47 protein-coding genes and 2 pseudogenes (2 of these 49 running past the window's edge) are annotated in these 57,671 nt (G+C 67.9%); 40 read left to right on the top strand and 9 right to left on the bottom strand.

Going from position 1 to position 57,671, the window contains the following annotated elements; translation table 11 throughout:
- From leuS to ACTFO6_RS05725, 22 genes and pseudogenes are all read left to right on the top strand, one after another.
- On the top strand, positions 1 to 1,243 hold the end of the coding sequence (gene leuS / locus ACTFO6_RS05830; protein ID WP_439933512.1) for a leucine--tRNA ligase. It extends 1,364 nt beyond the left edge of the window; the window shows 1,243 of its 2,607 coding nt (coding positions 1,365–2,607); its start codon lies beyond the left edge, outside the window; its stop codon occupies positions 1,241 to 1,243.
- Positions 1,244 to 1,407: 164 nt separating this feature from the next.
- Positions 1,408 to 1,707 (top strand): nucleotidyltransferase family protein, encoded by a 300-nt coding sequence (locus tag ACTFO6_RS05825; protein ID WP_439933511.1) that lies wholly within the window; start codon positions 1,408 to 1,410, stop codon positions 1,705 to 1,707.
- Complete coding sequence (locus tag ACTFO6_RS05820; protein ID WP_439933510.1) at positions 1,697 to 2,041, top strand: HepT-like ribonuclease domain-containing protein; 345 nt, start codon at positions 1,697 to 1,699, stop codon at positions 2,039 to 2,041. The genes ACTFO6_RS05825 and ACTFO6_RS05820 overlap by 11 nt, the downstream gene beginning before the upstream one ends.
- 247 nt (positions 2,042 to 2,288) lie before the next feature.
- Positions 2,289 to 3,452: a Fic family protein gene (locus ACTFO6_RS05815; RefSeq protein WP_439933508.1), complete on the top strand. Its 1,164-nt coding sequence runs from the start codon at positions 2,289 to 2,291 to the stop codon at positions 3,450 to 3,452.
- Positions 3,453 to 3,521: 69 nt separating this feature from the next.
- A complete protein-coding gene (locus ACTFO6_RS05810; RefSeq protein WP_439933507.1) occupies positions 3,522 to 4,643 on the top strand; it encodes a DEAD/DEAH box helicase in 1,122 nt (373 codons plus the stop codon).
- A gap of 125 nt (positions 4,644 to 4,768) precedes the next feature.
- A pseudogene (locus tag ACTFO6_RS05805) lies at positions 4,769 to 5,725 on the top strand (type I restriction-modification system subunit M); the annotation flags it as partial.
- 14 nt (positions 5,726 to 5,739) lie between these two features.
- A complete protein-coding gene (locus ACTFO6_RS05800; RefSeq protein ID WP_439933506.1) occupies positions 5,740 to 9,309 on the top strand; it encodes a helicase-related protein in 3,570 nt (1,189 codons plus the stop codon).
- Between the two features lie 179 nt (positions 9,310 to 9,488).
- Positions 9,489 to 10,130: an ATP-binding protein gene (locus ACTFO6_RS05795; RefSeq protein ID WP_439933505.1), complete on the top strand. Its 642-nt coding sequence runs from the start codon at positions 9,489 to 9,491 to the stop codon at positions 10,128 to 10,130.
- Positions 10,127 to 13,846, top strand: coding sequence for a DUF559 domain-containing protein (locus tag ACTFO6_RS05790; protein WP_439933504.1), 3,720 nt, complete (start codon positions 10,127 to 10,129; stop codon positions 13,844 to 13,846). The genes ACTFO6_RS05795 and ACTFO6_RS05790 overlap by 4 nt, the downstream gene beginning before the upstream one ends.
- A 33-nt stretch (positions 13,847 to 13,879) precedes the next feature.
- Complete coding sequence (locus ACTFO6_RS05785) at positions 13,880 to 14,137, top strand: hypothetical protein (protein ID WP_439933503.1); 258 nt, start codon at positions 13,880 to 13,882, stop codon at positions 14,135 to 14,137.
- On the top strand, positions 14,137 to 14,547 hold the full coding sequence (locus ACTFO6_RS05780) for a type II toxin-antitoxin system VapC family toxin (protein ID WP_439933623.1): 411 nt from the start codon (positions 14,137 to 14,139) through the stop codon (positions 14,545 to 14,547). Before ACTFO6_RS05785 ends, ACTFO6_RS05780 begins: the two co-directional genes overlap by 1 nt.
- A gap of 15 nt (positions 14,548 to 14,562) precedes the next feature.
- Positions 14,563 to 17,886 carry a Swt1 family HEPN domain-containing protein gene (locus ACTFO6_RS05775; protein WP_439933502.1) on the top strand — a complete coding sequence of 1,108 codons (3,324 nt, stop codon included), beginning with the start codon at positions 14,563 to 14,565 and terminating at the stop codon, positions 17,884 to 17,886.
- A gap of 10 nt (positions 17,887 to 17,896) precedes the next feature.
- A pseudogene (locus ACTFO6_RS05770) lies at positions 17,897 to 18,736 on the top strand (type I restriction enzyme subunit R domain-containing protein); the annotation flags it as partial.
- Positions 18,737 to 18,825: 89 nt separating this feature from the next.
- On the top strand, positions 18,826 to 20,283 hold the full coding sequence (locus tag ACTFO6_RS05765; RefSeq protein ID WP_439933501.1) for an ATP-binding protein: 1,458 nt from the start codon (positions 18,826 to 18,828) through the stop codon (positions 20,281 to 20,283).
- A 44-nt stretch (positions 20,284 to 20,327) separates the two neighbouring features.
- Positions 20,328 to 23,960, top strand: coding sequence for a hydantoinase B/oxoprolinase family protein (locus ACTFO6_RS05760; protein ID WP_439933500.1), 3,633 nt, complete (start codon positions 20,328 to 20,330; stop codon positions 23,958 to 23,960).
- 177 nt (positions 23,961 to 24,137) lie between these two features.
- Positions 24,138 to 24,656, top strand: a complete 519-nt coding sequence (locus tag ACTFO6_RS05755) for an LPS-assembly lipoprotein LptE (RefSeq protein ID WP_439933499.1) — start codon at positions 24,138 to 24,140, stop codon at positions 24,654 to 24,656.
- A 54-nt stretch (positions 24,657 to 24,710) separates the two neighbouring features.
- Entirely contained in the window at positions 24,711 to 25,760 is a 1,050-nt protein-coding gene (gene holA / locus ACTFO6_RS05750; protein WP_439933498.1) for a DNA polymerase III subunit delta, read from the top strand.
- Between the two features lie 10 nt (positions 25,761 to 25,770).
- On the top strand, positions 25,771 to 27,045 hold the full coding sequence (locus tag ACTFO6_RS05745; protein WP_439933497.1) for a glutamate-5-semialdehyde dehydrogenase: 1,275 nt from the start codon (positions 25,771 to 25,773) through the stop codon (positions 27,043 to 27,045).
- Between the two features lie 284 nt (positions 27,046 to 27,329).
- Positions 27,330 to 29,114: a dihydrolipoyl dehydrogenase gene (gene lpdA / locus ACTFO6_RS05740; RefSeq protein ID WP_439933496.1), complete on the top strand. Its 1,785-nt coding sequence runs from the start codon at positions 27,330 to 27,332 to the stop codon at positions 29,112 to 29,114.
- Between the two features lie 36 nt (positions 29,115 to 29,150).
- Complete coding sequence (locus tag ACTFO6_RS05735; RefSeq protein ID WP_439933495.1) at positions 29,151 to 29,507, top strand: DsrE family protein; 357 nt, start codon at positions 29,151 to 29,153, stop codon at positions 29,505 to 29,507.
- A 78-nt stretch (positions 29,508 to 29,585) separates the two neighbouring features.
- On the top strand, positions 29,586 to 30,047 hold the full coding sequence (locus ACTFO6_RS05730; RefSeq protein WP_439933494.1) for a GNAT family N-acetyltransferase: 462 nt from the start codon (positions 29,586 to 29,588) through the stop codon (positions 30,045 to 30,047).
- A gap of 163 nt (positions 30,048 to 30,210) precedes the next feature.
- On the top strand, positions 30,211 to 30,390 hold the full coding sequence (locus tag ACTFO6_RS05725; RefSeq protein ID WP_439933493.1) for a hypothetical protein: 180 nt from the start codon (positions 30,211 to 30,213) through the stop codon (positions 30,388 to 30,390).
- A gap of 20 nt (positions 30,391 to 30,410) precedes the next feature.
- Here the strand turns inward: ACTFO6_RS05725 and ACTFO6_RS05720 are convergent, their stop codons facing one another.
- On the bottom strand, positions 30,411 to 31,493 hold the full coding sequence (locus ACTFO6_RS05720; RefSeq protein ID WP_439933492.1) for a glycerophosphodiester phosphodiesterase: 1,083 nt from the start codon (positions 31,491 to 31,493) through the stop codon (positions 30,411 to 30,413).
- Between the two features lie 64 nt (positions 31,494 to 31,557).
- Positions 31,558 to 32,805, bottom strand: coding sequence for a D-amino acid dehydrogenase (locus tag ACTFO6_RS05715; protein ID WP_439933491.1), 1,248 nt, complete (start codon positions 32,803 to 32,805; stop codon positions 31,558 to 31,560).
- Positions 32,806 to 32,853: 48 nt separating this feature from the next.
- Between ACTFO6_RS05715 and ACTFO6_RS05710 the strand changes: the two genes are divergently transcribed.
- A complete protein-coding gene (locus ACTFO6_RS05710) occupies positions 32,854 to 33,213 on the top strand; it encodes a diguanylate cyclase domain-containing protein (protein WP_439933622.1) in 360 nt (119 codons plus the stop codon).
- A gap of 21 nt (positions 33,214 to 33,234) precedes the next feature.
- On the opposite strand, the gene ACTFO6_RS05705 is transcribed toward ACTFO6_RS05710, so the two are convergent.
- Positions 33,235 to 34,113 (bottom strand): dienelactone hydrolase family protein, encoded by an 879-nt coding sequence (locus ACTFO6_RS05705; RefSeq protein ID WP_439933490.1) that lies wholly within the window; start codon positions 34,111 to 34,113, stop codon positions 33,235 to 33,237.
- A gap of 243 nt (positions 34,114 to 34,356) precedes the next feature.
- Between ACTFO6_RS05705 and ACTFO6_RS05700 the strand changes: the two genes are divergently transcribed.
- The 4 genes from ACTFO6_RS05700 (at position 34,357) to ACTFO6_RS05685 (ending at position 40,710) form a co-directional block, all read left to right on the top strand.
- Positions 34,357 to 34,752, top strand: a complete 396-nt coding sequence (locus ACTFO6_RS05700) for a YqaA family protein (RefSeq protein ID WP_439933489.1) — start codon at positions 34,357 to 34,359, stop codon at positions 34,750 to 34,752.
- Between the two features lie 93 nt (positions 34,753 to 34,845).
- Positions 34,846 to 38,703, top strand: a complete 3,858-nt coding sequence (locus ACTFO6_RS05695; protein ID WP_439933488.1) for a DUF3683 domain-containing protein — start codon at positions 34,846 to 34,848, stop codon at positions 38,701 to 38,703.
- 22 nt (positions 38,704 to 38,725) lie between these two features.
- The gene (locus ACTFO6_RS05690) at positions 38,726 to 39,142 is read left to right on the top strand and encodes an HIT family protein (RefSeq protein WP_439933487.1); all 417 of its coding nucleotides are present in this window, start codon (positions 38,726 to 38,728) and stop codon (positions 39,140 to 39,142) included.
- 8 nt (positions 39,143 to 39,150) lie between these two features.
- On the top strand, positions 39,151 to 40,710 hold the full coding sequence (locus ACTFO6_RS05685) for a hypothetical protein (protein WP_439933486.1): 1,560 nt from the start codon (positions 39,151 to 39,153) through the stop codon (positions 40,708 to 40,710).
- A gap of 3 nt (positions 40,711 to 40,713) precedes the next feature.
- Here the strand turns inward: ACTFO6_RS05685 and phoR are convergent, their stop codons facing one another.
- Both phoR and phoB read right to left on the bottom strand, forming a co-directional pair.
- A complete protein-coding gene (phoR, locus tag ACTFO6_RS05680) occupies positions 40,714 to 42,048 on the bottom strand; it encodes a phosphate regulon sensor histidine kinase PhoR (protein WP_439933485.1) in 1,335 nt (444 codons plus the stop codon).
- 189 nt (positions 42,049 to 42,237) lie between these two features.
- Positions 42,238 to 42,924 carry a phosphate regulon transcriptional regulator PhoB gene (phoB, locus tag ACTFO6_RS05675; protein ID WP_439933484.1) on the bottom strand — a complete coding sequence of 229 codons (687 nt, stop codon included), beginning with the start codon at positions 42,922 to 42,924 and terminating at the stop codon, positions 42,238 to 42,240.
- A gap of 160 nt (positions 42,925 to 43,084) precedes the next feature.
- On the opposite strand from phoB, the gene ACTFO6_RS05670 reads away from it, so the two are divergent.
- The 6 genes from ACTFO6_RS05670 to ACTFO6_RS05645 all read left to right on the top strand — a co-directional run bounded on the left by ACTFO6_RS05670 (position 43,085) and on the right by ACTFO6_RS05645 (position 48,481).
- Complete coding sequence (locus ACTFO6_RS05670; RefSeq protein WP_439933621.1) at positions 43,085 to 43,495, top strand: gamma-butyrobetaine hydroxylase-like domain-containing protein; 411 nt, start codon at positions 43,085 to 43,087, stop codon at positions 43,493 to 43,495.
- A gap of 85 nt (positions 43,496 to 43,580) precedes the next feature.
- Positions 43,581 to 44,315: a bifunctional demethylmenaquinone methyltransferase/2-methoxy-6-polyprenyl-1,4-benzoquinol methylase UbiE gene (ubiE, locus tag ACTFO6_RS05665; protein ID WP_439933483.1), complete on the top strand. Its 735-nt coding sequence runs from the start codon at positions 43,581 to 43,583 to the stop codon at positions 44,313 to 44,315.
- A 61-nt stretch (positions 44,316 to 44,376) separates the two neighbouring features.
- Positions 44,377 to 45,810 carry a CUAEP/CCAEP-tail radical SAM (seleno)protein gene (locus ACTFO6_RS05660; RefSeq protein WP_439933482.1) on the top strand — a complete coding sequence of 478 codons (1,434 nt, stop codon included), beginning with the start codon at positions 44,377 to 44,379 and terminating at the stop codon, positions 45,808 to 45,810.
- Positions 45,811 to 45,821: 11 nt separating this feature from the next.
- On the top strand, positions 45,822 to 46,532 hold the full coding sequence (locus ACTFO6_RS05655; RefSeq protein WP_439933481.1) for a TapB family protein: 711 nt from the start codon (positions 45,822 to 45,824) through the stop codon (positions 46,530 to 46,532).
- Positions 46,533 to 46,542: 10 nt separating this feature from the next.
- A complete protein-coding gene (locus tag ACTFO6_RS05650; protein ID WP_439933480.1) occupies positions 46,543 to 47,229 on the top strand; it encodes a hypothetical protein in 687 nt (228 codons plus the stop codon).
- A 4-nt stretch (positions 47,230 to 47,233) separates the two neighbouring features.
- On the top strand, positions 47,234 to 48,481 hold the full coding sequence (locus ACTFO6_RS05645) for an ATP-grasp domain-containing protein (protein WP_439933479.1): 1,248 nt from the start codon (positions 47,234 to 47,236) through the stop codon (positions 48,479 to 48,481).
- Positions 48,482 to 48,533: 52 nt separating this feature from the next.
- Here ACTFO6_RS05645 and bamE read toward each other — a convergent pair whose 3' ends face one another.
- Together bamE and ACTFO6_RS05635 are read right to left on the bottom strand one after the other, a co-directional pair.
- Positions 48,534 to 48,821: an outer membrane protein assembly factor BamE domain-containing protein gene (gene bamE / locus ACTFO6_RS05640; RefSeq protein WP_439933478.1), complete on the bottom strand. Its 288-nt coding sequence runs from the start codon at positions 48,819 to 48,821 to the stop codon at positions 48,534 to 48,536.
- Positions 48,822 to 48,873: 52 nt separating this feature from the next.
- Positions 48,874 to 49,119 carry a GlsB/YeaQ/YmgE family stress response membrane protein gene (locus ACTFO6_RS05635; RefSeq protein WP_439933477.1) on the bottom strand — a complete coding sequence of 82 codons (246 nt, stop codon included), beginning with the start codon at positions 49,117 to 49,119 and terminating at the stop codon, positions 48,874 to 48,876.
- 185 nt (positions 49,120 to 49,304) lie between these two features.
- Here ACTFO6_RS05635 and ACTFO6_RS05630 point away from each other — a divergent pair, with 185 nt between their 5' ends.
- The 6 genes from ACTFO6_RS05630 (at position 49,305) to ACTFO6_RS05605 (ending at position 55,529) form a co-directional block, all read left to right on the top strand.
- A complete protein-coding gene (locus ACTFO6_RS05630; RefSeq protein WP_439933476.1) occupies positions 49,305 to 49,895 on the top strand; it encodes a ubiquinone biosynthesis accessory factor UbiJ in 591 nt (196 codons plus the stop codon).
- Positions 49,896 to 49,986: 91 nt separating this feature from the next.
- Entirely contained in the window at positions 49,987 to 51,513 is a 1,527-nt protein-coding gene (gene ubiB / locus ACTFO6_RS05625) for a ubiquinone biosynthesis regulatory protein kinase UbiB (protein ID WP_439933475.1), read from the top strand.
- Between the two features lie 64 nt (positions 51,514 to 51,577).
- Complete coding sequence (locus ACTFO6_RS05620) at positions 51,578 to 52,660, top strand: ABC transporter ATP-binding protein (RefSeq protein ID WP_439933474.1); 1,083 nt, start codon at positions 51,578 to 51,580, stop codon at positions 52,658 to 52,660.
- Positions 52,653 to 53,492 (top strand): ABC transporter permease, encoded by an 840-nt coding sequence (locus ACTFO6_RS05615; RefSeq protein WP_439933473.1) that lies wholly within the window; start codon positions 52,653 to 52,655, stop codon positions 53,490 to 53,492. The genes ACTFO6_RS05620 and ACTFO6_RS05615 overlap by 8 nt, the downstream gene beginning before the upstream one ends.
- Before the next feature lie 145 nt (positions 53,493 to 53,637).
- Positions 53,638 to 54,438 carry an ABC transporter permease gene (locus tag ACTFO6_RS05610; RefSeq protein WP_439933620.1) on the top strand — a complete coding sequence of 267 codons (801 nt, stop codon included), beginning with the start codon at positions 53,638 to 53,640 and terminating at the stop codon, positions 54,436 to 54,438.
- A complete protein-coding gene (locus tag ACTFO6_RS05605; RefSeq protein WP_439933472.1) occupies positions 54,435 to 55,529 on the top strand; it encodes an ABC transporter substrate-binding protein in 1,095 nt (364 codons plus the stop codon). Before ACTFO6_RS05610 ends, ACTFO6_RS05605 begins: the two co-directional genes overlap by 4 nt.
- Here the strand turns inward: ACTFO6_RS05605 and ACTFO6_RS05600 are convergent.
- The gene (locus ACTFO6_RS05600) at positions 55,516 to 56,478 is read right to left on the bottom strand and encodes an acetyltransferase (protein ID WP_439933471.1); all 963 of its coding nucleotides are present in this window, start codon (positions 56,476 to 56,478) and stop codon (positions 55,516 to 55,518) included. The two genes, ACTFO6_RS05605 and ACTFO6_RS05600, sit on opposite strands and share 14 nt — an antisense overlap.
- Before the next feature lie 22 nt (positions 56,479 to 56,500).
- On the opposite strand from ACTFO6_RS05600, the gene ACTFO6_RS05595 reads away from it, so the two are divergent.
- The gene (locus tag ACTFO6_RS05595) at positions 56,501 to 57,634 is read left to right on the top strand and encodes a VanZ family protein (RefSeq protein WP_439933470.1); all 1,134 of its coding nucleotides are present in this window, start codon (positions 56,501 to 56,503) and stop codon (positions 57,632 to 57,634) included.
- Here the strand turns inward: ACTFO6_RS05595 and ACTFO6_RS05590 are convergent.
- Positions 57,564 to 57,671: the end of a nitroreductase gene (locus ACTFO6_RS05590; RefSeq protein WP_439933469.1), read on the bottom strand. The gene runs 1,509 nt beyond the window's last position; the window shows 108 of its 1,617 coding nt (coding positions 1,510–1,617); the start codon falls outside the window, past its right edge — the gene reads right to left on this strand; its stop codon occupies positions 57,564 to 57,566. The two genes, ACTFO6_RS05595 and ACTFO6_RS05590, sit on opposite strands and share 71 nt — an antisense overlap.

The following is a 57,671-nucleotide window of genomic DNA, read 5'->3' as shown; positions in this document are numbered from 1 at the left end:
GCTCCCGGTGGTGCTGCCCGAGGATCTGGTGCCCGACGGCAGCGGCAATCCCCTGGCGAAGACCCCCTCGTTCTACGAATGTTCGTGCCCCCGCTGCGGCCGGAAGGCGCGCCGAGAGACCGACACCATGGACACCTTTGTCGATTCCTCTTGGTACTTCCTGCGCTACTGCTGCCCGGACAACCACCGGGCCATGGTGGACGAGCGGGTCGCGTACTGGATGCCGGTGGACCAGTACATCGGCGGCATCGAGCACGCCATCCTGCACCTGCTCTACTCCCGCTTCTGGACCAAGGTGATGCGGGACCTGGGCCTCGTCTCATTGGACGAGCCTTTCACCAACCTGCTCACCCAGGGCATGGTGTTGAACGAAATCTTCTACCGAAAGGGCGAAGGCGGACGCATCACCTACTACAACCCGGCGGATGTGGACGTCCTGACCGACGAGCAGGGGCGCCGCGTCGGCGCGGTGCTGCGCTCCGACGGCAAGCCCGTGGAGTCCGGCGGCATCGGCACCATGTCCAAATCCAAGAACAACGGGGTCGATCCCCAGGCGTTGATCGAGAAGTACGGCGCCGATACGGCCCGGCTCTACATGATGTTCGCCTCGCCCCCGGAGCAGACCCTGGTCTGGTCGGACTCGGGCGTGGAGGGCGTGTACCGCTTCGTGCGGCGGCTGTGGAAGTTCGCCGCCGAGCACGAAGCCGCGATCCGCGGCGCCCCGGAGCGGCCTTCCGGCGAGTTGGATGGAGATCTCAAGGCGCTGCGGCGGGACGTGCACACCCACTTGAAGCAGGCCAACTTCGATTTCCAGAAGTTCCAGTTCAACACCGTGGTCTCGGCGGCGATGAAGATGCTGAATGCCCTGGAGGCCGCGCCTGTGGAGGGCAACGCCGAACGCAAAGCCGTGCTGCGCGAATCCATGGGCATTCTCCTTCGGCTCCTCGCCCCCATCGCCCCCCACGTCACCCATGTCCTGTGGGAAGAGCTGGGTTTCCCCGGCGACATCCTGGACGCCCCCTGGCCGGAGGCCGACGAGGCGGCGCTGGCCACCGACGAAGTGGCGCTGGTGATCCAGGTGAACGGCAAGCTGCGGGGCGAAGTGCGGGTGCCCGCCCAGGCCGACCGCGCCACCATCGAAAAGCTCGCCCTGGAGAGCGAACCGGCACGCAAGTTCGTCGCCGGCCAGCCGGTCAAGCGCGTGGTGGTGGTGCCGGGGCGGCTGGTCAACATCGTGGTGTAGTCGCCAGGGTGCGGGCGCCTGGACACAAGCGAGCCCGGGTTTCTCGGTTGTAGATGTACCTTTCGCACCTAAGGGCGTTGGGCTTCCTTGGCGATGCACAAGTCCATCTATTGCGATGCGCTCTGCAGCCGGGGAGAATGCAACGGGATAGCGGATAGGCGGCCATGAAAAGGGACGAAGCCATTCAAAAGCTGCGGCAGCATTTCCCCGAGCTGCGGGAACGCTTCGGGGTGGCCCATCTGTCCGTTTTCGGCTCGGTGGCGCGCGACGAGGCCGGACCGGAGAGCGACGTGGATATCCTCGTCGAGTTTTCGCCCGATGCCCGGGTTGGCTTGTTCGGCCTCATCGAGTTGCAGCAGCGTCTGGAGGAGCTACTCGGCTGCAAGGTGGACGTCGGTACGCCGCAAGGTCTAAGGCCGCGCATCCGGGATCGTGTGCTCAGTGAGGCCGTGCATGTCGCCTAGGAAATGGCCGCGCCGGCTTGAGGACATCCTCGACGCGATTTCCGAAATCCGATCCTTCGTGGCCGGTATGCCGTACGACCAATTCCGTTCGGACGCCAAAACGCTCAAGGCCGTGGAGGCCGATCTGATGATCATCGGCGAAGCGGCCGGCCATATTCCCGATGACGTGCAGCAAGCGAATCCTGAGGTGCCTTGGCATCTCATGCGAGCGATGCGGAACCGTATCGTGCACGTCTATTTCGATATCGACCCGCGTATCTTGTGGGACACCATCCAGCAAGACCTGCCACTTCTGGAAAAAGCGATCAAAAAGCTCTTGGAGAAAGACAATTGATTCCTGGGGCGGCGGAGGCTACGGGAAAGCCGTTGTCGGCCAGTCGATGAAACGCTTCCTGGTGGTGCCGGGGGCGGGTCAACCTCATTGGGTTAGCCATCAGGGCACGGGCGCTTGGGCACCGGCCAAGCCCTGCTTGCCCGTTCGGGTTGCGCATCAGGGCGAGCTTATTTAAGCTTCTGCCATAAAGTCTTAATAAAAAGCATCCCTATTTCACATCGTTGATTAATGAGGAGCCCCCGCCCCCATGAAGCGGGGCGAAACCGGCAGATATGAGGTGATCGCCGTTGCGGGAGAGAGGGTTCGCGCGCTCATCCCCGCGCCCCTGCCTCCAGTGCCTCCCCTTGTCTTCGACGGAGCCCTTCAGCAGGCGTTGGAAGCTGCGGTGCTGGCGCTCGGCCGGCTGGACGGCGTCTCCACCTTACTGCCGGATAAGTCTTTGTTTCTCTATGCTTATGTTCGGAAGGAGGCGGTCCTCTCGTCCCAGATCGAGGGGACGCAATCCTCCCTCTCGGACTTGCTCCTGTTCGAGCTTCACGAAGCGCCCGGCGTGCCGCTCGATGACGTGGTGGAGGTGTCGAACTACGTGGCCGCACTCGAGCACGGCTTGCGCCGCTTGCGTGGGGGGTTTCCCCTTTCGAGCCGTCTGATTCGCGAAATCCACGGCGTACTGATGTCAAGCGGCCGCGGAAGTCACAAGGAGCCGGGCGAATTTCGCCGTTCGCAGAACTGGATCGGGGGCGGCCGTCCGGGTAACGCCACCTTTGTTCCGCCGCCGCATACAGCGGTGCCCGACTGCATGTCCGATCTCGAGCGCTTCTTGCACGCCACGGACAATGGCCTTCCCGCGCTTGTCCGGGCCGGGCTCGCCCACGTGCAATTCGAAACGATCCACCCGTTTCTCGACGGCAACGGACGCGTCGGGCGGATGCTCATCACATTCCTGCTGTGCCACGCGGGCGTTTTGCGCGAGCCCCTTCTCTACCTGAGCCTCCACTTCAAGCAGAATCGCAGCGCCTATTACGAATTATTGGATCGAGTGCGCCGCGAGGGCGACTGGGAAATGTGGCTGGAATTCTTCCTCAAGGGCGTCCAACAGGTGGCCGAAGGCGCGGTCTCGACGGCCGAGCGGCTTTCCGAACTGTTCCGAACGGACCGAGGGCGGATCGAAGCGGCGTGCCGGCGCGCCGGCTCGGCTCTGCGCGTGCACGAGGCGCTCAAGGCGCGGCCGATTCTCTCCATGCCCGACGTTTGCAATGCGACCCGCCTGTCGTTCCCGGCCGCCTCCTCGGCCATGGAACTGCTCTGCGGGCTCGGCATCGCGAAAGAGCTGTCCGGCAAGCGGCGCAATCGCCTCTTCGTGTACGACCGCTATCTTGCCATCCTGAACGAAGGAACGGAGCGGCCATGAGCGTCGAGATCTCCGAAGGCTTGTCCGAGGGGGACAGAGTGAGCGTGACCTGCGCAGTAAAGACACTCCATGGGTGAGAGGCTTCTACGAGAAGGCCAGATTCTCACCGGCTCGTTATTCAGCGAGCCGATGCGGGTGGAGACCGTGCGCGCGAACGGCCCGGACACGTGGGTAGCCGGCCTCGTCGGCACGCAATCGGAGCGGTTCCGCAAGGTCACGCTCACGCGTCGCGATCTCCAGAATCTCACCATCCTGGACGCGCGGCATACCTACGACGGCGACGGGCGTCTCCTTCGCCTCGGCCTGCAGGCGTACGCTCTCGGCATCGCCTACGAGTTCGATCCGTACTTCGGCCTTTCGATCTCCCGCGTGGACCCGCTGCCGCACCAGCTCGAGGCGGTCTACGACTACCTCTTGAAGCTCCCGCGGGTCCGGTTCCTGCTGGCGGATGACGCCGGGGCCGGGAAGACGATCATGGCGGGCCTGCTCATCCGTGAACTCGAACTCCGGGGTTTGGCCGAGCGCATTCTGATTGTCTGTCCTGCCAACCTCACGTTCCAATGGCAGCGCGAGCTGAAGGAGAAGTTCGACGAGAAGTTTCTCGTGCTGAAGGGCAGCGACATCCGGGATCAGTTCGGGGTCAACCAGTGGCTGAAGCAGAAGCGGGTCATCGCTTCGCTCGACCTCGCCAAGCGGCACGAGATCCTGCCGGGGTTGCGGCAGGTCCATTGGGACCTCGTCATCGTGGACGAGGCGCACCGCATGTCGGCGTCCGACGAGAGCCACAAAAGCCTGCGCTACAAGCTGGGCGAGCTTCTGCGGGACACGTCGGATCACCTGCTGCTGACTGCCGCGCCGCAGTCGGGCATCGAGGATGCCTTTCCCTTGCTCCCCGGGCTTCCGCGCCCCGAGTTCGCCGAGTGGAATGTCGGCAGCCTGCATGATACGCAGCGCATCGAGCTCCATTTCGTCCAGCGCACCCGCCGCGACATCGAGCAGACCTGGAAGGGTGACGCCTCTTTTGCGAAGCGGAAGCCGGCCGACGCGACCTACAAGCTCTCCGATCCGTGCCGCGAGCCTTCGAGCGCGCCTACGCGTTTTGCTCGGAGATCGTGCGCACCGGTGAGCGCCTGGAGGCGCGCAAGCGCCGCGTGCGCTACTGGGGTGCGCTCGCGCTTCTGCGCTGCGTGATGTCGAGTCCGGCTGCGGCGTTGGCGGGCGAAACGAGGTACCGGGCTAAGGTGGGCACGCGGCTTCGGAGAGAGCGAACGATTTAAAGTTGGTGTTGAGACGTTATGAAAGGAACGAAGAGAGTCATGGCCAAACAACAGAGCGCCACCTCCGCTAACCTGGGCTTCGAGGCGGAGCTCTGGGCGGCGACAAATGCCCTGCGCGGCTCGATGGACGCCGCCGAGTACAAGCACGTCTTCCTCGGGCTCATCTTTCTCAAGTACATCTCCGACGCTTTCGAGGAGCAGCATGCGAAGCTCGTCGCTGAGCAGGCCCAGGGCGCCGACCCCGAGGACCCGGACGAGTACCGGGCGGAGAGCATCTTCTGGGTCTCGCCCGAGGCCAGCTGGTCCGAGCTGCAGAGGAATGCTCGCCAGCCTACCATCAGCGAGCTCGTGGACCATGCCATGGCGGCCGTCGAGCGTGACAACCCCTCGCTCAAGGGGGTGCTCCCCAAGGACTACGCCCGGCCTGCCCTCGACAAGCAGCGCCTCGGGCAACTCATCGACCTCATTTCCAACATTCACCTGGACAGGGGCGACAACCACGCCCGGGACATCCTGGGCCGGGTCTACGAGTACTTCCTGACGCAATTCGCCAGCGCCGAGGGCAAGAAGGGCGGCGAATTCTACACCCCCCGGTGTGTGGTACGGCTCCTCGTGGAGATGCTCGAACCCTTCCAGGGCTGCGTCTACGACCCCTGCTGCGGCTCGTCAGGCATGTTTGTGCAGTCGGTGGAGTTCATCGAAGCGCACGCCACCGGAAACGGCAATAGCGGCCGCGCCCGCAGCCAGATCAGCATCTACGGCCAGGAGTCGAACTACACCACCTGGCGCCTCGCCAAGATGAACCTCGCCATCCGCGGCATCGAGGGGAGAATCGCCCCCGGCGACACCTTCCACAACGACCGCTTCCCAAACCTCAAGGCCGACTTCATCCTCGTCAATCCCCCGTTCAACGTCTCCGACTGGGGCGGCGAGCGGCTGCGCGACGACAAGCGCTGGAAGTACGGCGTGCCGCCCAAGGGCACCGCCAACTTCGCACAGGCCCGTGCTGTATGAAACTCGAAGACCTCACGCCCGGAGCGAGCGTCCGCGGCATCCTGCCCGATGCCGCCGTCACCGTCGTGAACGTGCAGTGGCACGGCTCCGACGCGCTCACGCTGGTCTATCGTGATCCTGCCGGCAAGTTGGCGGATGAGATCCTCTACCGCCACGACGAGCAGCGCCTCGAGATCGTCGAGCAAGGTCGCCCATGGAGCTTCGACGGCGACGGTACGACGTTCCGCTTGGTCGCCGAGGCGCATCGCATCCGGCTCGCACACCTCTTCGACCCCGTGCTCGCGGTCCACACGTCGCTCGTCGAGCCGCTGCCCCATCAGATCACGGCGGTCTACGAGGCGATGCTTCCTCGTCAGCCGCTGCGCTTCCTGCTCGCCGACGATCCGGGTGCCGGCAAGACGATCATGGCCGGACTCCTCATCAAGGAACTCATTGCGCGAGGTGATCTCAAGCGTTGCCTCATCGTCTGTCCCGGAAGCCTCGTCGAGCAGTGGCAGGACGAACTGGCGCGGAAGTTCCACCTCCCGTTCGAGATTCTGACCAACGACAAGCTGGAAGCGGCCCGCACCGGAAACTGGTTCCTGGAGAACGACCTCGTCATCGCGCGACTGGACAAGCTCGCACGCAACGAGGATGTGCAGCAGAAGCTCGCCGCACCGGACAACCGTTACGACCTCGTGGTATGCGACGAGGCACACAAGCTCTCCGCGACCTTCTTCGGCGGCGAGGTGAAGTACACCAAACGCTACCGCCTCGGGCAGCTTCTCTCCGGCATAACGCGCCACTTCCTGCTGATGACCGCCACGCCGCACAACGGCAAGGAGGAGGACTTCCAGCTCTTCCTCGCGCTGCTCGACGGCGACCGGTTCGAGGGGAGGTTCCGCGACGGCGTGCACCAGGTGGACGTCTCCGACCTGATGCGGCGCATGGTGAAGGAGAACCTTCTCAAGTTCGACGGCACGCCGCTCTTTCCGGAACGCATCGCGTACACGGTGCCCTACAAGCTCTCGCCGGCGGAGGCTCGCCTCTATAAGGAAGTCACGGAATACGTACGCGAGGAGTTCAATCGCGCCGAAGCGCTGCAGAACGATAAGCGCGCCGGCACGGTCGGCTTCGCGCTCACGATCCTGCAACGCCGCCTCGCCTCGTCACCCGAAGCTATCTATCAGTCACTGCGTCGGCGTCGCGAACGGTTGGAGAAACGCCTTCGCGAGCTGGAACTGATGCAGCGGGGTGCGATGTCGGCACCCGTGACGGGAGGGCCGATTCTCGACCCTGAAGATGTCGAAGACCTGGAGGACGCCCCTGAGAACGAGGTCGAAGCCGTTGAGGAGGAGATTCTCGACCAGGCAACTGCAGCGAGCACCATCGCCGAACTCAAGCTGGAGATCGAGACGCTCGCTCGCCTCGAAGCCCTCGCCGCCGAAGTACGCCGCAGCGGTCAGGACACCAAGTGGCGCGAGCTGTCGCAGCTCCTGGGCGAGATCTTCACGCCCGCCGCGCTCACAGCCGGCGAGCCCGATCCGCCGCCGTACGACGCCCGCTCCATCCCAAAGCCCGCGCGCTCGCCACGCCAGAAGCTCGTGATCTTCACCGAGCACCGCGACACCCTCGCCTACCTCGAGCAGCGGATCGGTTCCCTACTCGGACGGCCCGGAGCGATCTCGGTCATCCACGGGGGAATGGGTCGCGAGGAGCGGCGCAAGGCGCAGGAGAGCTTCCTGCACGACCCCGAAGTGCGCGTGCTGCTCGCGACCGACGCCGCGGGCGAGGGCATCAACCTTCAGCGCGCGCATCTGATGGTGAACTACGACCTGCCGTGGAATCCGAACCGCCTCGAGCAGCGCTTCGGCCGCATCCACCGCATCGGTCAGACCGAGGTCTGCCACCTGTGGAACCTCGTCGCCGAGGAAACGCGCGAGGGAGATGTCTATCGGCGTTTGCTGGAGAAACTCGAAGAGGCGCGCGCGGCACTCGGCGGCCAGGTCTTCGACGTGCTCGGCAAGCTCCAGTTCGAGGGGCGGCCTCTGCGCGAGCTCATGATCGAGGCCATCCGCTACGGCGACCGGCCGGAAGTGCGCGCGCGACTCACCCGTGCCGTGGAGCGCGCGGTCGAGAAGGATCGGCTCCGGGACCTGTTGGAAGAGCGCGCGCTCGCGCACGACGCGATGGATGCGAGCCGGGTCGCGCGCGTGCGCGAGGACATGGAGCGCGCCGAAGCGCGGCGCCTGCAACCGCACTACATCGAGTCGTTCTTCCTCGAAGCGTTCCGGCGACTGGGCGGCACCGCCCGGGAGCGTGAGCCGCGACGCTACGAGCTGACGCACGTGCCCGCGCCGGTGCGCAAGCGCGACCGGCAGATCGGCGCCGGAGATCCGGTGCTCGCCCGTTACGAGCGCATCGTCTTCGAGAAGCCGCTCATCGCGCCCCCGGGTAAACCGCTCGCGGCCTTCATCTGCCCCGGCCATCCGCTGCTCGACGCTGTGCTCGATCTCACGCTGGAGCGCCACCGCGACCTCTTGAGACGCGGTGCAGTCCTCGTGGACGAACGCGATCCCGGAACGGCGCCGCGCGTGCTGTTCTTCCTGGAGCACGCGATTCAGGACGCGACGGCGCTCCCATCCGGGGAACGGCGCGTGATTTCGCGCCGCATGCTCTACGTCGAAATGGACCAGGCAGGCAACACGCGGCACCTGCACTACGCGCCGTACCTCGACTACCGGCCGCTCGCCGAAGGCGAGCCCGACGCCGCGACGCTGCTCGCGCGCCCCGAGGCCGCGTGGATCACGCGGGACTTGGAGCAGCGCGCCCAAGGCCACGCCATCGCCCACGTCGTACCGGAGCATGTGAAGGAAGTGCGGGATCGCCGTCTCGCGTGGATCGAGAAGACGCGCGCGGCGGTGAAGGACCGGCTCACGAAGGAGATCGCCTACTGGGATCACCGCGCCGAAGAGCTCAAGGCGCAGGAACAAGCCGGCAAGGCCGGCGCGCGGCTCAACTCCCAGGAAGCGCGGCGCCGGGCCGACGAGTTGCAGGCGCGTCTGGGACGCCGCCTCGCTGAGCTCGATCGTGAGGCACAGATTTCGGCGCTACCGCCCGTGGTGCTCGGCGGTGTCGCGGTCGTGCCCATGGGGCTGCTCGCCAAGGTGATGGGTCGGGCAGCGCTAACGGCAGCAACCCCCGTCGATACGCAAGCGAGCGCGACCCGGGCACGCGCCCTCGTGATGGAGATCGAGCGCCGGCTGGGCTTCGAGCCGGTCGACCGCGAGCACGAGAAGCTCGGCTACGACATCGAAAGCCGCGATCCCAGAACGGGCCGTCTCCGGTTCATTGAGGTAAAGGGGCGCATCGCCGGCGCTGACGCGGTGACGGTGACGAAGAACGAGATTCTCTACTCGCTCAACAAGCCCGACGACTTCATCCTCGCGATGGTCGAGTTCCATGACGACGGCGGCCATCGCGTCCGTTACCTGCGTCAGCCGTTACGGCGCGAGCCGGACTTCGGCGTCACCAGCGTCAACTACAACTTCGCGGAGTTGCTCGCGCGGGCGACGGACCCGAATTGACGATTCATGTGATGAATGAATATCATTCACGCGATGAAAACGCTGCCTCGTCTGGTTGGCGCCGCCCTGGCCGAACGGCTGCGCGTGATGCCGGCGGTCGTGGTTAGTGGCGCGCGCTGGCCCGGCGCGGCGGCTACCCCACCCCGGCGCTGGCGCTCCGCACCGCCGCCGAGCGTGCGGTGTGGTTCGACGGCTACGTGCGTACTTATCTCGAGCGCGACCTCCAGGAGCTGGCCGCGATCTCGGCGCTGCCCGACTTCCGCCGGCTGATGCGCGCGGCGAGCCTCCGGCTGGGCCAGCTCCTCAACCAGACCGAGCTGGCCCGCGACGTGGCGCTGCCGCAGCCCACGGTGCACCGCTGGCTCAACCTGCTCGAGACCTCGTACCTGCTCGTGCGCCTGCCGGCCTACGCGGTCAACCGCACCAAGCGCCTGATCAAGTCGCCCAAGCTCTACTGGAATGACACCGGCCTCGCACTGCATCTCGCGGGCGTGGATGCGCCGGGCGGTGCGCATCTCGAAAACCTCGTGCTCGGCGACCTGCTCGCCTGGCGCGACGCGCGGCTCGAGCGCCCCGAGCTCTGCTATTGGCGCACCACGCTGGGTGAGGAGGTGGACTTCGTGATCGAGACCGGCGGCAAGCTCCTGCCCATCGAGGTCAAGGCCACCGCGCGCCCGCGCCTCCCCGACGCCGCGCACCTGCGGACGTTCCGCAAGGAGTACGGCAGAAAGGCACGCGCCGGGCTCCTGCTCCACACCGGGACGACGCTCGAGTGGCTGGCTCCCGACGTGCTCGCTGCGCCGTGGTGGAGGGCGCTGTGAAGAAGAAGCTCATCGAAGTCGCCCTCCCCCTCGAATCCATCAACAAGGCCGCCGCGCGGGAGAAGTCCATCCGCCACGGCCACCCCAGCACCCTGCACCTGTGGTGGGCGCGCCGGCCCCTAGCTGCTGCCCGGGCGGTGATCTTCGCCCAGATTGTGGACGACCCCTCGGCGGTGCCCGAGGAGTTCCCCACCCCCGAAGCGCAGGAGCGCGAGCGCCGGCGGCTCTTCCGCATCATCGAAGAGCTGGTTCAGTGGGAAAACACCACCAACGAAGCCGTGCTGGAGAAGGCGCGCGCCGAGCTCTGGAAGAGCTGGCGGCGAACCTGCGCAGACAACGCGAACCATCCGCGGGCGAAGGAGCTGTTCGACCCCGAGAAACTCCCCGCCTTCCACGACCCCTTCGCCGGCGGCGGCGCCTTGCCGCTCGAAGCGCAGCGGCTGGGCCTGGAGGCCTACGCCAGCGACCTCAATCCGGTGGCGGTGCTCATCAACAAGGCCATGATCGAGATTCCGCCCAAGTTTGCCGGCAAGCCGCCCGTACATCCTCCCTCTCCCAGCGGGAGAGGGGATGGGGGTGAGGGCTTGTTCCAGCGCGGTTGGCGGGGCGCACAGGGCCTGGCCGAGGACGTGCGCTACTACGGCCAGTGGATGCGCGACGAGGCCGAGCGGCGCATCGGCCACCTGTACCCGAAGATCGAGATCACCCGCGAGATGGTGGAAGACCCCATCAACCCCCGGCCTGACCTCGCGCCGCTCGTCGGCCAGAAGCTCACCGTGATCGCCTGGCTGTGGGCGCGCACGGTCAAGAGCCCCAACCCGGCCTTCGCGCATGTGGACGTGCCGCTCGCTTCGACGTTCATGCTCTCGACCAAGGCAGGCAAAGAGGCCTACGTCGAGCCGGTGATCGAGGACGGCGGCTACCGCTTCACCGTCAAGGTGGGTAAGCCCAAGGACCCGGAGGCGGCGAAGAACGGAACATCGGCTGGCAAGCGTGCGGCGTTCAAGTGCTTGATGTCCGGCGCGCCGATTCCCTACGACTACATCCGGGGCGAGGGCCAGGCCGGGCGTATGGGCGCACGGCTGATGGCGATCGTCGCCGAAGGCCCGAACGGACGCGTGTATCTGCCGCCCACGCCAGAACACGAAGCGATTGCGCGGGAGGCGAAACCGACGTGGAAGCCGGAGGTTGCGATGCCCGAGAACCCGCGCGACTTCAAGACACCGCTCTACGGCCTCACGACCTACGGCGACCTCTTCACCCCGCGCCAGTTGGTGGCGCTGACGACCTTCTCCGACCTGGTGGGCGAGGCGATGGAGCGGGTTAAGCGCGACTACCTGAGGGCGATGGGTGAGGAGGCCCCCACCCCAGCCCTCCCCCAGAAGGAGATGATAGCCCCCACCCCAGCCCTCCCCCGCTGGGGGAGGGAGCCATTCTCCTCCCCCCAGCGGGGGGAGGACGGGAGGGGGGTCAATACCCAGCGGGGGGAGGACGGGAGGGGGGCCAATACCCAGCAGCAAGAGACCAGGGGGGCAGCATCGGAAGCCGGCATGGGGGCCACCGAGGCACAATTCTGGCAGCCTACGCCGGTTCCCCCAGCCCTGTTGCAGGCTGCGCGTGACCTGCGCAAGACCATGACCGATGCGGAACAGTTGTTGTGGCAGTGTTTGCGCGGGAAGCAGTTGGGCGGTTTTAAATTTCGCAGGCAGCATCCCATTGACCGCTTCGTTCTGGATTTCTACTGTCCTGCGGCAAGATTAGCGATCGAGCTGGACGGCAGTCAGCACAACACCGAGCAAGGCCGGGCAGCCGATGCGGAGCGCACCGCCTGGTTGAATGCACAGGGTATTCGCGTGTTGCGTTTCTGGAACAGTGAGGTGTTCAACAACCTCGAGGGTGTGATCACCACCATTTGGGAGGCCCTGCATGCTTACTCCGACGTTGGCCCCCACCCCAGCCCTCCCCCAGCGGGAGATGTTGACCCCCACCCCAGCCCTCCCCCAGCGGGAGATGTTGACCCCCACCCCAGCCCTCCCCCTCCGGGGGAGGGAGCTATGATCCTCCCCCCAGCGGGGGGAGGACGGGAGGGGGGCCTTCCCCTCCGCGACGGCGGCGCTGGCGCCCAGGCCTACGCCGAGGCCGTGGGGATTTATTTGGCGTTTGCGGTGGATAAGGTTGCGGACTACTGGTCCACGATTTGTACCTGGCATTCAAGTAAGGAGCTGATTCGCAACACGTTTGGCCGCCAGGCAATCCCCATGATGTGGGACTTTGCCGAGGCTAATCCCTTCTCCGAGTCCAGCGGCAACTGGATGGCAATGGTGGACTGGACGTGGAAGGCCACAGAAGTGTTGCCAGCCCAATCTGCGGGGGCCTCGAGCCAAGCTGACGCCCACACCCAGGCCGTCAGCACCAACAAGCTCGTCTCCACCGACCCGCCCTACTACGACAACATCGGCTACGCCGACCTGTCGGACTTCTTCTACGTCTGGCTGCGGCGCTCGCTGCGCGGCGTCTTCCCCGATCTGTTCGCCACGCTCGCTGTGCCCAAGGCCGAGGAGCTGGTCGCTACGCCTTACCGCCACGGCAGCAAGGAGAAGGCCGAGCAGTTCTTCCTTGACGGCATGACCCAGGCCCTGCACCGCCTGGCCGAGCAGGCCCACCCGGCCTTCCCGGTCACCATCTACTACGCCTTCAAACAATCCGAAACCGCCTCCCCTCCCCCGCTGGGGGAGGGGCAGGGTGGGGGCCAAAGCTCCCCAGCGGGGGAAGGGCAGGGTGGAGGCACCACTAGCACCGGCTGGGAGACCTTCCTCGAGGCCGTGATCCGCGCTGGCTTCGCCATCAGCGGCACCTGGCCGATGCGGACCGAAATGAAGACCCGCCAGATTGCGATGGGCACTAACGCCCTCGCGTCCAGCATCGTCCTGGTCTGCCGCCCGCGCACCCCCTCCCTTCTTCCCTCCCCCAGCGGGGGAGGGGTAGGGTGGGGGACCGCCACCCGCCGCGAGTTCGTCGCCGCGCTCAAGGCCGAGCTGCCCGCGGCGCTCGCCGAGCTGCAAAAGGCCAACATCGCCCCGGTGGATCTGGCGCAGGCCGCCATCGGCCCCGGCATGGCTGTCTACACGCGCTACGCCAAGGTCCTGGACGCCGAGGGCAAGCCGCTCACGGTGCGCGAGGCGCTAGCGCTCATCAACCAGATCCTCGACGAGGTTCTGGCCGAACAGGAGGGAGACTTCGACGCCGATAGCCGCTTTGCCATCGCCTGGTTCGAGCAGTACGGCTTTGCCGAAGGCGAGTTCGGTGTGGCCGAGACGCTCTCCAAGGCCAAAAACACCAGCGTGGCGGGCTTGGCCGAGGCGGGCATTCTCGAATCCAGGCGCGGCAAGGTGCGGCTCCTCAAGCCAAGCGAGCTGCCCGCGGACTGGGACCCCGCCACGGACATGCGCCTCACGGCGTGGGAGATGGTCCACCACCTGATCCGCGTCCTCGAATCCGGCGGAGAGAGCGCGGCCGGAGGGCTCGTCGCAAAGCTCGGCAGCAAGGCCGAGACCGCGCGCGAGCTGGCCTACCGTCTCTACACGATCTGCGAACGCAAGAAGCGCGCGGCGGAAGCGCTCGCCTACAACGGGCTCGTGCAGAGCTGGCCGGAAATCGCTCGGCTGGCACAGGACGCTCCGGCGGCGGTGCCCGCTCAGACCGACCTGGACATTTGACGGCAATACGGGAATACGGTTAACATGCTTTCCATGAAAGCCACCATCGACATCCCCGACGAGCTGTACCGCAAGGTCAAGGCCAAGAGCGCACTGCTCGGCAAGCCGGTGCGCGAGGTGACGGTCGAACTGTTTCGACAGTGGGTCGAAGGGGCCGAAGCGGCACCGCCGCCGGCAGGCGCCGACTGGCTGGAGGAGTTCAGGAAGCTGCAGATCCCCGCCGGCGCTGCCGGCCCGACTGCGCGCGACATCCTCGAGGAAGGGCGTAACCGCCTGGAGCCGGGACGGTGATGACGGTCGATGCCAGCGTCTGGATCGGCTTTCTCGACCGCAACGACCCCTTCAATACTTCGAGCGACGCGCTGCTGCGGCGACTGCAGTCGTCGAGCACGCCCTACTACAGCCCGGCGTTCGCCGCCCTCGAGATCGCCTGCGCCTTGGCGCATCGGCAGCGCGACGCACAGGCGGGCATCGCGGCAGCCGCCCTTCTGCGCCGCAACGGTCAGTTGCGGCTCGTCGAAACGTCGAGACTCCAGCCTCTCGCCGAAGAGCTGGGCTGCCGGCTCTTCCTGCGCGGGGCGGATGCGCTGTACGCCGCGACGGCCGAACTCACCGCAACGCCGCTGGTGAGCTGGGACCGCGAGCTGATCGAGCGTGCCGGCGCGCTCACGCCCGAGCAGTGGCTGGCGCAGTACGGGTAACAAGAGTCGAACCGTATGGCCATCACCAACCACGAACGGATCGGCAAGGCGATGGAGCTGCTGCGCGCGGGGCTCGCGCCGTTCGTCGAGCGCGAGGTGCAGGCGGCGGTCAAGGCAGGCACGGTCCGCATCGAGGCGGTGCAGCGCTTCGCCGAAGACCCGCTGATCGGGAAGAGGCCCATCGCGCAATGGGACGTGGCTGCGTTGCTCAAGCTGATGTGGGAGACATGGAACGACGTGTTCGGCCGCACGTTGGGCCGCGCCGAGCGCTCGCTGGTGCAGGAGCTGCGCGACTGGCGCAACAAGTGGGCGCATCAGGAGCCATTCTCGAGCGATGACGCCGACCGCGCGCTTGATTCGATGGCTCGTCTGCTCAGCGCTGTCTCCGCGCCGCAGGCCGACGAGATCGGCAAGATGAAGATGGAGCTGCGCCGGCTCGTCTTCGACGAGCAGGTCCGCAGCGAGAAGCGCAAGGCCGGCGGCTCCCTCATCGAGGCGGCGGCGACAGGCACGCTCAAGCCCTGGCGCGAGGTCGTGACTCCACACGCGGACGTGGCAAGCGGGCGCTACCAGCAGGCCGAGTTCGCGGCCGACTTGTGGCAGGTACACCTGGGCCAGGGCAGCGACGAGTACCAACAACCCACCGAGTTCTTTCGCCGCACCTTCCTCACCGAAAGCCTTAAGCGGCTGCTGGTGGGGGCTGTGCAGCGCCTGTCGGGCACCGGCGGCGACCCGGTGGTGCAGCTCCAGACCAATTTCGGCGGTGGCAAGACCCACTCCATGCTGGCGCTGTATCACCTCTTTAGCGGTGCCGCACCGGGCGATCTCGCCGGTATCGACGCGGTGATGGCCGAAGCGGGGGTGAAGGCGCTACCCAGGGTGCGGCGGGTGGTGCTGGTAGGCAACAAGATCTCGCCTGGTAACCCCATGCGCAAGTCCGACGGCACGCTGGTGCGCACGCTGTGGGGCGAGCTGGCCTGGCAACTGGGCGGGCGCGAGGCGTACGAGCGCATTCGCGAAGACGACGAGCGGGCTACCAGCCCCGGCGATGCGCTGCGCGAGCTGTTTGTAGAGTACGGCCCCTGCCTCATTCTGATCGACGAGTGGGTGGCCTATGCCCGCCAACTGCACGACGCCGCCGACCTGCCGGGCGGGAGCTTCGAGACGCAGTTCACGTTTGCCCAGGTACTCACCGAGTCGGCCAAGCTCGCGGGCAACTGTCTGCTTGTGATCTCGCTGCCGGCGTCCGACACGCAGGGCTCGCCGCACACCCAAGCCGATGACGTGGAGGTGGGTGGCATCCGCGGGCGCGAAGCGCTCGATCGACTCCGCAATGTCGTGGGGCGCGTCGAGTCGTCGTGGCGACCGGCTTCGGCCGAGGAAGGGTTCGGGATCGTGCGGCGGCGGCTCTTCGAGCCGCTTTCGGGTCCGGAGGCGTTCAAGCAGCGTGACGTGACGGCGCGCGCGTTCGCGGACCTATACCGCGCGCAGGCTGCCGAGTTCCCGCCCGAGTGCAGGAGCGGCGACTACGAGAGGCGCATTCAGGCCGCCTACCCCATTCACCCGGAGGTCTTCGACCGGTTGTACGAGGACTGGTCGACGCTGGTGAAGTTCCAACGCACGCGCGGTGTGCTGCGGCTCATGGCCGCTGTCATCCACTGCTTGTGGGAGAAGGGTGACCGGAACCCGCTGATCCTGCCTTCGACAATCCCGATGGACGACCCACGCGTGCAGTTCGAGCTCACGCGGTATCTGTCGGACAACTGGGTGCCAATCATCGAGAAGGACGTGGACGGTCCGAACTCACTGCCGCTCAAGATCGACGGCGAGGTGCCGAACCTCGGCAAGCTGCACGCCACGCGGCGTGTGGCTCGGACTATCTTCCTCGGCTCCGCACCGACGGCGGCCGCCGCGCACCGCGGGCTCGAAGACCGCCGGGTGAAGCTTGGCTGCGTGATGCCGGGCGAGTCGGCGGCCGTGTTCGGCGATGCACTGCGCCGGCTCGCCTCCGCGGCGACCTACCTCTACCAGGACGGGCCGCGCGTCTGGTACGCGACGCAGCCCACGGTCACGAAGCTCGCGGAGGACCGCGCGGAGCAGTTGAAGCGCGACCCGGACAAGGTGGCCGTGGAGCTCGAAAAGCGCATCCGCGCCGACATCCAGAAGAAGGGCGACTTCTCGCGCGTGCATCCGCTGCCGCGAACCGGAGCGGACGTGCCCGACGATCTCGACGCGCGGCTCGTCGTGCTCCCGCCCGAGCACGCGTACACGAGGGAGAGCGGCAACGCCGCCGAGCAAGCGGCGCGGACGATTCTGGAATCTCGCGGCAACGCACCGCGCCTCTATCGCAATACGCTCGTGTTCCTGGCGGCGGACAAGATCCGCATGCAGGACCTGGACGAGGCTTTGCGCAAGTACCTCGCGTGGGCGTCCATCGTCGCGGAGAAGGAAACGCTCGACCTGAGCCCGTTCCAGGTCCGGCAGGCCGAGACGCAGAAACAGGCGGCGGACGCGGCCGTGGCGGCGCGGCTGCCGGAAACCTACCAGTGGATTCTGGTGCCCGAGCAGAAGTCGCCGCAGGCACCGATCCAGTGGCAGGCGCTGCGGCTTGCCGGGTCGGATGCGCTCGCGGTGCGAGCGAGCAAGAAACTCAGAAGCGAAGAGCTGCTCGTGGCGAACCTCGGGTCAACGATTCTGCGCAAGCACCTGGACGAGGTGCCGCTGTGGCGCGGTGACCATGTTGCAGTCCGGCAGCTCGTCGAGGACTTCGCGCGCTACCTGTACCTGCCCCGTCTCGCGGGTCCCGAGGTGTTGGTGCAGGCGATCCGCGAGGGCGTGGCGCTCCTGACCTGGCAGTCCGACACCTTCGCGTACGCCGAGAGCCACGACGAGGTGAGTGGCAGGTATCGCGGTCTGCGCGCCGGTCAGCAGATCAGCGTTGGCGCTGAAGATGCCGGGCTGCTCGTCAAGTCGGATGTCGCTCGCCGCCAGCTCGACGCGGAGGTGCCGCAGTCGAAGCCGCCGGGTAGCGGCCCCGCTCGGAGCGAACCGCCGACGAGCGGAACCACGGGCGGCGCGGCGCCGCAGCCCGCCACACCTGTCCTGGCACGTCGATTCCACGGCACCGTGCGTCTCGATCCAGCGCGCGTCGGGCGCGACGCTGGACGAATCGCCGAAGAGGTGATCGCCCATCTCGTGGGACAGCCCGGCGCGGAGGTGACGGTCACGCTGGAAATCGACGCGCGACTCCCGAGCGGGGTCAACGAACAGACCGTGCGCGCGGTGACGGAGAACAGCCGCACCCTGAAGTTCGAATCGCACGGATTCGAGAACGAGTAGCCATCCAGCGGCGCACCGCAGCCGGTACGACTTCATCGACGGCTTCGGCGACGCCCCGCCACACGCCTCCTTCATCGGCTTCACCGACACGCCCATCGAGCTCGCCGACGCCAACACCCGCGCCGTCTTCGGCGACTACATCGGCATCTACGACATCCAGCGCGCGGTCGAGGACGGCGCCACAGTCCCGATCTACTACGAAAGCCGGCTGGCCAGGCTAGCACTCGACGAGGCGGAGCGACCGAAGGTCGACCCTGACTTCGAGGAGATCACTGAGGGCGAGGAGGTCGAAGGCAAAGAGATCAAGACGAAATGGGCGCAGCTCGGGGCCATCGTCGGGGCCGAAAAGCGCCTGAAGCTCCTCGCGCAAGACATTGTCGAGCACTTCGAGCGGCGGCTGGAGGCGATGGACGGCAAAGCGATGGTCGTCTGCATGAGTCGGCGCATCTGCGTGGAGCTTTACCGCGAGCTGGTGCGGGTCCGTCCGGAGTGGACCGGCGATGACGACGCCCGAGGCGTCATCAAGGTCGTGATGACCGGCTCGGCATCCGATCCGTCCGATTGGCAGCCCCACATCCGCAACAAGCCGCGGCGCGAGGCGCTCGCCAAGCGCTTTCGTGACCCGAACGATCCGTTCCGGCTCGTGATCGTCCGCGACATGCGGTTGACCGGCTTCGATTGCCCGAGTCTACATGCGATGTAACTGGACAAGCCGACGCGGGGGCACGGGCTGATGCAGGCCATCGTGCGAGTGAACCGTGTGTTTCGCGACAAGCCCGGCGGGTTGGACGTGGACTCCTTGGGACTCGCCTACGAGTTGAAAGGGGCCCTGGCGACCTACACCGAGAGCTGAGGCACACGCCGCACAGAAATTTTCTTAAAACATGATTATAAGTCAAGTACACTTGACTTAAATTAGCAAAATAGGATAATCGGGCTGTGATCACCTCACCCCAGGAGGTCATGGCCGTCCTCCGGCAGTACAACCCATGGTGGTTGGGGCTGCCGGTGCCTGATTTGCCCGCCTGGCGCCGGGCGGTGTTCCGGGAACTCGATTTCTGGCTGCGCACGCCGCCCGCCCATCGGGCGGTGCTGCTTTCCGGCGCGCGCCAGGTGGGTAAGACCACGCTGCTCTTGCAGGCCATCGAAGCGCTGGTCAAGGGCGGTGTGCCGCGGCAAAACATCCTGTACGCCACGTTCGACCACCCGTTGCTGAAGCTCGCGGGGCTCGATGGTGTCTTGAAGCTGTGGCGCGAGTTCGAGCCGGCCGCCGAGGGACCGGAATACCTCTTTCTCGACGAGATCCAGTTCATGCGCGGCTGGCAAACCTGGCTCAAGCACCAGGTGGATTTCGAGAAGCAGCGCCGGATCGTCGTGACCGGCTCGGCGACGCCGCTGGTGGAGGAGGGCCAGGAATCAGGCGTGGGGCGCTGGCACACCCTCAAGCTCGCCACGCTTTCTTTCTACGAATACCTGCAGATCAAGAAGCTGCCGCAGCCGCCGCTGCCGGAGGTGGCCTCGCTCGCTCAGCTCCTCGACTGGACGCCGGCGCAATTCGCACGGGCCGCCGAGCAGGCCCGCCCGCTGATGGCGCATTTTCACGAGTACTTGCTGCGCGGCGGCTTTCCTCAGTGCGCGCTGGTGCCGAGCGTGGATCTGGCGCAGAAGCTTTTGCGCGAAGACATCGTGGACAAGGTGCTCAAGCGCGACATGACGGCCCTGTTCGGCGTGCGGCGGGTGCTAGAGCTGGAGCAGACCTTTCTCTATCTGTGCCTGCACGACGGCGGGCTGCTCGACATGGTGGACCTGGGCAAAAACCTCGAGGTCAAGAAGCCCACGGCGCAGAATTACCTCACGCTCCTGGAATCCACGCACCTGATCCACCGGCTCCCGCCCCACGGCTATGGCAAGGAGATCTTGCGCGCGCGCTACAAAGCGTATCTGGCCGACGCCGCCATCGCGCCGAGCGTTCTGCTCAAGGGCAAGGCGATGCTGGACGATCCTGTCGCGGTGAGCCGCGCAGTAGAGACAGCCTTCTTCAAGCACGTTTTTACGCGCTACTACGCGCTGAGCATCGGCTTTGCCTACTGGCGTAACCGCCGCAACGAAGAGGTGGATATCGTCGCCGACGTCCGAGGGCAGCTCGTGCCGTTCGAAGTGAAATACAGCCGCCAGCACACGGGCCTCGGCGAGCTCAAGGGCATGGCGGCCTTCTGCACGGAAAAGCGGGTGCCCCGGGGCTATGTCATCACGCGGGAGCTTTCCGATTTCAGCGTCCTGGCGCTGCCGGACTCGCCGGCCGGCACCCGGCTGCTCAAGATTCCAGCGGTGCTCGCCTGCTACTGGCTGGGGCAATCGGAACTGCTCGGGGCGCGCAGACAGGAGCTCGAAGAGTGAACCGGTTTGGCCGGAGACTCAAGAGGCTCCTCTGTAACCGATTCATGGATGCAAACCGGGGCAAGTGGCAGTTCTGGATCGACCGCGGCGGCACGTTCACCGACGTGGTGGCGCGCACGCCCGAGGGCGAGCTCCGGACGCTCAAGCTCCTGTCGGAAGCCCCCGGCCGCTACCAGGACGCCGCGGTGGAGGGCATCCGCCGCATGATGGGGCTCGCGCCCGGCGCGCCGATCCCCGCCGAGGAGATCGACGTGGTCAAGATGGGCACCACGGTGGCCACCAATGCGCTCCTTACCCGCACCGGGGAACCCACGCTGCTTCTCATCACCCAGGGCTTTGGGGACCAGTTGCGCATCGGCTACCAGAACCGCCCGCGCCTGTTCGATCTGAACATCGTCCTGCCGCAACCCCTCTACCGTCAGGTGGTCGAGGTGCGCGAGCGCCTGAGCGCCCACGGCGAGGTCATCACGCCCCTCGACGAGGCCGCCGCGCGGGAAGCGCTGGAGGCCGCCTACCGGGAGGGTCTGCGCGCGGTCGCCATCGTGCTCGTGCACGCCTGGCGCTACCCGGACCACGAGCGCCGGCTGGCCGATCTCGCCCGAGCAGTGGGTTTCACCCAGGTCTCCGCCTCCCACGAGGTGAGCCCCCTCATGAAGCTCGTCTCGCGAGGCGACACCACTGTGGTGGACGCGTACCTCTCCCCTGTGCTGCGCCGGTACGTGGATCAGCTGGCCGCGGAGCTGGGCGACGTGCGCCTCATGTTCATGCAGTCGAACGGGGGACTTACGGGGGCGCCCCAGTTTCAGGGACGCAACAGCCTCCTCTCGGGCCCGGCGGGGGGCGTGGTGGGCGCGGTGCGCACGGCCCGCGCAGCAGGGTTCGAGAAAATCATCGGCTTCGACATGGGCGGCACCTCCACCGACGTGTGCCACTATTGCGGCGAGCTGGAGCGGGTGTTCGACACCCAGGTGGCGGGCGTGCGGCTGCGGGCGCCGATGCTCGCCATCCACACCGTGGCCGCCGGCGGGGGTTCCATTCTGCGCTTCCACCAGGGCCGGTTCCAGGTGGGACCGGACTCGGCAGGCGCCTTGCCCGGGCCGGCCTGCTACCGCAACGGGGGACCGCTGACCGTCACCGATGCCAACGTGATGCTGGGACGCATCCAGCCCGAGTATTTTCCCAAGGTGTTCGGCCCCGCGGGCGACGAGCCCCTGGACGCCGAGATCGTGCGGGAGAAGTTTGCCGCGCTCGCGCGCGAGATCGAGCGGGAAACGGGTCTCGCCCGCACGCCGGCGCAGGTGGCCGAAGGCTTCATCGAAGTGGCCGTGGCCAACATGGCCAACGCCATCAAGCATATTTCGGTCGCGCGCGGCTACGACGTGAGCGAGTACGTGCTCAACGGCTTCGGCGGCGCGGCCGGTCAGCACGTGTGCCGCGTGGCCGACGCCTTGGGCATCGACACGGTGCTGCTCCATCCCCTGGCCGGGGTGCTATCGGCCTACGGCATCGGGATCGCCGAGGTGACCGCGATGCGCAGCCACGCCGTGGAGCGCCCCTTGACGGCGGCATCCATGGCCCCGCTCGCGGCTACCCTCGACCAACTGGAGCAGGCCGCGCGCGAGGAGCTCGCCGCCCAAGGCATTGGCCAGGCGTCGATCCGCGTCGCGCGGCGCGCGCATGTGCGCTACGAGGGCACCGACACGGCGCTGCCCGTGGACGAGGGCCCGATCGAGGAGATGGTGCGCCGCTTCGAAGCGCTCCACCGCCAACTCTACGGCTTTCTCATGCCGGAGCGGCCCCTGGTGGTGGAGACGGTGTCGGTGGAAGCGGTGGCGCAAGACGAAATTCCCGCCGCGCCTTGCGCGTGGGCGGCACTCCCCGGCGCCCGCGCCGCACGCGGCGAACCGCCTTCTCCCCTGGCCACGGTGCAGATGGTCGTGGCGGGAAGCGCCCGCGCAACGCCTCTGTACCGGCGGGAGTGTTTCGTCCCCGGCCAGCGCGTCCAGGGACCTGCTTTGATCGTCGAAGCGAACGCCACCACGGTGGTGGAGGCCGGCTGGGCGGCCCGGGTGGGCGACCAAGGCGAGCTCGTCCTCACCCGCGCGACGCCCCGCCCACGGCGCGTCGCCCTCGGCACCCAGGCGGACCCGGTGAAGCTGGAGATCTTCAACCATCTTTTCATGTCCATCGCCGAGCAGATGGGCCTGCGGCTTGCCCATACCGCCCATTCGGTCAACATCAAGGAACGGCTCGACTTCTCCTGCGCCGTGTTCGACGGCGAGGGCAACCTGATCGCCAACGCGCCCCATATCCCGGTGCATCTCGGCTCCATGGGGGAAACGGTGAAGCAGGTGATCCGGGACAACGCCGGGCGCATGCGGCCGGGCGACGCTTTTGCGGCCAACGACCCTTACCACGGCGGAACCCATCTTCCGGATGTCACGGTCATCACGCCGGTGTTCGACCGGGACGGCCGGGAGGTCCTGTTCTACGTGGGCTCCCGGGGCCATCACGCCGACATCGGGGGTTTGACTCCCGGCTCCATGCCGCCGCGCTCGACGCGGGTGGAGGAGGAAGGCGTGTTGATCCGCAATTTCCATCTGGTGGACGGAGGCCGCTTCCGCGAGCTGGAACTGCTCGCGCTGCTTTCCTCGGGCCCCCACCCGTGCCGCAATCCGCAGCAGAACCTGGCCGACCTGCGGGCCCAGGTGGCTGCCAACGAGAAAGGCGCGCAGGAGCTGCGCCGCCTGGTGGACCACTACGGGCTGCCGGTGGTGCGCGCCTACATGGACCACGTGCGGGCCAACGCGGCCCAAGCCGTGCGCCAGGCGATCGGCAAGCTCAAAGCCGGCGCTTTCCAACTGGAAATGGACAACGGCGCCGTGATCCGGGTCCGGGTGACGGTGGACCGGAACGCGGGACGCGCCGTGGTGGACTTCACCGGCACCTCCCCGCAACGATCCGACAACTTCAACGCCCCCCGGGCGGTCACGCTGGCCGCGGTGCTGTACGTGTTCCGCACCCTGGTGCAGGAAAACATCCCGCTCAACAGCGGCTGCTTGGAACCCCTCGAGATCATCATTCCGGAAGGGTCCCTGCTCAATCCCCGCCCCCCGGCCGCCGTGGTGGCGGGCAACGTGGAGACGTCCCAGAACATCGTGGACGCCCTTTACGGCGCCTTAGGGGTGCTCGCCGCCTCTCAGGGCACGATGAACAACTTCACCTTCGGCAACGAACGCTACCAATACTACGAGACCCTCGCCGGCGGTGCCGGGGCGGGCCCCGACTTCGACGGGGCGAGCGCCGTGCACACCCACATGACCAACTCCCGCCTCACCGATCCGGAGGTGCTGGAGTGGCGCTTTCCTGTTCTGGTGGAAGCCTTCTCCGTCCGGCGCGGCAGCGGCGGGCGAGGCCGCCATCGGGGCGGCGACGGCGTCACGCGCCGCATTCGCTTCCTGGAGTCCATGACGGTGGGCATCCTCGCGGGACGCCGGCGGATACGACCCTTCGGACTCTTCGGCGGGGAGCCGGGTGCGCCGGGACGGGCATGGATCGAGCGGCGGGACGGGTCGCGGCAGGATCTGGGGGCTACCGACGAAACGGCGGGGGACGCGGGCGACGTCTTCGTCATCGAAACCCCCGGCGGCGGCGGGTACGGAGTTCCCGAAGGATAAGGGCGCCGTCAACCCGCCGCGGAGTACACAAAGGCGGAGAGAAAAAACTTTTTCTCAACGTAAAGGGCGCCAAGAGCAAACAGAAAGAGCGGTCCTTTTACTTCCTTCCCATTCTGTACACCTTTGGCTTTTGCAAAGCGTTTTTTCTCCGCGCCTCGGCGCTATAATCCCCGCACCATGACGATCCTTGAGACCCGGCGCCGGTGGCTGCGCGGTCTCCTAGCTAGCGCGCCCCTTGCCCTGCTCGCCGCGGGCTGCGGCTTTCGGCTGCGGGGCACCCAGGACCTGGCGTTCAAAACGCTTCACGTCACAGGCGGTGACCCCGTTTTCCTGACCGAGCTTAAGCGGGCGGTCGCCGCCGGCACGGGCGCCCGGCTGGTGGACGACTCCAAGGCGGCCGAAGCGGTGCTGTTCATCGACGGCGTCGCCCGGGACCGCCTGATCCTCTCCCTCTCCGGGGCGGGACGGGTGCGGGAGCTGGAGCTGCGGCTGCGGGTACAGTTCCACATGAACGACGCCAAGGGCCAGCCCTTGATCGCCCCGTCCCAGATTTCCCTTAAGCGGGCCCTGACCTACGATGACACCCAGGTGCTGGCCAAGGAACAGGAGGAGGCGCTGCTCTACCGGGACATGCAGAACGACGCGGTCCAACAGATCCTGCTCCGGCTGGCGGCAGTGAGGCCCAAGGCAGGCTGAAGCACCCGCCGCGGAGGCTCGGACCCGAGCCGACCCGCCCCCGCACAGGGAAAATTGCCCTTTTTCGCCGCCATGCCCGTCATCGACTCCGAAGCCCTGCCGGCCCAGCTCGCCAAGCGCTTCGCGCCCCTGTACGCGATCCACGGGGAGGAGCCGCTACTGGCGCAGGAAGCGGCCGACCGCATCCGCGCCCGGGCCAGGGCCCTGGGGTACACGGAGCGGGCGCTTTTCATCGCCGAAGGCGGTTTCGACTGGGGGAGCCTCTCCGCGGCTGGCGCCAGCCTCTCCCTCTTCGGCAGCCGCAAGCTGATCGAACTGCGCGTACCCACCGGACGGCCGGGCGCCGCCGGGGCCGAGGCCCTCGTCGCCTATTGCGAGGGGCTTCCAGCGGACGCGGCGACCCTGATCGAGCTGCCCAAACTGGAGCGTTCCGCTCTCGGGAGCCGCTGGTTCGAGGCCCTAGGGCGGGCAGGCGTCGTGGTGCACGCGAAACCGGTCCCGCGAGAGCAGCTGCCCCGCTGGATCGCCGCGCGCCTTGCCGCCCAGGGCCAGCAGGCGGACGCCGAGACCCTGGCGTTCATGGCCGAGCGGGTGGAAGGCAACCTCCTCGCCGCGTTCCAGGAAGTGCAAAAGCTCGCGCTCCTGTTCCCGCCGGGACCCCTGCCCGGGGAGGCGGTGCGAGCGGCGGTGGCCAACGTGGCCCGCTATGAGCCGGTCCAGTTGGGGGAAGCCCTCTTCGGCGGCGACGTGGCCCGCTTCGCCCGGGTGCTGGAGGGCCTGCGGGGCGAAGGGGCGGCCCTTCCCCTGGTGCTGTGGCAGATCGCCGAAGACGTGCGCGCCGTGGCCCGCCTCCAGTCGGCCCTCTGGCAGGGCAGAAAACGCGATCAGGCGCTGCGGGAAGCGCGGGTGTGGGGTGCGCGCCAAGCCTGGACGCCGGGCGCCGCCCAGCGCTTCGATCCGGCCCGGCTGGACTGGACCCTGCAGGAGCTCGCCCGGCTCGACCGCATGGCCAAGGGGCTCGCCCCCGGGGACGTGTGGAGCGAGCTGGTGCGGCTCGCCCTGACGCTCGCGGACGCATCGGCGGCGCAGGCCAAAACGGTTTAGAATCTGGGTCATGGATCTCTCTTCGGAACGGGACATCAAGGCGTACATGCAGGCGCTGGGGCGCGCCGCAAGGGAAGCGGCGCGCGCCATGGCTAAGGCCGAGACCGCCGCCAAGAACCGGGCCCTGGAGGCCATGGCGGTCGCCATCGAGCGAGCGCAGGAGCGGCTCCTCGCGGAAAACGCCAAGGACGTGGAGGCGGCCCGGGCCAAGGGCCTGGAGCCCGCCCTGATCGACCGGCTGACTTTGACCGCCAAAGGCGTCGCCGCCATGGCGGACGGCTTGCGCCAGATCGCCCAGCTCCCGGACCCGGTGGGGGAGATCATCGACCTCAAGTATCGTCCCTCGGGGATCCGGGTGGGCCGCATGCGGGTGCCGCTGGGCGTGATCGGCATCATTTATGAAGCCCGGCCCAACGTGACCGCCGACGCGGCGGGGCTGTGCCTGAAGGCTGGAAACGCCGCCATCCTGCGGGGCGGGTCGGAGGCGATCCGCTCCAACCAGGCCATCGCCGCTCTGGTGCACGAGGGGCTGGAAGCGGCGGGGCTGCCCCATGCGGCGGTGCAGGTGGTGGAGGTCACCGATCGGGCCGCAGTGGGCGAGTTGATCACCATGAAGGACTACGTGGACGTCATCGTCCCGCGGGGGGGCAAGGGCCTGATCGAGCGCATCTCGAAGGAAGCGCGCATCCCGGTGATCAAGCACCTGGACGGGGTGTGCCACGTCTACATCGACGAGGGCGCCGACCTGGAAAAGGCGATCCGCATCGCCGACAACGCCAAGACCCAGCGTTACGGCACCTGCAACACCATGGAGACGCTGCTCGTCGCCCGCGCCATCGCGCCTGCGGTGCTGCCCCGGCTCGCCCGCCTCTTCCTGGACAAGGGGGTGGAGCTGCGGGGCTGCGAGGAGAGCCGCCGGCTCGTGCCGCAGATGAAGCCGGCCACCGAGGAGGATTGGTACGCCGAGTACCTGGCGCCGATCCTGGCGGTGCGGGTGGTGGACGGGCTGGACCAGGCCATCGACCACATCGCCCGCTACGGCTCCCAGCACACCGACGCCATCGTGACCGAGGACTACACCCGCGCCCTGCGCTTCTTGCGGGAAGTGGACTCCAGCTCGGTTATGGTGAACGCCTCCACCCGCTTCGCCGACGGCTACGAGTACGGCCTAGGCGCCGAGATCGGCATCTCCACCGACAAGCTCCACGCCCGCGGCCCCGTGGGCCTCGAGGGCCTCACCAGCCTCAAGTTCGTGGTGCTGGGGGACGGGCACGTCCGTACCTGATCCGGGTTTTCGATGAAGGGGCTCCGCTCCTTGATCGCTAGGCACATGAGCGCTGCTCTTCGTGGGTTCAGGCCCAGGAGACGATTTGGAACCGCGGGTTAGCCGTCAAGCGACGGGCCGTCGATCCAGTTCATCGCCGGGACTTGCCAACAGGAGCATTCTTGGCGAATCTCAAAGGCGCGGGCATTCCCGCCACGAGTGGATCCGGTAGCGCAGTATCCCCAGCATGCGCTCCGCAACCGGAGATGCTGTAAGCAACAAGGCCAGCGCGGAGGAGATCAAAAATGGCCCAGCTCGTTGATATACGCGTCCCCGACATCGGCGACTTCAAGGATGTGCCGGTCATCGACGTCCTGGTCAAGCCCGGCGACCGCATCGAAAAAGAGGCGAGCCTGATCACCCTGGAGTCCGACAAGGCCACCATGGACGTGCCCTCGCCCCGGGCGGGCGTGGTGAAAGAGGTGAAGGTGAAGGTGGGCGACAAGGTTTCCGAGGGCTCCCTCATCCTGACCCTGGAAGCGGAGGCGGCAGAGGCAAAGGCGCCGGCGAAGGCGGAAGCGGCCCGCGCGGAGGTCCCCCCGGCCAATGCACCCGAGCGGCCCGCCGCACCGCCCCCCGCTCCCGCGCCGGCGCCGCCGCCCGCGGCGGTCGCGAAGGGCGATCTTCACGCCGAGGTGCTGGTGCTGGGGGCGGGTCCTGGGGGCTACACGGCCGCTTTCCGCGCCGCCGACTTGGGGAAAAAGGTGGTCCTGGTGGAGCGCTATCCCGCCCTGGGCGGGGTGTGCCTCAACGTGGGCTGCATTCCTTCGAAAGCGCTCCTGCACGTGGCCAAGGTCCTGACCGAGGTCCAGGAGTTGGGGCATGCCGGAATCACGTTCGGGCAGCCCCAGATCGAGCTGGCGGGATTGCGCAAGTGGAAGGAAGACGTGGTGGGGCGCCTGACCAAGGGGCTCGCGGGGCTCGCCAAGCAGCGCCAGGTCCAGGTGGTGCAAGGGGTGGCCGAGTTCAGTGGGCCCCACGCCCTGAAAGTCAAGACCGCCGAGGGGGAAAAGACCCTCACCTTCGACTACGCGGTCATCGCCGCCGGCTCCCAAGCGGCCAAGCTCCCCGGGCTGCCCTACGAGGACCCCCGGGTGATGGATTCCACCGACGCCCTGCGGCTCGACGAAATTCCCAAGCGGCTCCTCGTGATCGGCGGGGGCATCATCGGGCTGGAAATGGCCACCGTCTACCACGCCCTGGGCTCGAAAGTGAGCGTGGTGGAGCTCCTGGATGGACTCATCCCCGGGGCCGACCGGGACGTGGTGAAGCCCCTGGAGAAGCGAATCCGGGCCCGGTATGAAGCGATCTATCTCAAGACCAAGGTCGCCCGGCTCGAGGCCCTGAAAGAAGGCCTCAAGGCCACCTTCGAGGGCGAGCAAGCCCCCGCACCCCAGGTCTACGACCGGGTGCTGGTGGCGGTGGGGCGCCGGCCCAACGGGCACGCCATCCAGGCGCAAGCCGCGGGCGTTCGGGTGGACGAGCGCGGCACCATCCCGGTGGACCGGCAGCAGCGCACCAACGTCGCTCACATCTTCGCCATCGGCGACATCGTGGGCGAGCCTATGCTCGCCCACAAGGCGACCCACGAGGGCAAGGTGGCGGCCGAAGTGATCGCGGGGCTCAAAAGCGCCTTCGACGCCCGGGCGATTCCCTCGGTGGCCTACACCGACCCGGAAGTGGCGTGGATGGGAGCGACGGAGCTCGATCTCAAGGCCCAGGGCATCGCCTACGAGCGGGCGGTGTTTCCCTGGGCGGCGAGCGGGCGGGCCCTCGCCGAAGGCGGCGCCGACGGCCTCACCAAGCTGCTCTTCGACCAGCAGAGCCGGCGGCTCCTGGGGGCGGCCATGGTGGGCCCCAACGCCGGGGAGCTCATCGCCGAGACGGTGCTCGCCCTGGAGATGGGCGCCGACGCCGAGGACATCGGCCTCACCATCCACCCCCACCCCACCTTGTCCGAGACCGTGTGCTTCGCGGCCGAGATGGCGGAGGGGACCATCACCGACCTGTACGTGCCGAAGAAAAAATGAAGCGCCTTCTCTTCTGAAGGGTCAAGGAGGATCGCCATGAAATTCCTGATCGCAGTCTCTTCCGGAACCGACGACCCCACCCGCGCCACCTTGGGCATGATGGCGGCCAAAGTGGCCCGCGAGCAGGGCCACGAAGTGACCGTGTGGCTCCAAGGCGAGGCGGTGGTGATCGCCAACCGCCACGTCTACGACAAGATCCAGGGGGTCAACATGCCCGCCATGCAGGTCCTGGTGGAGGCGCTCCTTTCCCAGAACGTGCCCTTTTGGGTGTGCGAGGCGTGCGGCAAGGGTCGAAACGTGACGCCGGACAATTGGGTCGCCACCGCCACCTACAAGACCATGGGCGATTACGTGGCCGCCGCCGCGACGGCGGACCAGGTGCTCTCCTTCTGATCGGCAGCCCGCCGCCCCATGATCGCCGAAGGCCGGGGACAGACGCGGCAAAGGCCCCTTTCTGCCACGATCCGCCCCATGCAGCCCGAGGAGGCTCCCGAGATCTCCCGCTTCATGCTGGCTGCCTTCGACGAGTTCATGGCCAAGGACTTCGACGAGTGGGGCAAGGCGAGTTTTGCCAAGTTCGCCGCCCCCGAAGCGCTCCTCGCCCGCCAGGCCTACGGCTATCTCACCCTGGTGGCGGAGGAGGGCGGGCGCCTCGCCGGCCTGATCCAGGTGCGCTGGCCGTCCCATATCGTCGCCCTCTTTGTGCGGAAGGAATACCAGGGGCGGGGCATCGGCCGGGCCCTGGTGACCGAGGCCGTGCGCCGGATCGAGATGGAGTGCCCCGAGGCGGAGTTCGTCACCGTGGTCTCCTCCCCCCATGCCGTGGGTTTCTACCGGCGCCTCGGGTTCGAAACGGTATACGCCGACGGCACTCGAAGCGCGAAGCACGGGATGCGCCTGCCCCTCACGAGCGTGGCGGATCCGGAGCATTGAGAAGCCCGAGCGCGCCGCCGGGGCTTTCGTGGACCAGGCTCGGCGGCCAGGGAACTTCCCGGGCGAGAGCGGTCACTGTCCCTTATCGAGGGCCGTCCCAACCGCCGCCGGGTGCCGGGCGGCCGTGAGTCCGTAGCGATCCATCAGGAGGAGGCGACTTCCCGTGGCCAAGAACGTAGAGATCAATCTCACCGTGCGGCTGTCCCTCAAGTTGGCGGAGAACGTGGACTGGGACGACGTCATCCACGACCTGGAATTGTCCCTGGCCGTGCCCAAGGACACGGCCGAGATCGTGGATTTCGAGGTGCTGGACGTCCAGCCCCTCGGCGAGGAAGAAGAGTAAAGACCGGCCCGGGGCGTGGGCTAGCGATTTCCCGCGACGAAAGCGTCCCGCGCCCGCACGCCGACATCGGCCTGGTCGGTGAAGAAGCCGTCGACGCCCGTGGCGAGAAACGCCGCGATCTCCCCTTCCCCGTCCCCCAGGGCGTTGGGGTCGTCGGAGGAGCGTAGGCTCGCCGGCAGAAAGCGGTTCTCGGCGCGGAAGGTGTAGGGGTGCACCTCGAGCCCCACGGCGTGGGCGTTCTTCACGAAATCGCTGGCGTTGGCCGGGTCGAGCCGGCCCTCGGCGTCGGGGGCGAGGATGAAATGATATTTCTCCGGCCCCACCCCGTCGGCGTAAGTCGCGATGTCCGCTAAACCCTGGGGCGTCGCCATCTGGTCGTAGGTGAGCGTCCCGCCCTCCGCTTCCACGTCGTAGGGTTTGCCTTCCCGCCCCAGGAGCTGCACCAGCGGGATCCCGGTCATGCGGTCGAGCTTCTTGAGGTTCCCCACCTCGAAGGACTGGATGAACACCCGCTCTGGAGCCTCCTCGTAGCCGTTGCGGCACAGCATCTCCACCAGGGGCTCTTCCATGGGGAGCCCCAACCGCTGGAAGTAGGTGGGATGCTTGGTCTCCGGATAGAGGCCGATTCTGCGGCCCAGGGCGCGTTCGTGGGCCTTCACCAGGTCGATGATCTCCTGCAGGGTGGGCACCTGGAACTGGCGGTCGAACCGGGCGTTGGCCGGCCGCACGTCGGGGATGCGCTCGATGGCGCGAAGCTGCTTGATCTCCGCCAGGGTGAAGTCCTCGCTGAACCAGCCGGTGACCCCGACGCCGTCCACCACCTTGGTGGTCCGGCGGTCGGCGAATTCGGGCCGGCGCGCCACGTCGGTGGTGAGATCCAGCACGTTGCCGTGCCGCGCGATCAAATGCCCGTCCCGGGTCATGACCAAGTCGGGCTCGATGCAGTCGGCGCCCTGGAGGATGGCCACGGAATAGGCAGCCAGGGTGTGCTCGGGAAGATAACCGCTCGCGCCCCGGTGGGCGATGACGATGGGTTTTTCCCCGCCGTGACGGTTGGGGGCGCAGGGCGGACGGGCTTCGGCGCTCATGGCGTCGATCAGCATAAGCGCCGCCGTCGCCAGGGTAAACAAGCGTGCGCCGAATCCGCCTGGGGATGCCTTGGCCCGATCAGCCCCACCACGGAAATTCGATCGGCGGGTTGCGACCGTCCACCCGATCGGCGAGCACCCGCGCCGAGCCGCAGGCCAGAGTCCAACCCAGGGTGCCGTGCCCGGTGTTCAGGTAAAGATTCTCATAGCGGCGGGAGCGCCCGATCACCGGCACGTTGCCGGGCGTGGCGGGCCGTAAGCCCGTCCAGCATTCGGCGGCGGCCCGATCGCCGGCCCGGGGAAAGAGCTCGAACATCCGGTCCAGGATCAGGGCGCAGCGGCGCGGGTCGAGGGAAAGATCGTAGCCCGCAAGCTCCGCCATCCCCGCCACCCGCAGCCGGTCGCCCAGGCGCGAAAAGACGAGCTTTCGCGCTTCGTCGGTCAGGCTCACCACGGGCGCCCCCTCGCCCGCCGGCACCGTGACCGAGTAGCCCTTCACCGGATAGATGGGCAGGCGCTCGCCCAGGGGCGCGAGGAGCCGCGGGCTATAGCTTCCGAGGCAGACCACGTGGGCGTCGGCGCCCAGGACTTCGCTCCCGCCGCCCGCCGCCACGCGCACGCCCGTCACGCGGCCGCCGCCGGTCTGCAGGCCCTCGATTCGCGTCCCGTAGCGGAAAGCGACCCCGCGCTGGGCCGCCAAAGCGGCCAGCGCTTCGGTGAACTTGCGCGCGTCGCCCGATTCGTCGTCCGGACAGTACAAGCCCCCGTGGATGGGGGCACGGCTCGCCGCGAGGGCGGGCTCCAGGCCCACGCACTCGGCGGCGGACTTGAGCTCTAGGCGCAAGCCCAGGGCGGTCAGCGCCGGAAGCTTCCGCCGCGCCGCCTCGTAGTCTTCCGGCTCGGTGAAGACGTGCAGGATGCCCCGGGCGAGCTGGTCGTACTCGATCCCCGTCCGTGCGCGCAGCTCCCGTAGGCTCGCGCCGCTCAAGCGGGCGAGGGCCGCGATGGCGGCGGCGTTTCTCCGGGTGCGGGCGGGCAGGCATTCCAACAGAAAGCGCGCGCCCCAGGCCCACTGGGCCGCTTCCCACCGCGGGCGGAACTTGAGCGGCGCGTCCTCGCGCCAAAGCCAGCGCAGCAGCTTGGCCGGCGCCTCGGGATTGGCCCAGGGCTCGGCGTGACTCACGGACACCTGGCCGCCGTTGGCGAAGCTCGTCTCCAGCGCCGGGCCGGGTTGACGCTCGACCACCGTGACGCGATGGCCGGCCTCCGCCAGATACCAGGCGCTGGTGACGCCGATCACGCCGGCGCCGAGAACGATGATTTCCATTCCGCTGAGGGGTGCGAAAGCCGCAAATGATGGGGCGGCGACTGCCCGCTGGCAAGGGTAACCCTCCCACCGGCGAGAGGCGCACCGGGCGGGCGATCTTGCCGGGCCAAAACAAAGCGTTGCGTCGGCGCCGCCGGCCTCGCCGACCTAGCGCGGGCCGACGACGCGGCTCCCGTCGGGGAAAAAATCCTCGAGGCCCTCTCGGCGCCGATCTGCACCGCCGGCCACGAGCTCGGCATTTCGTGCAGCATCGGCATCAGCGTCTACCCCGAGGACGGGAAGGACTTCGCCACCCTCACGACCAACGCCGACATGGCCATGTATCACGCCAAGAAGAAAGGGGGCAGCTTCCACTTTTACATGCCGGAGATGCGCGTCCCGGCGCTCGACGGCCCGGCGCACCCTTGACACGGGCCCGCGGGGACGCCCTCAGGCCACCCCGTGCTTCTTGAACCAGGCGAGCATGCGCCGCCAGCCATCCTCGGCGGCGTCCTTGCGATAGGTGGGCCGATAGTCGGCGTGGAAGCCATGGGGCATGCCCTCGTACAGGATGATCTCCGAGGGGCTGCCCGTTTTCTTGAGCGCCGCCCGCATTCTCTCCACCGTGTCGTTGGGGATGCCCTGGTCGGCGCCGCCGTAGAGCCCGAGCACGGGGGCGTGCAGCTTGTCCGCCACATCGATGGGATGGGTGGGCATGGTGGGCGTACGCTCCGCGACGATGCGCCCATACCAGGCCACCCCCGCCTTCAGCCGCGGATTGTGAGCGGCATAGAGCCAAACGATGCGCCCGCCGTAGCAAAAGCCGGTGATGCCCAGGCGCTTCCCGTCACCGAAGCCGCTCTTCTCGGCCCAGGCAACCGCCGCGTCCAGGTCGGACAGCACCTGGGCATCGGGCACCTTGGACACCACGTGCTTGAGGAGGTCGGGGATACTCTCGTACTTGCGCGGATCCCCCTGGCGGTGGAAAAGCTCGGGCGCGACTGCGAGATAACCCAGCTTGGCCAGGCGCCGGCACACGTCCTGGATGTATTCGTGCACGCCGAAGATCTCCTGCACCACCAGGATCACCGGGAACGGCCCGCCCTGATCGGGCATGGCCCGATAGGCGGGGATCTTCCCGTCGGCGGTGGGAACGGACACTTCTCCGTCCACCAGGCCCTTGGAATCGGTCCTGATCAGCGTCTCGGCGTACACGGGCTGCACCGCCAGTGCAAAGCCGCCGGCGAGGAGCCCGGCGACGAAGGCGCGGCGATTCATTTCCGGGGCGGGGCACAGGCTATCGAGCTCTTGCTTGACATGCGGGTCCATGAAGCACTCCTTTCTATGCAGGCGGCCCGGCCCTTTCCCCTTCCCTCTCTCCCACCGGGAGAGGAGATCCCACTTCTTCTTCCCCCAGCGGAGGAAGAAAACCATCCAGTCCCTCCCCCGGGTGAGGGGGGACAGCGGTCAATGGTTCGTCAACCGTTGACCGGAAGTTCAGAGGGTAGCGCCGGGCACGGCGAGTCGGGCCGCTCAATGGTAGATTAAAGCCTTGATGGAAAAAAGACGCCCATGACGGAGCACTGGAGCCTCCTGGCCCTGTTGCTGTCGAGCTTTCTCGCCGCCACCCTGCTGCCGGGCGGCTCCGAGGCGGTCCTCTTCGGCGTGCTTAAGCATTCGCCGGAGCTCTATTTTCCCGCCATCGGGGTCGCCACCCTGGGCAATACCCTAGGCGGGATGACCTCCTATCTGATCGGCCGGCTGATCCCGCCCAAAGAGCCCCTCAAGGGGCTGGCCTTCGTGCGGCGATACGGGAGCGCGGCGCTCCTTTTCGCCTGGGCGCCCGTGGCGGGCGACGCCCTGTGCGTCGCCGCCGGCTGGCTGCGGGTCAACCCCTGGTGGTCGGCGGGCTTCATGGCCCTGGGCAAGCTCGCCCGTTATCTCGCCATCGCCCAGCTCGCGGGATGACAGAGGCGTTGCACCATTATCCCTCCGGCCGTCATGGGTGAGTCCCCTCCCGCAGTGCGGTAAAATTTTCTTTTAAGCCGTCCTGGTGCTGCAGTGGGTCTCGACATTCCGACCGCGCTCCTTCCCGCCGCCGCCCGTCTGCGGGAAATCCCGTACAACTACACCTCGTTCTCCGACCGGGAGATCGTGATCCGCCTCCTGGGGGAGCCCTCCTGGCACCTGATTAACGAGCTTAGGGCCGAGCGGCGCACCGGCCGCTCGGCGCGCATGCTCTACGAGGTGCTGGGCGACATCTGGGTGGTGTCGCGCAACCCCTACCTCCAGGACGACCTGCTCGGGAACCGGGCCCGAAGGAAAGCCCTGGTCGAGGCCCTGCGCCATCGCCTCGCCCTGATCGAGGAGCGGCGCCAAGGCAGCGAAAAGGTGAAGATCCTCCTCGACCGGGCCCACGCCGCTGTGGACGCCTTCGAGGCCGAGTTCGAGGAAGTGGCGAAACTGCGCCGGCGGGTCCTGAGACGCCTTTCCCGGGTGACGCGCCGAGACAACATCCAGTTCGACGGCCTGGCGCGGGTGTCCCACGTGACCGACGCCACCGACTGGCGTGTGGAGTACCCCTTCGTGGTGATCCACCCCGACACCGAGGAGGAGATCGCTCCCATCGTGCGGGCCTGTATCGAGCTCGGCCTCACCCTCATCCCCCGGGGCGGCGGCACCGGCTACACCGGCGGCGCTGTGCCCCTCACCAAGCGCTCGGCGGTGATCAACACCGAGAAGCTGGAGCGCCTGGGGCCGGTGGAGCGGGTGAAGCTCCCGGGGCTCGACCTGGAGGTGCCCACCCTCCTGTGCCAGGCGGGGGTGGTGACCCGGCGGGCCATGGACGCCGCCGAAGCCGAGGGGCTGGTGTTCGCCGTGGACCCCACCTCGGCGGACGCCTCCTGCATTGGCGGCAATATCGCCATGAACGCCGGCGGGAAAAAGGCGGTGCTGTGGGGCACCGCGGTGGACAACCTGGCCGCCTGGCGCATGGTCACCCCCGAGGGACGCTGGCTCACCGTGGAGCGGCTGGACCACAACTTGGGCAAGATCCACGAGGTGGAAGTGGCGCGCTTTCGCGTCACCCGCTATGCCGACGACGGGAAGACCCCGCTGGGCGAACCCGAGATCCTGGAGATCCCGGGCCGCGCCTTCCGCAAGCCGGGGCTGGGCAAGGACGTGACCGACAAGGTGCTCGGGGGGCTGCCCGGCGTACAAAAGGAGGGCTGCGACGGCATCATCACCTCCGCCCGCTTCATCCTGCATCGCATGCCGGCCCACGTGCGCACGGTGTGCCTGGAGTTCTTCGGGAGCGTGCACGAGGCGGTGCCTTCCATCGTGGAGATCAAGGATTATCTGGACCGGCACCCCAAGGCCGTCCTGGCCGGACTGGAGCACCTGGACCAGCGCTACCTCAAGGCGGTGGGCTATGCCACCAAGGCCCGGCGCCACGGGCTGCCCAAAATGGTGCTGATCGGCGACATCGTGGGCGACGACGAGCAGGAAGTGGCCCGCGCCGCCTCCGAGGTGGTGCGCATCGCCAACCACCGGGGCGGCGAAGGTTTCATCGCCGTCACCGCGGAGGCGCGCAAACGCTTCTGGCTCGACCGGGGCCGCACGGCGGCCATCGCCAGGCACACCAACGCCTTCAAGATCAACGAGGACGTGGTCATTCCCCTCCCCCGCCTCGGCGACTACACCGACGGCATCGAGCGGATCAACGTCGAGCTGTCCATCAAGAACAAGCTCCGGCTGCTGGATGCCCTGGAAGAGTTCCTGCAGGGCGATCTTCCGGTGGCGCTGGAGGATGAGTCGATTCCCAAGGCAGAGGTCATCGGCAACCGGGCCGAGCAGGCCCTGGAGCTGATCCGCAATGCCCGGACCCGGTGGCGTTTCCTGCTGGACAACCTGGACCGTGCAATCGGTGCGCTGCCGGCGGACGGACCGGTGGCCTGGCCCGAGGGCGTGGGACCCGAAGACACGGTGTTCGGGGTGCTGCAGGACTACCGGCTGCGGGTGTCCTGGAAAAAAGAGGTACGGGAGCCCCTGCGGCAGATCTTCGGCGGCAAAGCCTTCCAGCCGGCGCTGGAGGCGTGCGAGGCCATCCACCAGCGGGTGCTCAAGAGCCGAGTGTTCGTGGCCCTGCACATGCACGCCGGTGACGGCAATGTGCACACCAACATCCCGGTCAACTCCGACGACTACGAAATGCTTCAGGAGGCCAACGCCGCCGTGCGCCGGATCATGGCCCTGGCCAAGTCCCTGGGCGGCGTCGTCTCCGGCGAGCACGGCATCGGCATCACCAAGCTGGAGTTCCTTGAGCCGGGCGAGGTCGAAGCGTTCCGCGCCTACAAGCAGCGGATCGATCCCAACGGTCACTTCAACCGGGGCAAGCTCCTGCCGGGCGCCGACCTGGCCAACGCCTACACGCCCAGCTTCAACCTGCTGGAGCTGGAGAGCCTGATCCTGGAGCAGAGCGAGCTCAAGGCCATTTCCGACTCCATCAAGGACTGCCTGCGCTGCGGCAAATGCAAGCCGGTGTGCGCCACCCACGTGCCCCGGGCCAATCTCCTCTACAGCCCGCGCAACAAGATCCTGGCCACCTCGCTCCTGATCGAAGCGTTCCTGTACGAGGAGCAGACCCGGCGCGGCGTCGCGCTGGAGCATTTCGACGAGTTCGGCGACGTAGCCGACCACTGCACGGTGTGCCACAAGTGCCGGGCACCCTGTCCGGTGGACATCGACTTCGGCGACGTCTCCATCGCCATGCGCAACTTCCTACGCAAGCAGGGGAAGCAGAAGTTCAACCCGGGCACCTGGGCGGCCATGGCTTTCCTGAACGCCACCGACCCGAACACCATCAAGCTCCTGCGCAAGGGAATGATCGAATGGGGCTACAAGGCCCAGCGGTTCGCCTACGGCTGGGCCAAGCGGCTGGGCCTCGCCCGGGCGCAAACGAGCCGCCCGCCCGCCACCGTGGGCCGGGCGCCGCTCCGCGCCCAGGCGATCCACTTCGTGAACAAGCCCATGCCCGGCAACCTGCCGAAGAAAACCTCCCGGGCGCTCCTGGACATCGAGGACCCGGCCATCGTCCCGGTGATCCGCGATCCCCGCAAGGTGAACGAAGACTCCGACGCGGTATTCTACTTCCCTGGCTGCGGCTCGGAGCGCCTGTTCAGTCAGGTGGGCCTCGCGACGCAAGCGATGCTCTACCACGTGGGCGCCATCACGGTGCTGCCTCCCGGCTACCTCTGCTGCGGCTATCCCCAGACCGCCGCGGGCCAGCACGACCGCGGGCAGGAGATCATCACCGACAACCGGGTGCTGTTCCACCGCTTGGCCAACACCCTCAACTACCTGGACATCAAGACGGTGATCGTCTCCTGCGGCACCTGCATGGATCAGCTCCAGAAGTACGAGTTCGACAAGATCTTCCCCGGCTGCCGGCTGCTGGACATCCACGAGTACCTGCTGGAGAAAGGGGTCAACCTAGAAGGGGTGCAAGGGGTGCGCTACATGTACCACGATCCCTGCCACACGCCCATGAAGACCCATCCGCCGCTCAAGGTGGTGAACGGCTTGATGGGCGGCGGCGTGGAACTCAACGAGCGCTGCTGCGGCGAGGCCGGGACTCTCGCCATGAGCCGCCCGGACGTGGCGACCCAGGTGCGGCTGCGCAAGGAGGAGGAGATCCGCAAAGGCGTGGCGCGCATCCGCGCCCGGGACAACCCGGGCGAGATCAAGATCCTCACCTCGTGCCCGTCTTGTCTGCAGGGGCTCGCGCGCTATAATGACGACGCCGGCACCACCGCCGATTACATCGTGGTGGAAATGGCGCGCCACATCCTGGGGCCCAATTGGCTAGCCGATTACGTCGAACAGGCCAATCGAGGCGGCATCGAGCGGGTGCTGCTGTAAGCCCCTCGCCCGCGCAGCATTCATGAACTGCGAGCTCTGTAAAGGCGGCACGGGCGAAGTGCTCTGGTCGAGCGACCTGTGCCGCGTGGTGCTGGTGGACGAGCCCGACTATCCCGGCTACTGTCGCGTGATCCTCAACCGCCATGCAAAGGAAATGACGGATCTGGCAGCTGGCGAGCGGGCGGCCCTCATGGAGGTGGTGTTCGCCGTGGAGGAGGCGCTGCGCGCAGCGCTCGCGCCGGACAAGATCAACCTGGCGAGCCTCGGCAACCAGGTGCCCCACCTGCACTGGCACGTAATCCCCCGCTGGCGCTCCGACCGCCACTTTCCCGCCGCCGTTTGGGCGGAACCCTGCCGCGCTTCCCGGCCGGCGCCGCCTCCCGCCTGGCGCGAGCGGCTTGCCTCGGCCCTGGACGCCCGGCTGCCGGGGCGCCCTTGAGCCCGTCCGTGTTTGCCAGCCCGCTGCCAATCGCCCGGCCCGAGAAACGCGGCGCCATCGTCGATCGGGCCACCTGCGCCCAGTGGCTCGCCCAGTTCCAGTTGACCGACATCCGCGCGGCGCACCAGGCGCTCTACCGGGAGCTCGCCGCCCTGGGCCAGTATCTTCTCCCGCCGGCGGAGCGACTGCAGATCATGGAGAGCCTGCGGGAGACGGTGACCTACGTGCAGGGCGAGCTAGCCAGGCGCCTGGCGGGCCGCCCGCTGCCCTTGTCGGAGGCCGAGCACGGGGCCTTCATGACCCTGATCGGGATCTGGGCCCAGATGGTGCTCGGCTACCGCCACTGCTTGGAGGCAGGGGCGGGCGCCGCCGAGCGGCCGCTCTTGATCCAGCGCTGCCTGCGCTACACCGGGGTCCAGCTCGTCGATTACGCCCGCATGCGCTACGAGTATCCGGCGCAGCTCTGGGCCCAGCTCCACGGCCTGTACGCCTTCGCAGAGGAGCAGGGCTTCGCCGATGCCAACGTCATGGATGGGCCGGGGGAGGCCAGGCCCAGTAGTTGCCGCACCGCGTACGTGGAGTCCCTGCTCCTGTGCCACGCCAACCCCTTCGAGCTCAGCCCCAAGCAGATCGAGCTCGCCCAGCGCTGGCTGCGCCATTGGAGCGACGCGGTGGCCGTCCTGCGGGCGCCGCGCCGGGGCAACGAGAAGGTGCCCATGCTGGCGGTGCACCTCAAGGGCGGAAGCGGCCTGCAGTCCCTCTCCCACCTCGCCCCCTCCGAGGCGACCCGCTATCTGGACCTGTCCGAGATCAGCAAGACCCTGCGGGTGAAGCAGATCCTGCTGCAGCAGGGACAGAAGCCCGAGTCCCTGGGGCTCGGCCGCGACTGCGAGCAGCCCGGCTGCGGCCAGCTCCTCGCCCAACTGCACCGCTACTGGTGCGAAGGGGCGCCCACCCGCAGCTTCGACCGCCGCCCCTCCATCAACACCGCCCAGGTGTGCTTCGGCATCTCGGCGATATGGCAAATCGCCGCCGGTAGGCCCTTCGCCCAGCCGGGGGCGAAAAGGCGCCCCGCGAGTCCCGCCCAGGCGGCGGGCAAGCCGGCCGCGGGCCCGGTCCAAGAAGAAACCTGGTCGGTCAAGGACGAGAGCGTCCTCGGCATGCGCATCGAGCGCGACGGTCCGGGGGAGCGGCTGCAGGTGAACCAGCTCCTCGCCCTCAAGCTCCCCAACGCGAGCTGGCGCCTGCTGGGCGTGATTCGCTGGCTGGTGGTGACCCGGAGCGGCCAGCTTCAGGCGGGGCTGCGCACCCTGCCCGGCGCGCCCCAGCCGGTGGCGGTGCGGCCGGCGGGCCCCAACGCGGCGTCCAGCGAACCCTATCTGGAAGCCCTGCTCTTGCCCGAGATCCCCTCCCTCAACCTGCGGGGCAGCCTGATCGTGTCCAAGGGGATCTACCAGCCCCAGCGGCTGCTGGAGCTCGCGCGGGACGACGAGACCCGGAAGATCAAGCTGGAGCTGCTGGTGGAGCGGGGCGCCGACTACGAGCGGGTGGGGTTTTCGCCCGCGTGAGCGCTAGGCCACCCCCGCCCGGCTCGGCGGCGCGGAGGCCGTCTCCGGCAGGCGCCGGGCTTCGGGAAAGCGGGCGCTAAAGCGGCTGCCTTTCCCCACCTCGCTTTCGATCTCCAGCACCCCCTGGTGGCGCGAGAGCACGTGCTTGACGATGGCGAGCCCCAGCCCCGTGCCACCCGTCTCCCGGGAACGGCTGCGGTCCACCCGGTAGAAGCGCTCGGTGAGCCGCGGGATGTGATGGGCCTCGATGCCGATGCCGGTGTCCTGGACGCTGAAGACCAGCTCGCCCCCCTCCTCCTTCCACTGGATCTCGATGCGCCCCCCTTCCGGGGTATAGCGGACGGCGTTGCTCACCAGGTTGCCGAAGGCGCTGCGCAGCTCCTCGGGGCTGCCGAGCAACCCGGCGCCGGTCTCGATCTCCAGCCCGATGCGGTGCCGCCCCGCGCTTAAAGAGAGGGCTTCGTGGTGCAGCAGGCGCAGCAGCTCGGGCACGTTCACCCGCTCCTCCCGCAGGGGATTGCGAGCGTCCTCGAGCTGGGACAGGACCAGCAGATCCTCCACCAGCCGCTGCATGCGCTGGGTCTGCTGCCGTAGCAGCTCCAGGGCACGGCGCTGCATCTCCGGGTCCATGCCGGGGCCGTCCGCCAGGTTCTCCAGGAAACCGGCCACCACGGTGAGGGGGGTGCGCAGCTCGTGGGAGACGTTGGCCACGAAATCCCGGCGCACCGTCTCCGCCCGCTCCAGGCTGGTGATGTCCCGGCTGATCAGGAGCTTTTCCGTGTCCCCGTAGGGGATGAGCTGGATGGCGGCGGTCAAGGGCAGGTCCCGCTCCAGCCGGATCACCAGGGGCTCGCGGTAGTTCTGGGCGTTCAGGTATTCCACGAAGCGCGGGTGGCGCACCAGGCGAGTGACCTGCTGGCCCACATCTAGGCGCGGATCGATGCCCAGGTGCTTCGCAGCGGTGGGATTGCACCACTGGATGCGGTCCTGGGCGTCCAGGATCACGATCCCGTCGGGAAAGACGGTGGCGGCCTCCCGGAATCGCCGCAGCGCCACCGCCAGCTCCTCCTGGTTCCGCGCCTGGGCCCGAGTGAGCCGATAGAGATGGGCGAACAGGTGGTCCCAGAGGCCGGTGGTGGCAGGCATGCGGACGGGATCGGGCCGCTGTAGCCACCGGTAAAGGGCCGCCAGGTTGCGCAGATCGTGGGCGAGTAATGCGACCAGCAGGGCGCTCAGGGTGAGGAGCCCCGCGGCGCCGCCGAAGGCCACCCAGGCGATGAGGGAAGCCCCGCTGACCACGGCCGGCCCGATGAGGAGACGCTGCCAGAAGTTATCCACGGCCGTCCAGTATGGCCCGAGAAACAGGCCCGGGAAAACGATGCGATTTTCCCCCGCAGGGAAGGGACCCGTCCAGCGGGCGCCCGGGCGCGGCCCCGCGTCCTTTCATCCCTGGGCAGGAACCCGGGCAAGAAAGGGAGGATTGCCCCACAAAGCGCGCCCCGGATCCCCGGCGCACCCGGGGCGGGGTCAGGACGCGGAAAACCGGTAGCCCGCGCCGCGGACGGTCTGAACGAGACCCGCCTTGCCGGACGGCTCCAAGGCCTTGCGCAGGCGGCGGATGTGTACGTCCACGGTACGCTCCTCCACGAACACGTGGTCCCCCCACACCTGGTCCAGGAGCTGGGCCCGGGAATGGACCCGCTCCGGGTGGGTCATAAGGTAGTGCAGGAGCCGGAACTCGGTGGGTCCCAGGTTGATGGGAACGCCGTCGCCGGCGACCCGATGGGTGGCGGGATCCAGGGTGAGCCCCCCAATGGTCACCGGGTCGTCCGTCATCTGGGGCGCCCGCCGGCGCAGCACGGCCCGGATCCGGGCGATCATCTCCCGGGGCGAGAAAGGCTTAGTGATGTAGTCGTCGGCGCCGGTTTCCAGGGCGTCCACCTTGTCCCGCTCCTCGCTGCGGGCGGTGAGCATGATGATGGGAATGGCCTTGGTGCGCTCGTCGGCGCGCAGCCGGCGTGCCAGTTCGATGCCGCTCGCCCCCGGCAGCATCCAGTCGAGCAATACCAGGTCGGGCAGGGCGCTCTTGACGATGCGCATCGCCTCTTCGGCGCTCTCAGCGTGCAGGGGCAGATGCCCCGCTTGCCGCAAGTTATAGGCGATGAGCTCCTGGATCCCCGGCTCGTCCTCCACCACCAGCACCGTAGCGCTCATCCTGCGCTCCTTTTCCTTCCCTTCGCTGTGGGAAATCGTATGTACCCAATATTACAGCCGCGTGACAAGGACGCGGGCCTTGCTGCCCCGATGCGCCTGTCGGTTTCTCCGCGGGTGGTTTATCATGTTGTTTTACAGCGCTTCTGCGACCTTCAAGCCCATGGCCGGATTGAGCAAGGACGTCCCCCCGCCCACCGAGATCAAGCTGCACCAGGCCTCCAAAGTCCTGGAGATCTCTTTTGCCGACGGCAGGACGTTTCGCCTGCCGTGCGAGTTCCTGCGGGTCTATTCCCCCTCGGCAGAGGTGCGGGGCCACGGGCCCGGCCAGGAAGTGCTGCAGGTGGGCAAAAAAGACGTGACCATCACCCACATCGAGCCCGTGGGCAGCTACGCGATCCAGCTCACCTTCTCCGACGGCCACGACACCGGCATTTATTCCTGGGACCTGCTCTACGAGTACGGCCTCAAGCAAGAGGAGATGTGGCAGCGCTACCTCCAGCGGCTGGAGGAGGCGGGGGCAAGCCGGGAGGCCCAGCCGGGCCAGGAAGTGCCCCGGCCCAAGGGGAAGTGAACGCGAAGCGCCCGAAGGCCTGCGGAGGAGTCCGAAGGCCTGGGGCCAGGCCACCCCGCCGGCCATGAACGGTTGAGTTTTCCCCATGGACAAGACCACCGATTTCGGTTTCCAGAAAGTCCCCGAGCGGGAGAAGGCGGTTCGGGTCGCGGGCGTGTTCCACTCGGTGGCCGGCCGCTACGACTTGATGAACGACCTCATGTCCGCGGGGCTGCACCGGTGGTGGAAGCGTTTCGCCGTTCTACTCTCGGGGGTGCGGGAAGGGGACCGGGTGCTGGACGTGGCGGGGGGAACGGGAGACGTGGCGCGACTCTTCACCCGCCGGGTGGGGTCCCGGGGCGAGGCGTGGCTCACCGACATCAACCGCTCCATGCTGGAGATCGGCCGGGACCGGCTCCTGGAGGAGGGATTGACCCTGCCCGTGGTGCAATGCGACGGGGAAAAGCTCCCGTTTCGCGCCAACGTCTTCGATTGCGTGAGCGCCGCCTTCGGGCTGCGCAACATGACCCGCAAGGAAGCGGCCCTGGTCGAATGGCTCCGGGTGCTCAAACCCGGCGGGCGGGTGATCGTGCTGGAGTTCTCTCGGGTCTGGAAACCCCTGGAGCCCCTCTACGACTGCTATTCCTTCAATGTGCTGCCCCTCCTGGGACGAGTCGTGGCGGGGGACGCCGAGAGCTACCGGTACCTGGCCGAATCCATCCGGGTCCACCCGGATCAGGAGGCGCTCAAGGAACTCATGGAGCAAGCGGGTTTCCAACGGGTCGAGTATTTCAACCTCTCCGCGGGCATCGTCGCGGTGCACCGGGGGTTCAAGGTCTAAAGGGGTAGACGCCCGGAGCCCCGCAGCGCCTCCGGCGGTTTTTTTCCTGCCTCTTCTGCCCATGCGCTCTGAAGCCGCCCCTGCCCAAGCCCGTTCCCGGCGGCCCCTCCAGGCAGTGCTCATCAGCCCCTACGAGCTGGGACGCCAGCCCTTCGCCCTGGCGGAGCCCGCCGCCTGGCTCAAGCGGGAAGGGGTGGAAGTCACCCTGATCGACCTGTCCCTGCAACGCCTGGACGAGCAGGCCCTGGCCCGGGCCGACCTGGTGGGCCTCTCCTTGGGCATGCACACCGCCACCCGCATCGCCCTGGAGGCGCTGCCCCGCATCCGGCGCCTCGCCCCCGGCGCCCACCTGGTGGCCTACGGCTTATACGCGCCGGTGAACGCGGACTTGCTCTGCCGTCTCGGGGTATCCACCGTGCTTGGCGGAGAATGCGAGGGGGAGCTGGCTGCCCTGGTCCGGCGGCTCGCCCGGGGCGAGCCCGTGCCCCGGGAGGGGCCCCGAGTTCCCCTGGACAGGCTGGATTTCCTGGTGCCCGAGCGCCGGGGGCTTCCGCCCCTCTCCCGCTACGCCCGGCTGATCCTCCCGAACGGGTCGCGCAGGACGGTGGGTTTCGTCGAAGCGTCCCGGGGCTGCAAGCATCTGTGCCGCCATTGCCCGGTGGTGCCGGTCTACCACGGGCGGTTTCGTATCGTTCCGGTGGACGTGGTCCTTGCCGACGTCCGCCAGCAGGTGCAAGCGGGGGCGGAGCACGTGTCCTTCGGCGACCCGGATTTTTTCAACGGCCCAACCCATGCCCTGCGGGTGCTGGAGGCCATGCACGCCGAGTTTCCCTGGCTCACCTTCGACGCTACCATCAAGATCCAGCACCTGGTGCAGCACGCCCGCCTCCTGCCCGCCCTGAAGCGGCTGGGGTGCCTGTTCATCACCTCGGCGGTGGAGGCGGTGGATGATCGCATCCTCGCTTGCCTGGACAAGAACCACAGCGCCGCCGACTTCGAGCGCGCCGTCGCCCTCACCCGCGTCCAGGGCATCGCCCTGGCCCCCACCTTCGTCGCCTTCACGCCCTGGAGCACGGTGGAAGGCTACATCGACCTGCTGGCGAAGCTCCTCGAGTTGCGGCTGGTGGAAGCGGTGCCGCCGGTGCAGCTCACCCTGCGGCTGCTCGTCCCCCAGGGATCGTATCTGCTGAACCTGCCGGACTTCCGCGGGCTGATCGAGGATTTCGACCCCCGGATGCTGGGCTACCCCTGGCGCCACCGGGATCCCCGGGTGGACCGGCTCCAGGCCGAAGCGCAGGCCTGGGTAGTCCAGGCGGAGGAGGAAGGGCTCGAGCGCGCGCAGACGTTCGAGCGCCTCTGGCGTATCGCCCACGAAGCCGCCGGCCGGGAGGCGCCGGCCCTTCCCGCCGGCTTCGCGGGCGAACCGATTCCGCGCCTGTCCGAGCCGTGGTATTGCTGCGCCGAGCCCACCGAGCGGCAGCGGCTGAACTTTTAGGGCCCTTCCCCATGAGCCGCTCTTCCCTTCCCCTTGCCGCCGCGCTCCCGGCGCTTGCACTCCTCACGGCCTGCGCCACCATAGCCCCCGTGGGCGACCCTGTGCCAGCGCCCGAGATCCGGGCCGGCGACGCCTGGACCTACGCCGTCTACGACGGCTACCGGGGAACCCGCAAGGGCAGCACCCGGTACACGGTGCAGCAGATCACGCCCCACGGGGTGGTGACGCGGATGGAGGCCGGCGGCCGCCCGGCCACCCGCACCTTCACGCTGGAATGGAACCCCTACACGGACGAGCTTCCCGAGCACCGCATCGCCGATTTCACCCCGCCCTTCCCGGCCTTCGCCTTTCCCCTCCAGGACGGCAAGCGCTGGAGCGCCACCGTCACCGCCGTCGAAGCCGGGACCGGCCGCCGTTACCCGGTGCACGTCTCCGCCCGGGTGGCGGGGCGGGAAACGATCCAGACCCCGGCGGGCGCTTTCGACGCGATCCGCGTCGACCGTTCCATCTACCTGGACAATTACGAATGGTGGCGCAGCGGCACCCGCTGGTACCAGTCCGAGTGGTACGCGCCGGCGGTGGGCCGCTCGGTGCGCTACCAGGACTATTCGGAGTACACCGACTACACGAAAAGCAACGACGAGCCCTTGATCCGGAGCGACATCATCCCGGGCGACAAGACGGTGCTGGAACTCTCCGCCTACACCCCGGCCGCGCGATGAGGGTTTTCCCATGGCGAGCCTTCCACGCATCTCCTTTCTATGCCTCGTGCCGCCGCTCTTCGCCTGCGCCACGCCGGCGCCGGGCCCGGCGGCGCCGGCCCCCGAATTCATGCCCGGAGAGCGCTGGAGCTACCGGCAGGAGAGCCTCTACACGGGGCGTCCCCTAGGGAGTTTTGCCGTCGCGGTGCGGGAAGCGGGGCGGGAGGGGGCGGTGCTCGAGCTCGCGGGCGACGGGCCCGCCGCGTCGGTCTCCCAGGCCCCGAGCGGGATGCCCCTCCAACGATGGGTGGCGGACGGCCGGATGCTGATCCATGCCTCGCCCGGGGCCCTCATCCGCTTCCCCCTGGAAGCCGGGCGGTGCTGGAACGCCCGGGTCGTCCTCCGGGATCTCCACGGCGGCCCGCCGGTGGAGGCCTCGGTTGACGCCTGCGTCGCGGGCATGGAGAAAATCTCCACCCCGGCCGGCAGCTTCGACGCCTACGTGATCCGGCGCTCCCTCTACTTCGTGGAACGGCCGTGGTGGCGCAGCGAGATCCGGCTCTACGAGACCGACTGGTATGCGCCCCAGGCCAAGGCGGTGGTGCGAACCGAGTACGACTCCATTTTTACCGACTACTTCCGCCAGGCCCGGGGCGGGGCCGAAGTGCCCGGGGAAAAGGTGCGGATCGAGCTAGCGGCCCGCACCCAGGCGGGGTGAACCCATGCGGCGCATCCTGCTGCTGCTTCCCACCACCTCCTACCGCAACGAAGCCTTCGCCGCCGCGGCGCGCCGGCTCGGCTTGGAGGTGATCGCCGCCGCCGACTACTGCCACCGGCTCGCCCCCGGGTGGGGGCTGCCTCCGCGCATGGCGGTGCGCTTCGACCGGCCGGAGGCGGCGGCCCGGACCATCCTGGCCGAGCTGGGCGAGCGGCCGGACGCGGTGCTGGCGGTGGACGACGCCGGCCTGGAGCTCGCCGCCGTGCTCTCCGAACGGCTGGGGCTCCCCGCCAATCCCCCGGAGGCGGTGCGGCGGCTGCGGGACAAACTCGCCTTCCGCGCGCTGCTCAGCTCAAGCGGACTCCCCTGCCCGCGCTTCGCCCACCTGGCCGCCAGCGCCGACCCCCTGACCCTCCTCGCCGCCCTGGACCTGCCCGTGGTAGTCAAGGCCCGGCGGCTCTCGGCGAGCCGCGGGGTGATCCGGGCCGACGACGCCCCGGGCCTCGCGGCCGCCGTGGAGCGAGTGCGGGCGATCCAGCGCCGGGCCGACCGGGACGCCGAACGCCTGGGGCTCCTGGTGGAGGAGTTCATTCCCGGGAGCGAGCACGCCCTGGAAGGCCTCCTGGAAGACGGGCGACTCCGGATCCTGGCCCTGTTCGACAAGCCGGATCCGCTCGATGGCCCGTATTTCGAGGAAACGATCCTGGTCACGCCGTCGCGGCTCGCGCCGGAAGTGCAACGCCGCATCGCCGAAACGGTGGAGCGGGCCTGCCGGCTGGCGGGGCTCGTCACCGGGCCGGTTCACGCGGAAGCCCGGGTCCGGGGGGACGAAGTGTGGCTGCTGGAGATCGCCGCCCGCTCCATCGGCGGGCTGTGCGGCCGGGCCCTGACCCAGGCCCTGGGCATGACCCTGGAAGAGCTGGTGCTGCGCCATGCGCTGGGCATGGACGTGCCCGAGCCGCGGACCGAGGATGCCGCCGGCGTCATGATGATCCCCATCCCGCGCCGGGGCATCTTCCGGGCGATCCACAACGTGGAGGCGGCGCTTAAAGTGCCCGGGGTGACCGAGGTGCGCATCACCGCCCAGCCGGGCCAGGTGCTGGCGCCGCCCCCCGAGGGCAACACCTACCTGGGATTCATCTTCTCCCGGGGAGAGCGCCCGGAAGAGGCGGAGTGGGCCCTACGGCTCGCCCATCTGCAGCTCGCCGTGGAGCTCGCCCCCGGGCACCCAGTCGAGACCGCCCATGAATGACCGGGCCTACTGAGCATCCTAAAAACTTGACGGGCGCTCGTGAACTATCCGGCTAGCCTTCTGACCTCCCCTTCACGAACTGTTTGGAGAGCACCTTGCCGTTGACGAACTGGATGTGGATCGCCCCGTCCTTGTCCTTCCACACCGACGAGGTGCCGGACAGGTTGCCGAGGCTGAAGCCGGAAGACTCGGTAGGCTCCCCCAGAAAAGCGACCACTTCTTCCTGGGTCATGCCCGCCTTGATCCTGTCGAAGTTCTCCTGGGTGACCTTGGAGCCGCAGGCCGCCAACACGACCAAGGCCGCGGCGAGCAGGAGGCTGCGCCATCCCTTGTAGCTCATCGTGCTTCCTTCCCTCGGGGGAAACTCCTCTGACATCGGTTTTCAACGGCCCTCACTTGAGCAGCCGCACCAGCACCAGGAGCAGCACGGCGCCCAGCACGGCGATCACCAGGCTGCGGAAGTCGAAGCCGGTCACCGTGCCGAAGCCGAGCTGGGTGCCGATAAAGCCGCCGATCAAGGCGCCGGCGATGCCGATGGCGATGGTGACCACGATGCCGCCGATATCCTTGCCCGGTACCAGCAGCTTCGCCACCACCCCCGCCACCAGCCCGAACACGATCCAGGACAGGATACCCATCAGATGCCTCCTTGGCCGGAAACCTCGCCCTTGCCGGCCGGACCACGGGGGCGCCAGCCGCAAAAGGAAGATTAGCACGGAGGAAATTATCACGGCTGCCGCGCCCGGCCCAAGGGCCGGGTCCATGATCTGGGGCTTTAAGGGTTAAAATCCAGGCCTATCCCGTTGCGATGCCCGTCTTTCCCATGTTGAGCCGCGTTTTCGCCGCCGCCGTCAACCACGCCCTCGAGCAGTCGGGCTGGGCCCGGGAGCGGCTGCGCCGCCACGCAGGCAAAGCGGTGCGCTTCGTCGTCGCGCCTTTCGACGCAACCCTTGCGGTGGGAGAGGACGGCTACGTGGTCGCGCCGCAGGAGGCAGAGCCGGCCCTCACCCTGCGCCTGTCCCCGTTCCTGCTGCCCCGGCTGCTGCTGGAGGAGGAGGCCGCCTACCGGGAAGTGGAGACCGAAGGCGACGCGGCCCTCGCCGCCGACGTGGCCCACCTGTTCCGCCACTTGCGCTGGGACGTGGAGGAAGATCTGAGCCGCCTGTTCGGCGACGTGCTGGCCCATCGCCTGGCGGAGGGGGGCGCGGCGCTCGCCCGCTGGCCGGCCCAGGCGGCCGAAGGCCTCGCCGGGATGCTGGTGGAATACGCCCGGGAGGAGGAGCCCCTTCTCCCTAAGCGGGAGGAAGTCGCCCGCTTCCTGGCCGACGTGGACACCCTGCGGGACGACGTGGAGCGCCTGGAGAAGCGGATCGAGCGGCTGGAAGGCGAAGCCGGGAAAGGTTCGAGCGCTTGACGGTTCCGCTGTTCACCCCGAGCCCCCATCCGCCCGGGGCTGCCCGGCGGCCGCGCCCCCTGTCCCCTCCCGCCGACTCCCTTACTCTGCCATGCGGTTCGCGCGGCTGATCAAGATCGCCTGGGTGATCCAGCGCTTCGGCCTGGACGAGTTCATCCTGGGCCACGAGCGCTTCCGCTGGCTGCGGGGGCTGGTGCGCTTCCTCATGTTCTGGAGGAAGCTGGAGGCGCCCCGGGCGGTGCGCCTGCGCCTGGCCATGGAGGCCCTGGGCCCCATCTTCGTCAAGTTCGGGCAGGTGCTTTCCACCCGCCGGGACCTGCTCCCCGCCGACCTCGCCGACGAGCTGGCCAAGCTCCAGGATCAGGTGCCCCCCTTCCCCTCGCCCCAGGTGGAGGAGATCCTGCAGCGCAACTTCCCTCAAGGCTACCGGCAGGTGTTCCGCGAGTTCGATCTCACCCCGGTGGCGAGCGCCTCCGTCGCCCAGGTGCATCTCGCCGTGCTCCACGACGGGACCGAGGCGGCGGTGAAGGTGCTGCGGCCCGGCATCGAGGCAGTGATCGCCAACGATCTGGCCCTCCTCCAGGTGGCCGCCAGCCTGGTGGAGACCCTGTGGGCCGAGGGCCGCCGGCTCAAGCCCCGGCAGGTGGTGGCCGAGTTCGAGCGCCACCTGCACGACGAGCTGGACCTCATGCGGGAGGCGGCCAACTGCAGCCAGTTGCGCCGCAACTTCGAGCACTCGCCCCTGCTGCAGGTGCCCGAGGTGTACTGGGACTACTGCTCCAGCGAAGTGATGGTGATGGAGCGCATGCACGGCATCCCCATCAGCCAGGTGGAGAGGCTTAAGGCGCAAGGCATCGACATCCCGCTCCTCGCCCGCGCCGGGGTGGAAATCTTCTTTACCCAGGTGTTCCGCAACGGCTTCTTCCACGCCGACATGCACCCGGGCAACATCTTCGTGGGCGAGGACGGCCGCTACATCGCCCTGGACTTCGGCATCATGGGTACCCTCACCGAGGTGGACAAGAATTACCTGGCCCAGAACTTCATCGCCTTCTTCCGCCGGGACTACAAGCGGGTCGCCCAGGCCCACGTGGAGGCCGGCTGGGTGCCCCGGGAGACCCGGGTGGAGGAGTTCGAGGCGGCGATCCGCACCGTGTGCGAGCCCATCTTCGCCCGCCCCCTCAAGGAGATCTCCTTCGGCAAGCTCCTGGTGCGGCTGTTCCAGGTGGCGCGCCGCTTCAACGTGGAGGTGCAGCCCCAGCTCGTGCTCCTACAGAAGACCCTGCTCAACATCGAGGGCCTGGGCCGGCAGCTCGACCCGGACCTGGACCTGTGGAAGACGGCCAAGCCCTTCCTCGAGCGCTGGATGAGCGAGCAAGTGGGTCCCCGGGCCCTGGTGCGCCACCTGCGGGAGGAATCCACCCGCTGGCCGGCCCTCCTGCCCCAGTTGCCTCGGCTCGCCCACCGGGCTCTCACCCGGGCGGCCGATCCCCCCGCCCCTTCCCAGCTCGCCCGGCTGCTGGAGGAGCAGAAGCGCCAGAGCCGGCGTCTCGCCTGGCTCGCCCTCCTGCTCGCCGCCCTGCTGGGGCTCCAGCTCGCCGCCTTTTTCTACCTGTAAAAACGGCTTGGCGCGCCGGCACAGGGTGCTAGAATTGCGTCCCGATTTTCCCCGGAACCGGTTCATGGCGCTCCTGGAGATCCGCAACGTCACCCGCCGCTTCGGCGACTTCACGGCGGTGGATCACGTGAGCCTTTCCATCGAGGCGGGGGAGTTCTTCACCCTGCTGGGCCCCTCTGGCTGCGGCAAGACCACGCTGCTCAGGATGATCGCCGGCTTCGACCTGCCCGACGAGGGGCAGATCGTCCTGGACGGCCGAGACTTGGGCGCCACCCCGCCCGAGAAGCGGCCGATCCACACCGTGTTCCAGAGCTACGCCCTCTTCCCCCACATGACGGTGGCGGACAACGTGGCCTTCCCCCTCAAGATGGCGGGCCGGGACCCGGCCACTATCAAGGCCAAGGTGGCCGAGGCGCTGGAGGCGGTGCACCTCTCGGACAAGGCCGAGCGCTTCCCCCACGAGCTCTCCGGTGGCCAGAAGCAGCGGGTGGCCCTCGCCCGGGGCATCGTCAACCGGCCCCGCCTGCTGCTCCTGGACGAGCCGCTGGGGGCCCTGGACGCCAAGCTGCGAGAGGAGATGCAGCTCGAGCTCATCAAGCTGCAGCGAGACGTGGGCATCACCTTCGTCTTCGTCACCCATTCCCAGGCCGAGGCCCTGGCCCTCTCCCACCGCATCGCCGTCATGAACCGGGGCCGCATCGAGCAGGTGGACGAGCCCTCCCGGCTCTACAGTTTCCCCAAGAGCCGCTTCGTAGCCGACTTCATCGGCAACATCAACCTGATGGAGGCGGAGGTGAAGGAGGCCACCCCCACCCACCTGGTGCTCACCGTGCCCGGGCTGGGGGAAATCCACGCGCCCCCCGCCGACGGCGTGCGGCCCGGGACGAAAGGCGCGTTCGCCATCCGCCCCGAGCAGGTGCGCATCACCACCCCCGGGGCGGCGGAGCTCAAGAACCACTTCCCGGGTAGGGTGCACGATTTCCTCTACGTGGGCGATGTCACCACCTACATCGTGGACCTGGAGAACGGGGCCCGGGTGGAGGCCCTGCTCGCCAACTCGGCCCCGGGCCGGGCCCGTTTCTTCGAGGTGGGGGACCCGGTGGACGTGGCCTGGCGGCACGACGCGGGGGTGTTCCTGAGTGAATAGGATCTCCGGGGGACGGCTGACCCGTGCTCTGGTGAGCGGGCCGCCTTTTCTCTTCCTCCTGCTCTTCTTCTTGCTGCCCTCCGTCATCATGGTGGTGGCCTCCTTCCGCCATCCCGGCGAGTTCGGTGGGCTCGCCCCCCTGTTTCCCGCCGCGCCCGGGGAGGAGGCAGGCCTCACCCTGGAGAACTACCGCATCTTCTTCGGCGACTGGATCTACTTCCAGATCTTCCTCAAGTCCTTCGTGATCGCCGCGCTCACCACCCTGGTATGCCTGGCGATTGCCTATCCCCTGGCGGTGCTCATCGCCCGGAGTCCCCGCAGGTACCGGGACCTCATGGTGCTGCTGGTGGTGCTGCCCTTCGCCAGCAACTTCCTGGTGCGGGTCTACGCCTGGATGATCATCCTGGGGCCCTTCGAGCTGCTATTCACCCGCACGGCGGTGATCGTGGGCATGGTCTACGTGCACCTGCCGTTCATGGTGCTGCCCCTGTACACCAACCTGGAGAAGCACGACCCGGCCCTGCTGGACGCGGCCCAGGACCTGGGCGCCAACGCCTGGCACCGCTTCTGGAAGGTGACCTTTCCGCTCTCCCTGCCCGGGGTCTTCGCCGGCTCGGCCCTGGTGTTCATCCCGGTGCTGGGGATGTTCGCCATCCCCGAAATCCTGGGCGGCATCGGGGACTGGATGGTGGGCAACATGATTAAGGAGGCGTTCCTGGGGGTGCGGGACTGGCCGTTCGGCTCGATGCTGTCCCTCATGCTCACCGTGTGCGTGCTGGCGGTGGCGGGCCTGACGGCCTGGTTCGCGGGGCGGAAGCTGCGCCATGCGTAGGCTGGGCCTCGGCGTCGAAGTGCTGGCCATCGCCATGCTCTTCTGGAGTTGCTTCGCCGGCGAGGCGCGCTACGCGCTCTTCGCCGCCGGCTGCCTCCTGCTTGGTGCCGCCGCGGCCTTGGGCTGGTTCGGCGAGCGGCGCCGCATGCCCGATTTCTGGCTCTGGTACGCGAGCCTTCTCGCCTACGCCTTCCTCTACGTCCCACTCATCATCGTCGTCACCTTCTCCTTCAACGACTCCAAGCTCAACGCGGAGTGGGTGGGCTTCACCCTAGACTGGTACCGGCGGCTCATCAACAACGCCGACATGCTGACGGCAGCCCGCAACTCGGTGCTGATCGCCCTGACCGCCGCCGGCATCGCCACGGTGCTCGGCACCATGGCCGGCATCGCCATGCACCGCTACCGCTCGCGGTTCCTGCCCTTCCTGGTGTTCACGCCGGTCGCCATGCCGGAGATCCTGCTGGGGGTGTCGCTCCTCATCTACTTCTTGAACTCCCTGAAGCCGCTCCTGTCGGCGGTGGGAGTGGAGTTCGACCTGGGGCTCGTCACCGTGATCGTCGCCCACATCACCTTTTGCATCGGCTTCGTCGCCATCATCGTGCGCGCGCGCCTAGCGGGCATGGACGAGAGCATCTTCGAGGCGGCCCGGGACCTGGGGGCGAGCCCGTGGCAAACCTTCCGCCTGGTGACCCTGCCCTTGATCCTGCCGGGGATCATCGCCGGGGCGCTCATGGCATTCACCCTCTCCATCGACGATTTCGTGATCACCTTTTTCACCTCCGGCGTAGGTACCAAAACGCTGCCCCTGGAGATCTACACCATGATCAAGGTGGCCGTGACCCCCGAGGTGAACGCAGTGTCGGCCCTGATGATGCTGATCACCCTGGCCATGATCGTCATCGCCGGGCGCGTGGCTCCGGACGTGCTGAGGGCCAAGGCGTGAAGCGGGGCCGCCGGCGGGCGCTGCAGGCGCTCTTTGCCGCGGCGGGGCTTGCCCTTTCGCCCGGGATTCGTCCCGCCCGGGCTCAGCAGCCGGTGCTGCGCCTGTTCAACTGGAACAACTACATCACCGAGGAGTCGGTCCGCGCCTTCGAGTCCCGGTGCGGCTGCCGCCTGGCCCAGGACTATTACGCCGACAACGAGGAGATGCTGGCCAAGCTCGCCGCCGGCGCCACGGGCTACGATCTCCTGGTGCCCACGGGCAACGCGGTGGAGGCGCTCATCAAGTCCGACCAGCTTCGCCCCCTGGACAAGTCGAAGATCCCCAACCTGGTCAACGTCAAGCCCCAGTTCCTAGACCCCTGGTTCGATCCCGGCAACCGATACTCGGTGCCCTACATGTACACGTTGACCATCGTCGGGTACAACAACCAGAGAATGCAGGCGCTGGAGCTGCCCACCGACACCTGGGCCCTCATCTTCGACCCGAAGCACCTGCGCAAGATCAAAGGCAAGGTCACGGTGCTGGACAGCCAGCGGGAGTTGTTCGCCGCCGCCTTGATCTACCTCGGCTACGACGCCAACGAGAGCGACGAGAAGAAGCTCAAGGAAGCCCGTGACCTCATCATCGAGGCCAAGCCCTACTGGGCGGCGTTCAACGCCGGCAGCTATTTCAAGGAGCTCGCCATCGGCAACGTCTGGGTCGCCCACGGCTACTCCAACGATTTCTACACGGCCCAGCAGGACGCCCGGGCGGCCGGGCGGCCTTTCACCATCGGCTATTCCACGCCGAAGGAGGGGGCGGTTTTCGCCCTGGACAACCTGGTGATCCACAAAACCGGCCAGCGTCCCGACCTGGCCCACCTGTTCATCAACTTCTGGTTGGAAGGGGAGGCTTCGGCCGCCATCACCAACGAGATCGGCGCCGGCAACCCCAACATGAGGGCGATGCAGTTCATCAAGCCGGAGATCGCGGCAAACCGCGACCTGTTCCCGGACGCGGAGCAGTTCAAGCGGCTCCGCGACCTGCGGGACTACGACCGCAAGACCCGCCGGTTGCTCAACCGGCTGTGGGTAGAGGTCAAGGTCCGCTGAAGGCTTCCTGGAACTTGCGCGCGAAAGCCTGCACCATCTCCGCCGGCAGCCCGTTGATGCCGCCGGCCGCCGGGCGCCCGCCGCCGGAGGGAAACTGCCGGCACAGGGCTTCGGCTCCCGCGGGGCGGGCGACCGGGGCGCGCACGCTCACTGTGTAGCCGCCGGCGACCGAGGGAACCAGCACCGCGTGGGCCCGCGCCGGGTGGGCGCGGGCCAGGCGATTGGCGAAGGCGCCGGAGACGCGCCGCGCCCACGCCGCGTCGGGCAGCAGGTAGATCGTCCCTGCCGCAGTCTCCTCCAGAGGCTCCAGCGCCTGCGCCCGCGCTATGTCATCGGCATAGCCGCGGCGCAGCCGCTCGAACGCCGGCTCCCGGGCGATGAACTGGAATGGATCGGCATAGCGGCTCAGGCGCCGGTAAAGCTCGGCGGGGTGGAAGTACAGGTCCTCCACCGTCTCCCCGTAGGCGTTGTAGTTGAGGGCCTCCCCCAGCTCCCGCAGCTTCTCGAGCCCTTCCTCCGAAAGCCCCAGGGGAAGCGCGACCCGGCGGGCGGAATCGAACAGGTTGTCGCCGAAGGCCGCCACCACCGCCCAGGCTCGATGGCGGCCGTGGAGGTAACGGTCCACCAGCAGGCTGGTGCACAGGTCCGGCGCCGGGTCGATGTGGGCTTCCAGGTGGGGGTGGCGGGGAATTTCCTCCGCGTAGTGGTGATCGAAATAGAGGCACCTGGCGCCGGCTTCGAGCGCGTGGGCGAGGGCATCGCGGTTTTCCGCGAGAGAGATGTCCAGCACCGTGAGCACGTCGCCGGGCGCAGGCGCAACGCGCTGGAGCAGCCGCACGTCGCGCTTGACACCGGTCACCAGCACGGCCTCGCACGGTTCCACGAGCCGGAGCTGGTGCAGGGCGCAGAGGCCGTCGGCGTCGCCGTTGAAGATGTCGTAGAATGCCACCGTTTTCGCCTTCCGCTCAGCCATGCGCGAGCCTTCCGATGAAGCCCCGACGCCAGCGCTTCGCCCTTTCCGGCTGAGCCTCTACGCCGCCCTAGCATATACACTGCTCATCGCCTATGCCAGCCTGACGCCCTTCGCCGGCTGGCAGGCGCCGGGGCGGCCCCTGCTGGAGTTCGTGCTCGCCTCGTGGCCCCGCTACGTGACCCGGGGCGACGTGCTGATCAACATGGCCGCGTACCTTCCCTTCGGCTTCCTGGTCATCGTGTCGCTTCCCCGGCGATGGCCCAAGTCCGTGGCCATGGCCGTCACCTGCCTGCTGGGGGTGGGCTTGAGCTTCTTCATGGAATTCGGGCAGCAGTTCGTGCCCGGCCGCATCGCCTCCAACCTGGATCTGCTCACCAACGGGGCCGGGTCCTTGCTAGGCGCGGCGCTCGCCGTGCCCCTGCTCCGGCGGCCGGCAACCCTCTCCACCCTGACGGGCGTGCGCGACTACTGGTTCCACACCGGCCGCGCCGCCGACGCGGGGCTGGTGCTCCTGGCGCTGTTCTTTTTCGCCCAGGCGAACCCTTCCCTGCCCTGGATGGCGAGCCGGGTGTTCGAAGCCGCCGTGCCCCTGGAACCCGCCCCCGTGCAAGGGTTTTCCTTCACCCAGCTCGGCCTTTCCATGACCAACGCCCTGGCCCTCTCCATGCTGATCTCCCTGCTCACGCCGAGGCCGCGCCCGCGCTTCTGGCTGTGTACCCTGGCGCTGGTGGCCATCGCCCTGGGCAAGCTCCTCGCGGCCCACCTGCTGCTCAAGCCCGAGGCGGTGCTGCAATGGCTAAGCGTGGAAGCGGGCCTGGGAACCGCCTACGGGCTCGCCTTCGCCGGCCTGGTGCTGCGCCTGGGGCGCGTCCCCCGGGCCTGGGTGGGAATGGCAGGGGCCGCCGCCAGCCTGGTCTTCGCCTACGCCTTCGAGCACGCCGCCACCCCTTCGGCGGTGCTGCGCCTGTTCGACTGGCGCTACGGGCATCTGCTCAACTTCAACGGCATCACCCGCTTCGTGGCGGAGTTGTGGCCAGTGCTGGCGCTGGGCTATTTCGCCCTCACCGGCCCAGGTGCGCGTAGGGCGGAAGGGTCTGCAGCCGCGGGTCCTCCACGGGTCCGCCGGCGGTAAAGTGGTAAAGCGACTGGAACGAGCGATCCTCGATCCC

The organism is Pelomicrobium sp. G1, assembly GCF_051905455.1.
Taxonomy (GTDB): Bacteria; Pseudomonadota; Gammaproteobacteria; order Burkholderiales; family UBA6910; genus Pelomicrobium.
Note: the sequence above shows the minus strand (reverse complement) of the source record. Positions and strands in the feature narration are given on the sequence as shown.

Bases quoted from the DNA above. Each gene is read 5' to 3' on its own strand.
- ubiE (WP_439933483.1), top strand. From the start codon at position 43,581: ATGGACAAGACCACCGATTTCGGTTTCCAGAAAGTCCCCGAGCGGGAG.
- ACTFO6_RS05745 (WP_439933497.1), top strand. From the start codon at position 25,771: ATGGATCTCTCTTCGGAACGGGACATCAAGGCGTACATGCAGGCGCTG.
- ACTFO6_RS05825 (WP_439933511.1), top strand. From the start codon at position 1,408: ATGAAAAGGGACGAAGCCATTCAAAAGCTGCGGCAGCATTTCCCCGAG.
- ACTFO6_RS05700 (WP_439933489.1), top strand. From the start codon at position 34,357: ATGACGGAGCACTGGAGCCTCCTGGCCCTGTTGCTGTCGAGCTTTCTC.
- ACTFO6_RS05810 (WP_439933507.1), top strand. From the start codon at position 3,522: ATGGGTGAGAGGCTTCTACGAGAAGGCCAGATTCTCACCGGCTCGTTA.
- ACTFO6_RS05660 (WP_439933482.1), top strand. From the start codon at position 44,377: ATGCGCTCTGAAGCCGCCCCTGCCCAAGCCCGTTCCCGGCGGCCCCTC.
- ACTFO6_RS05815 (WP_439933508.1), top strand. From the start codon at position 2,289: ATGAAGCGGGGCGAAACCGGCAGATATGAGGTGATCGCCGTTGCGGGA.
- ACTFO6_RS05720 (WP_439933492.1), bottom strand. From the start codon at position 31,493: ATGCTGATCGACGCCATGAGCGCCGAAGCCCGTCCGCCCTGCGCCCCC.
- ACTFO6_RS05690 (WP_439933487.1), top strand. From the start codon at position 38,726: ATGAACTGCGAGCTCTGTAAAGGCGGCACGGGCGAAGTGCTCTGGTCG.
- ACTFO6_RS05730 (WP_439933494.1), top strand. From the start codon at position 29,586: ATGCAGCCCGAGGAGGCTCCCGAGATCTCCCGCTTCATGCTGGCTGCC.
- ACTFO6_RS05595 (WP_439933470.1), top strand. From the start codon at position 56,501: ATGCGCGAGCCTTCCGATGAAGCCCCGACGCCAGCGCTTCGCCCTTTC.
- ACTFO6_RS05650 (WP_439933480.1), top strand. From the start codon at position 46,543: ATGGCGAGCCTTCCACGCATCTCCTTTCTATGCCTCGTGCCGCCGCTC.
- ACTFO6_RS05655 (WP_439933481.1), top strand. From the start codon at position 45,822: ATGAGCCGCTCTTCCCTTCCCCTTGCCGCCGCGCTCCCGGCGCTTGCA.
- ACTFO6_RS05635 (WP_439933477.1), bottom strand. From the start codon at position 49,119: ATGGGTATCCTGTCCTGGATCGTGTTCGGGCTGGTGGCGGGGGTGGTG.
- ACTFO6_RS05775 (WP_439933502.1), top strand. From the start codon at position 14,563: ATGGCCATCACCAACCACGAACGGATCGGCAAGGCGATGGAGCTGCTG.
- phoB (WP_439933484.1), bottom strand. From the start codon at position 42,924: ATGAGCGCTACGGTGCTGGTGGTGGAGGACGAGCCGGGGATCCAGGAG.
- ACTFO6_RS05780 (WP_439933623.1), top strand. From the start codon at position 14,137: ATGACGGTCGATGCCAGCGTCTGGATCGGCTTTCTCGACCGCAACGAC.
- ACTFO6_RS05760 (WP_439933500.1), top strand. From the start codon at position 20,328: ATGGATGCAAACCGGGGCAAGTGGCAGTTCTGGATCGACCGCGGCGGC.
- ACTFO6_RS05755 (WP_439933499.1), top strand. From the start codon at position 24,138: ATGACGATCCTTGAGACCCGGCGCCGGTGGCTGCGCGGTCTCCTAGCT.
- ACTFO6_RS05800 (WP_439933506.1), top strand. From the start codon at position 5,740: ATGAAACTCGAAGACCTCACGCCCGGAGCGAGCGTCCGCGGCATCCTG.
- bamE (WP_439933478.1), bottom strand. From the start codon at position 48,821: ATGAGCTACAAGGGATGGCGCAGCCTCCTGCTCGCCGCGGCCTTGGTC.
- ACTFO6_RS05645 (WP_439933479.1), top strand. From the start codon at position 47,234: ATGCGGCGCATCCTGCTGCTGCTTCCCACCACCTCCTACCGCAACGAA.
- ACTFO6_RS05735 (WP_439933495.1), top strand. From the start codon at position 29,151: ATGAAATTCCTGATCGCAGTCTCTTCCGGAACCGACGACCCCACCCGC.
- ACTFO6_RS05610 (WP_439933620.1), top strand. From the start codon at position 53,638: ATGCCCGATTTCTGGCTCTGGTACGCGAGCCTTCTCGCCTACGCCTTC.
- lpdA (WP_439933496.1), top strand. From the start codon at position 27,330: ATGGCCCAGCTCGTTGATATACGCGTCCCCGACATCGGCGACTTCAAG.
- ACTFO6_RS05785 (WP_439933503.1), top strand. From the start codon at position 13,880: ATGAAAGCCACCATCGACATCCCCGACGAGCTGTACCGCAAGGTCAAG.
- ACTFO6_RS05705 (WP_439933490.1), bottom strand. From the start codon at position 34,113: ATGGACCCGCATGTCAAGCAAGAGCTCGATAGCCTGTGCCCCGCCCCG.
- ACTFO6_RS05630 (WP_439933476.1), top strand. From the start codon at position 49,305: ATGTTGAGCCGCGTTTTCGCCGCCGCCGTCAACCACGCCCTCGAGCAG.
- ubiB (WP_439933475.1), top strand. From the start codon at position 49,987: ATGCGGTTCGCGCGGCTGATCAAGATCGCCTGGGTGATCCAGCGCTTC.
- ACTFO6_RS05715 (WP_439933491.1), bottom strand. From the start codon at position 32,805: ATGGAAATCATCGTTCTCGGCGCCGGCGTGATCGGCGTCACCAGCGCC.
- ACTFO6_RS05820 (WP_439933510.1), top strand. From the start codon at position 1,697: ATGTCGCCTAGGAAATGGCCGCGCCGGCTTGAGGACATCCTCGACGCG.
- ACTFO6_RS05620 (WP_439933474.1), top strand. From the start codon at position 51,578: ATGGCGCTCCTGGAGATCCGCAACGTCACCCGCCGCTTCGGCGACTTC.
- ACTFO6_RS05670 (WP_439933621.1), top strand. From the start codon at position 43,085: ATGGCCGGATTGAGCAAGGACGTCCCCCCGCCCACCGAGATCAAGCTG.